The sequence below is a fragment of the Sphaerisporangium sp. NPDC088356 genome (assembly GCF_040685555.1).
Lineage (GTDB): Bacteria > Actinomycetota > Actinomycetes > Streptosporangiales > Streptosporangiaceae > Sphaerisporangium.
Window position 1 is genome coordinate 1 of sequence record NZ_JBFBIK010000012.1, and the last position, 56,889, is coordinate 56,889.

Here is a 56,889-nt window from a genome sequence, read left to right on the forward strand (position 1 = left end):
TCTCCAGGGCAACCCCTCTAACTTACCCGATCCGACCTGGCGACGCAAACGACGCCGGGTAGATCTTTTAGAGGAGTATCGACACCACCACAGGCACGTGCCCACGCCAGATCGCCGAGGCGAAGTTTTGGGGTTGTGCCGGGCGATGCCGACAACAGAAGATTAGCAGCCTTCGCGGGCGCCGAAGCACGGTCCGCCTTCACACACGTGCGTCACGCCAGTTGGACGGCCAAGTCCGCGCCATAGACTCGGCGACGTGAGCAGCGACACGCCTCCCGTGGCGAAGAAGGTTCCGGCCGAACGCACTCATCACGGCGACACCGTGATCGACGACTACGCCTGGCTGGCCGACAAGGAAAACCCCGACACGGTCTCCTACCTGGAGGCGGAGAACGCCTTCACACAGCGAGAGACCGAGCACCTAGGAGACCTCCGGGAGACGATCTTCCAGGAGATCAAGGGCCGCACCCTGGAGACCGATCTCTCCGTCCCCACCCGCAAGGGCGGCTGGTGGTACTACTCCCGCACCGAGGAGGGCAAGCAGTACGGCATCCAGTGCCGCCTCCTGGCGACGGGCGACACCCCTCCCGAGCTCAAGCCGGGAGTGCCGCTGGAAGGCGAGCGGGTGCTGCTCGACGGCAACGAGCTGGCCGGCGACAGCCCGTTCTTCGCGATCGGCACCTCGTCCATCAGCTCGGACGGCACCACCCTCGCCTACTCCACCGACTTCAGCGGCAACGAGCGCTTCACGCTGCGCTTCAAGAACCTCGAGAGCGGCGAGATCCTGCCCGACGAGATCCCGGGCATCTTCTACGGCGGCGCCTGGTCGGCCGACGGCTCGGCGTTCTTCTACACGACCATCGACGACGCGTGGCGCCCGTACCGCGTCTACCGGCACATCATCGGCACGGCCGCCGAGGATGACGTGCTGGTCTACGAGGAGACCGACGAGCGGTTCTGGGTCGGCATCGGCCTCACCCGCAGCGAGCGCTACCTGGTACTCGGCGCGGGCAGCAAGATCACCAGCGAGGTGCGCATCCTCGACGCCGACTACCCCACCGGGGAGTTCACCGTCGTGCGCCCCCGCCAGACCGGGGTCGAGTACTCCGTCGACCACGCGGGCGACCGCTTTCTGGTCCTGCACAACGAGGGTGCGGAGAACTTCGAGCTGGCCACCGCGCCCATCGACGACCCCGCCGCCTGGACGCCCCTGATCCCGCACCGCGAGGACACCCGGCTGCTCGACGTCGACGCGTTCTCCGACCACGTGGTCGTCCACTTCCGCCGTGACGGCCTCACCGGCATCCGTGTGCTGCCGTCGGACGACGAGCCGTACGAGATCTCGTTCCCCGAGCCCATCCACACCGCCGAGCCCGCGGGGAACCCCGAGTTCCACACCGGCAGGCTGCGGCTGGCGTACGCCTCGATGGTGACGCCGCCCTCGGTGTACGACTATGACCTCACCAGGCGCGAGCTCATCCTGCTGAAGCGCCGGCCGGTTCTCGGCGGGTACGAGCCCGGCGACTACGAGCAGTTCCGCGAGTGGGCGGTGGCCGACGACGGCACGCGGATCCCGATCTCCATCGTCGCGCGGAAGGGCACCGAGCGGCCCGCGCCCACGGTGCTGTACGGCTACGGCAGCTACGAGACCTCGATCGACCCGTCGTTCTCCGTGGCGCGCCTCAGCCTGCTCGACCGTGGCCTGGTCTTCGCGATCGCGCACGTCAGGGGCGGCGGCGAGATGGGCAGGCGGTGGTACGAGGAGGGCAAGCTCACCCGCAAGAAGAACACCTTCAGCGACTTCGTGGCGGCCGCCCGGCATCTGAAGGAGTCGGGCTGGTCGAGCGAGATCGTCGCGCGGGGCGGTTCTGCCGGTGGCCTGCTGATGGGCGCGGTGACCAACCTGGCCCCCGAGGCGTTCGCCGGCGTGGTGGCCGAGGTGCCGTTCGTGGACGCGTTGAACACGATCCTCGACCCGTCGCTGCCGCTGACGGTCATCGAGTGGGACGAGTGGGGCGACCCGCTGCACAACGCCGACGTCTACGCGTACATGAAGTCGTACACGCCGTACGAGAACGTCGACGACCGGGTATATCCTCCGATCCTCGCGATCACCAGCCTCAACGACACCCGGGTGCTGTACCACGAGCCCGCGAAGTGGATCGCCCAGCTCCGCGCCACTGCAGGCGGCGGGCCCTTCCTTCTGAAGACGGAGATGGGCGCCGGTCACGGGGGCAGGAGCGGCCGGTACGACGCGTGGCGCGAGGAGGCGTTCACCTTGTCATGGATCCTCGACCGGGCCGGCGCGGGAAAGACCGAAGACACAGGAGATACGAAGTGACGTACTCGGCATCCAACGACCGCTACGAGAGGCAGCCTTACAACCGGACCGGCAGGAGCGGGCTCAAGCTGCCCGCGGTGTCGCTCGGGCTGTGGCACAACTTCGGCGACGACAAGCCGATCGACACCCAGAGGGCCACGCTGCGCAGGGCCTTCGACCTGGGCGTCACCCACTTCGACCTCGCCAACAACTACGGCCCGCCGGCGGGCTCGGCCGAGACGAACTTCGGCCAGATCTTCGCCCAGGACTTCCGGCCGTACCGCGACGAGCTGATCATCTCCACCAAGGCCGGGTACGACATGTGGCCCGGCCCGTACGGCGAGTGGGGCTCCCGCAAGTACGTCCTGGCCAGCCTCGACCAGTCGCTCTCGCGCATGGGGCTCGACTACGTCGACATCTTCTACAGCCACCGGCCGGACCCCGAGACCCCGCTCGAGGAGACGATGGGGGCGCTCGACACCGCCGTGCGGTCGGGCCGTGCCCTGTACGCGGGCATCTCCAACTACACGCCCGAGCAGACGAGGGAGGCGGCCAGGATCCTGCGGGAGATGGGCACGCCGCTGCTCATCCACCAGCCGCGCTACTCGATGTTCGACCGCTGGGTCGAGGACGGGCTGCTCGACGTCCTGGAGGAGGAGGGCGTCGGCTGCATCCCGTTCTCGCCGCTGGCGCAGGGCGTGCTGACCAACCGGTACCTCAAGGGCGTCCCGGAGGACTCCCGCGCGGCCAAGGAGAGGTTCCTGCGGCCGAGCCAGATCACCACCGACATCCTCCAGCGCGTCCGCTCGCTGAACGAGATCGCCGGGAGCCGTGGCCAGTCGCTCGCGCAGATGGCCCTCGCGTGGGTGCTGCGCGACTCGCGGATCACCTCGGTGCTGATCGGCGCCAGCAGCGTCAAGCAGCTGGAGGACAACATCGCGGCCGTGGACAAGCTCGGCTTCTCCTCCGACGAGCTCGCCGCGATCGAGAAGGAGATCGCGCAGCCCGGCACGCCGATCGTCTAGCGGGATCCACGAACATTCACGGTGTTTCCCGCCGTTGACGACGCCGATCACGCCGTACCCCCCGTCCCGCCATACGCCGGAGAAACGTCCATCGGTGACGGGAACGGGGGCCGGTTTTCCGCGACCTGTCTCACTGCGGGGGTTTCCTTCGCCCGTGACAGCTCTAACTGCGGGGTTTCCTTCGCCCGTGACAGCGCGGGTGTCCCTCCGCTGTCACACGGCGGGTTTTCCCTCTGAGACGTAATCGGCGTCCTCACGTAGAACGTCGTCCGCCATCTGGTCGTACTCCGCGACGCGCTCACGGCCCGCTTCGCCGATCTGCTCCACCACCGCGGCGATGAGGGCCTCGATCAACGCGACCGCCGGTGTCAGCGAGTCGAACGGTGAGGGGGATCTGACCTGGGCGGGCAGCACGACGTCGGCGACGGCGGTGGCCGGGGACAGCCAGGGGTCGGTGAGCAGGATGATCTTCGCGTTCCGGGCGGCGGCCTTGCGGGCGAGCGCGATGGTCTCCCGCTGGTAGCGCCGGTAGTCGAACAGCACCAGCACGTCGCGGCGGCCCACGTCGAGCAGGTGGGCGGCGTGGTCGGGGGGGGACCCCGCGACGTAGAACGTGTTCGGGCGTAACTGGCGCAGGTGGGCGATGAGGTACTGCGCGAGGATCGCGCTGAAGCGACCGCCCGCCGCGGAGACCCGACGGCTCGGGTCGGCGATCAGCTCCGCCGCCCTGAGCAGCTCGCCCTCGGGCAGCTGGTCGAAGGTCATCGCCGTCGCGTCGAGCAGCACCGCGCGGGAGCGGGCCATCACCCCGTCGGTCTCCCCACCCCCGCCCGCGTCACCGTACTGGGCGAGAGGCGAGGAGTAACGCTGCTGGGTCTCGCGTTTCAGCGCCTGCTGCAACTCCGGGTAACCCTCGAAGCCGAGCCGGTAGGCCAGGCGCAGCACGGTGGCCGGGCTGGTCTGGGCCAGCCCGGCAACGGTCGCCAGCGGCTCAAGGCCGGCTGTCGGATAACCCGCGAGCAGAGCCCGCGCGACCCGCTGCTCGGCCTTCGGCAACTTTGCGAGGACCTCGCGCAACTGCGCGGCGACGGTGCGCGGCTCAGGCGTGGTGAGCACGTTGTCTCCTTCGCGGCAGCCGACCGCTCCCGCTGCACATTTGGTGTCTGGGATCCTGCCACGGCCCAGACGAAAAGAGAACGTGAGCAATCAATCCTCTGCGAGCCCGCACCAGTTGATCGCGGTCATCGCGTAGGTCTTGGCCGACTGTGCCAGCTGGGCGATCTCCACGTACTCGTTCTCCGCATGCGCGGTGTAGCCGACGCCGGGCCCGTACACCAGGCCGCCGATGCCCTTTCGGTCCATCCACGTCAGGTCGCACACGCCCATGAAGCCGGTCCTGACCGGCGCCTGCCCGCCGGAGGCGATGGTGTGCGCGTCCAGCACCGCCGCCTCCAGCGCCGAATCCCGGGGCAGCGTGTACGGCGGCCAGAGCAGCTTCCATTCGAAGACCGGCGGGTGTTCCCGCAGCCAGGGATCGTTGCGGCACGCGTTGGCGACGCGGTCCTCGATCTCGGCCATGACCTCCTCGTTGGACCGGTCGGGGTGGTGGTAGACGCAGTACTCGACGGTGAGCTCATCGGCAAGGAAGAACGGCACCAGGATCCCGGACGGGTTGGCCCGCAGGACGCCAGGCAGCAGGTTGAAGTAACCGGGCGGGAACAGCGGATGCCTGTTGTGCCGTGCCCATTCATCTTCGAGACCGCGCAGGGCATGGTAGATGAGCCAGAACTTGTCGATGGTGTTGACGCCGAGGTGCTCCCCCTCCAGCGTCGGGTGGATCGTCATCCCCCGCAGCCCGGAGTGGGCCGTCCGCCCTTCGAGGCTGATGCTGAACCACAACAGTCCCGGCGTCACCGGCACCACCGCCGGGAGGCTGCCCGCGCGGCCGGACGGCTCGCACACGATCGCCGCGTCGGCGCCATACCCGGCTTCGAGCACGGCGGTGGTGCCGGCCTCGTGGTCGCCGACCTCCTCGCCGACGACCGCCTGGAGCACGAGGTCTCCGGCGAGGCGCACCCCCGCACGACGCAGGGCGAGCGCCGCGTAGGCGGCGGCGACCAGCCCGCCCTTCATGTCGGTCGCCCCGCGCCCGATCACCGTGTCGTCGGTGACCTGGGCGCGGAACGGGTCGCCACGCCAGCGGTCGAGACGGCCGGACGGTACGACGTCGACGTGACCGTTGAGCAGCAGTGAGCGTCCGCCTCCGGCCCCGTGGATGACGCCGCAGGCATTGTCCCTGCCGCGCTCGACGGTGACCTTGCCGACGTCGGCTCCCGCCTCGGTGTAGAGGTCGGCCAGCAGGGCGCTGACGTCGCCTTCCGCGCCCACGACCTTGTCATATTCCTGGCCCGGGTACCGGGGATTCACGCTGGGGATGGCGATCGCGTCCACAAGGGACGCCACAAGTCGGTCGGTGAGCCGGTCGACCTCGTCGGTCACGCGTCCGGCGAGGTCGTGCGTGCTGCCGGTTGTCACTGAGTCTCCTGGATGGTCGTGGGGTGGACATGGTCGGAGTCCAAGGACGGGGTGTGCGGCGCGGGGGCGCCGCCTCCGGATCGGCGGCCGCCCAGCGTGGTGACGACCTGGCGGCTGAGGCCGGCGAGGCCCTTCGGCGCGACCCAGAGCACCACGAGGATCAGCATCGCGATCACGATGTCGCGCCACGCGCCCGCGTCCTGGAAGGTGTCCGAGACCAGGGTGACCACGACGGCGCCGGCGATCGGGCCGTAGACGCTGCCGCTGCCGCCCAGGAAGATCATGCTGAGCAGCAGGGTGAGGTAGCCGAATCCGAAGACGTCGGTGCTGACCACACCGTTGAGGAAGGCGTTGAAGCTGCCGGCGACGCCGGCGACCGCCGCGCCGATCATGAAGACTATGAGGTGCTGGCGAACCCGGGAGACGCCCCGGCTGGTGGCCAGTGCCTCGTTGTCGCGGAGGGCCAGCAGCGACATGCCGAGGGTCGAGCGCACCAGCACCCGTACGAGGACGGTCACCGCGAACAGCAGGACGGCGGCCAGATAGTAGTAGCCGATGCGGCCGTCGGCCCGCAGGCTGGTGTCACCCAGGCTCAGCCTGGGGATGCCGACGATGCCGTTGGCGCCGCCGGTGAGCTTGGCCTGACCGAGCACGAGATAGACGCAGAGCTGGGAGAACACGTAGGTCGCGAGGCCGACGTAGATGCCGCGCAGCCGCAGGACGGGCAGGAAGGCCACCAGGGAGGCCAGCGCCGCGCAGCCGGCGGAGATGGGCAGAGCCAGCCAGGGATCGACGCCGGTGCGAGTAGCGAGGATGCCGGTGGTGTACGCCCCGATGCCGAAGAAGCCGATCTGGGCGAAGTTGAAGATGCCGGCGAACCCCAGGGTGAGGTTCCAGCCCATGGCGAGCAGGCCGTACATCCCGATCAGGATCAGCAGCAGCCGTGCGTGCGGGTCGGTGAGGACCAGCGGCAGGACGAAAAGGACGATCGCGAACGCGGGCCACGAAACCCAGGCCCGGAGGGTCGACATGGCCTTCACGCGCTCCTCACCCGGCTCCGCAGCAGGCCCTCCGGCCTGACGAGCATGATCACGATCATGGCCAGGAAGACCAGCACCGGGCTCCAGGACAGGCCGAACTGGTAGGTGGTGAAGGCTTCGAGGAGGCCGATCGCGTAGGCCCCGGCGATGGTGCCCCCCAGGCTGCCCGCGCCGCCGAAGGCCAGTACCACGAAGGCGCGTAGCAGCGGGTCCGCCCCCATGTCGGGCGAGATGAACTGCATGCTGCCCAATAGGGCCCCGCCGACGGTGGCCAGGCCGACCGCGATCACGACGATGAAGATGTAGACGCGGCGGGGGGCGATGCCCAGCAGTTGCGCGTGCTCTCGGTTCTGCTCCAGGGCCCGTACGGTGAGCCCGACGCTCGTACGCTTGAGTACCAGCGCCAGAGCTCCCACCAGGAGCGGAGCAAGAACGATGGTCACCAGTTGGGTGCCCTGCGCGACCGCGCCCGCGGCCTCGATCCGGGCCGCCCCGAAGGGCGGCAGCTGCTTGATCTCCGGCCCCCAGATCAGCTGGGCGCCGCTCTGCAGCAGCATCGTGGCCGCCAGCGTCGCGACCATCACCAGCATGTCGCCGTTCGGCCTCCGGATGAACGGGCTGACCAGCAGGAACTCGTAGATCACCCCGATCACGGCCATGACCGCGACGGCGCCGACGACGGAGGCCACGAGGGGCAGGCCCACCCGGTTGAGCAGGGTCCAGGTGAGGTACGAGCCGAACATCAGCAGGGCGCCGTGCCCGAAGTTGAAGACGCGCAGCGTCGACCAGATGAGCGTCAGGCCCGCCGCCATGAGCAGGTAGAGCCCGCCGAGGACGAGAGCGCTCGTCACGATGACACTAATTCCGCTCATTCGCGGACCCTCCCAGGAAGAGCGACATCATCTCGTCGCGGGTGCGGGTCGTGTCGGACGGCCCACTGTGGACCACGTCGCCATGCAGGATGACGTGGTAACGGTCAGTCAGGTTGAGGACGAGTTCCATGTCGCCGTCGACCAGGATGATCGCCTTCACTTCCTGGCGTACTCGGGCGATGCACTCGCTCAACTCGTGTTTGACCTTGGGAGAGAGGCCGAGGGTGGGCTCGTCCAGGATCAGCAGGGTGGGGCGTGCCATCAGCCCCATGCCCAGGCTGGCCATCTGGCGTTCCCCGCCACTGAGCGTGCCGGTGAGCTGGCGGCGGCGTTCCTTGAGCTTCGGAAAGACCGCGAACACCTGGTCGATGCCGTCCCGCCAGGTCCTGGCGTGCCCGCTGGCCGCGCCGGCGAGCCGCAGGGCCTCCTCGACGGTCAGTTGCGGAAAGAGCCGCGAGCCCTGGGGCACGTGGACCAAGCCCTGGCGGACGAGGTCCCGCGCCGACCGGCTGCGTGTGTCCCGCCCCGAGAAGGTGATCGTCCCGGACGAGGGGCGGTGCAGGTTGGAGACGCACCGCAGCAGGGTCGTCTTGCCATGCCCGTTGGGCCCGAGGAGCCCGACCGCCTCGGTCTGCCCGACGCGCAGCGAGATCCCGCGCAGTACACCGGACTGGCCGTACCCGGCGGTGAGGTCGTGGATGTCGAGAAGGTCGCTCACCGTGCGGCCCCCGGTCCGAGGTAGGCCTCGACGACCCGAGGATCGTTCAGCACCTCCGCCGGCTCGCCGGTCACGATGACCTGCCCGCTGTCGAGCACCGCCATCCGGTCGGCGAGTGCTTCGAGCACCGACAGCACGTGCTCGATGATCACCATGGTGACGCCGGCGCCGCGGATCCGGGACAGCAGCCTGATGAGGGCCTCCTGGTCGCCGGGGTCGAGTCCCGCCGCCGGCTCATCGAGCAGGAGGACGGTGGGCTCACTGACCAGGGCGCACGCGATCATCAGCCGTTTGCGGTCGATGAGGGAGAGCCCGGCGGCCGGGCGGTCCAGGTCGCCGCCGAGCTCGACCGCGTCCAGCGCCGTGCGGCAAGCGGTGGCGTTCCAGCGGGCGGGCCGTCCCGGGCTTCCGTACGCCGACCCCACCCGGACGTTCTCCCGAACGCTGAGCGATTCGAAGACGGCCTCGGTCTGGAAGGTGCGCTTGAGGCCCGCCTTGGCGATCCATCGGGGCGAGCGGTGCTGAATCTCCTCGCCGCCGAAGCGGACCGTGCCCGAGTCCGGGCGGATCGGGATGCCGGTGAGCAGATTGAACAGCGTGCTCTTGCCCGCGCCGTTGGGACCGGCGAGGCCGAACACCTCGCCGCGATGGACCTCCATCGAGGCACGGTCGACCGCTTTGAGGCTGCCGAACGACTTGCTCACCTCTTCGGCCGCGAGGATCACGGGTGCGGGGGCGGTCACGACGCCCCCAGCATCGTGCTCTGTGGTCCGCGCCAGTCGCCCTGAGCGAGGAAGCCGCCGGCTCCGTCGCGTAGCAGTCGCCGCACGATGGCGCCGCCGATGCCGCCCGCCGCGCCGGCCACCAGGGCGCGGCGCCCCGCCAGAGTGCTCGTCATCGCGATCTCTTCTTCCTCTATCCGCAGTGGTTGCTGTGCAGGTGACGACAGTGGGACGGTCAGGCGTCCCCGAGGCCCACCCCGAAGGGCTTCATTCGGTCGACCCCCGCCGTCCAGCCGTACCCGTCGTAGGCAAGGCCGTTGGGCCGCGCGAAGTGCCAGGTCGTCGGCTCCTCCTCGACGACGTGCACGTCGAAGCCAGAGGCCGCCAGGTCCCCGGCCGCGTCGGCATCGCGGCGGTCCAGCCAGACCCGGTCGCCCTCCGCGTGGATTCGCGGCGCCGAGATCGCCTGCTGGATGTCGGCGCCGTCACGCCACCGGGCGGCGACCTGGGCGACCGATGAGATGATCCGCCGCCCGCCGGATGCGCCGAGCGCGGCCACCGATGATCCCGGCCCGGTCAGAATGATCGGGCAGACCGCGCTCAGGCCGGCCGCACCGGCCGCGATGCTGGTCACCCGGCCGGGCCGGGGGTCGAAATACATCATTCCGTCGTTGAGCACGATGCCGGTGTCAGGGTCGACCAGCCGGGAGCCGAACAGGTCGAGCACCGTCTGGGTCAGCGAAACCGTCATCCCCTGCCCGTCGACGGCGGTCAGGTGGGAGGTGCAACCCGCCCGTCGCGGGCCGGAGGCCGGGTCCGGCGGGAGGTCACGCCCCGCGAGCCAGCCCGCCACCACCTCGTCCGCGTGGTCGGCGCCGGCGAGCCGTTCCCAGGACGCCCCCGGCTCCTCGGCCGAGGTGACCTCTCGCAGGCGGTCGGCGAACGTCCGCGTGAGCACCCTGGCCCACAGCCGCGTGTCCGCGGCCAGACCCGCCCGCCGTGCCGCCTCGACCAGCTGGAGTGCCTGCGCCGCCGACACCACGCCGGTGGCGAGCGGGCCGTAGAGCCGTAGCGGGCCGATCTCGACCGGGCCGACCTCGGACTCCGTCGCCGCGTACCGGGTGAAGTCCTCCTCGCGCAGCGCCCCGCCGCCGGCCGCGACCGTGGCGGCGATGCTCCTGGCGGCCCGCCCCTGGTAGAAGGCATCCGGGCCGCCTTCGGCGATCTCCCGCAGGACGCGGGCGAGCCGGGGCTGGACGAGCGGGTCGCCCGGCCCCTGCGACGGGCCGCGCAGCGGCAGGCCGTCGGGGAGGAAAAGCTCGGCGGTGGACGGGAAGGCCCGCAGAGTGCGAGCCTCGGCGCAGATCGCCGACGAGGCGAACCAGTTGGTCTCGTGGCCGCCCTCAGCCAGCTCGATCGCCGGGGCCAGCACGTCCGCTAGGGGCAACCGCCCGAACCTGGCGTGCGCGCGGCAGAGCGCGGCCACCGAGCCGGGCACGCCCACCGACCGCGCGCCCACGATGTTGGCGTCGCCCCGCACGCGCGGCCAGCCGTACAGGCCGGTCTCCTCCGCGTCCTCGGCCAGGGAATACATGTCGGGCCGGGCCCTGGCCGGGGCCCGGATGGGGCCGCTGACCACGGTCGCGACCGCGTCGTTCGGATTACGCACCACGAGCCACGTTCCGCCGCCGATGCCGCTCATGAACGGCTCGACCACACCGATGGCGAAGGCCGTGGCGACGGCGGCATCCACGGCGTTGCCGCCGGACCGCAGTGCCCGCGCCCCGGCCCGCGCGGCCCGGGGGTCGGGCGCGGTGACCATGCCTCCCATCGAGAACCCCGTACGGTGCTCAGCCTTGCCAGGCATCGGCGATCTCGCTGAGCGTCGCGAACCACACATCGCCGCGCCCGACCATACGCTCGACCAGGCCTTCGAGTACGAGCAGATGGTGCGCGCGGCCGATCGTCTGGGGGTGCATGGTCAGCACGTAGACCGCGCCGGGCACCCGCTCGTAGGCGTAGTCGAAGATGGTGTGCCAGCGGCTCTCCATCTCGCGGTGCGAGCCCAGCGCCGACACTCCGGCCACGTACTCCACCGACGGCCAGTCGTCGAGGTACCACGAGACCGGGATCTCGATGATCGGGCTCTCCGGTCCGAACTCGTTGGCCGCCTCGTAGTTCACCGTGACGCGTCGGGGCCGGTACAGCTCGAACTCCCGGCCCATCAGAGAGCTGTCCCAGTCGAAGCCGAACTCCTCCAGCAGGTCCAGCGTCGTCTCGGAGAAGTCCCAGGCGGGTGAGCGGTAGCCGCGCGGCCGGTGGCCGACGACCTGCTCGTGCTGGCGCAGCGTGACCTCCATGAGCCTGCGCTCCTCATCGGCGCTCAGGCTGGGCACCACCTCGTGGTAGCAGCCGTGGGCGGCGATCTCGTGCCCGGCCTCAATGATCTGCTCGATGCGGTGCGGGAACGTCACGAGGTCGTGACCCGGGGTGGCCCAGGTCGCGGGCAGGCCGTGGCGGCCGAGCAGGTCGAGCAGCCGGGGGACGCCCTGTTCGGCGCCGAAGTCACCACGAGACAGGTACGACGGAGAGGTCCGGCCGAGGGTGCCCATCCAGGGCGAGTGGGCGTCGAAGTCGAAGGTCAGGGCGACCGCCATCCGCTTGCCCCGCGGCAGCGCCAGGTTGTTCGTGGTCATGGGACGTTCCTCGTCACTTCATCCACGGCGGCAGCCGGAAGGTGCCGTCCTTGTACTTCTCCGGGGCGATGAGGACCTTCTTCTCGTCCTGGAACTGGAAGGACTGGAGCGGCACGTAGTCGTCGCCCTGCTTGGCCAGGTGGGTGGCCTGGTCGAAGACGAGCCGACCGGACGCCTGCCGGGTGTCGCTCTTGCCGATGTACGCGCCGAGCGCGGCGGCGTCGTCGGGGTCGCCGACGCTGCGGAGCGCCTCGGCGTAGAGCTTGGTCTCGACGTAGGTCATGACGCCCTGCGGGTCGACGTTGTCGCTCCCGTACGCCGCCTTCCAGTCTTTCTGCAACTGGGCGGCGGGCTCGTAGTTAGAGGACGGGACGAGGCCGGCCAGGTTGTTGAAGAGCACCCCGTCTGACTGCTTCTTCGTCAGCTCGAAGAACTGCGGCTGGTTCGGGCCGTACTGCATGAACACCAGCGACTTCGTCGGGTTCTGCAGGAACTGCTGCATGAAGCTGGCCTCGTTGGAGACCTGGTAGTCGGTGTTGACGATGAAGTCCGGGTTCGCGGACCGGACCTTCGCGATGATCGTGCCCCAGTCGTTCACCGGGCCGAAGGGCACCTTCTCCTGGCCCGCGATGGTCCATCCCTTGCTCTTGAACTGCTTCACCAGCCCATCGGCGATGCTCTCGCTGTAGGGGTTGTCGGAGCGGACGATGAACGCCGACTTGTTCCTCGGCTTCCAGAGGCCTTTGGACGCCCAGTCCTCCGCCAGGTTCACCGGCTCGGTGCCGTAGGCGTCGTAGTTGGGGGTGATCGACCAGACCGTGGGGTACTTCGACGGGTTCTTCTCGACGATCGCCTGGGTCTGCGCGGTGTTGCCGCCGAGGAGGTAGAGCTTCTCGGCCGCGGCGAACTCGTCGATCTCGAAGTTCGACGTGGACGCGTACCCGGTGACGACCACCTTGACGTTGTCGTTGTCGGTCAGAGCCTGCACGCCCTTGGTGACCGCGTCGTTCGACTGACCCTGGACGTCGACGGAGTTCAGCTTGAACTTGTGGCCGGCGACCCCGCCGGCGTCGTTGAGCTGCTTGATCGCCAGCTCGGCGCCCTGCTTCATGCCGAGGCCGTCGGAGGCCGACGGTCCGGTGAGGGGGGCGAGAAGGCCGATCTCGATCTCCTTGGCCTCGTTCGCGTCAGCGGCCTTCGACGTCGTGGAGGCCGACGAGCACGCGCTCAGCATCCCGACCGTGCCGACGAGGAGGAGTGCCGCGATCGTACGCGGCAGCGGTGGTGTCCGGGGGAATGGCGAAGGGGCCATGGTGAAGCCTCTCTGCGTCGGTGGGGCTGGCGATTTGGCACAACGACGGATGGTTCGGGGCATGCGGGAGCGACAACAACCGTCTGGTTATGCAACGGTCCGTCACTGTAACGACTGAAATGTACGTTGCATATTGCGGTGAATGCTAGGCCTGTTAAAAGTTTGTTGCTTGTCTGCGATCAGGACCATGGCTGTGATCTCGGGTGATGCGGGTCAGCTCGGCGGGAGGGCGGCACCGGCCAGGAAGCCGCCGTCCACCTCGAGAACACTCCCTGTGATGAATGAGGAGGCCGGGTCCGCCAGGACGGCTGCGGCCACCGAGTCTGGATCACGGACGTCCATCCCCAGCCCGGTGGCGGAGACCGTCGCCGGGCGCGGCCCACCACCGATCCGGCCCGTAAGCACCCCTGACCTGCAGTGCAAAGCCTCAGGGCCGGTGAGGTAAAACGCATGATAAGTTTCACCCCATCCGTTTGGCGAGGCATATGAACCATATGTTTCATCAAGTGCCGGGTCGGCCCACGTGAAGGAGAACCGTTGTGGGAGAAGATGGCCGATGACGAACAAGACCGTGTTCGTGGCGACCTGCGATCTGGCCGCCCAGGTGCGCGGCCGGGCCGTTCCGGCGAGCAGGCTCGAACAGACGCTGCGGACGGGAGTCGGCTGGGTACCCGCCAACCTCGCGCTGAGCTGCTTCGGCGCCCTCACCCCCGACAACCTCTTCGGGTCCGTGGGTGACCTGCGCCTGCTGCCGGACCCCGATGCCGCGCTCGACATCTCCGACGACGGGGAGATTCCCGGCACCCGCGTCTACCTGGCCGACCAGACCGATCTGGACGGCCGCCCCTGGGCCGGCTGCCCGAGAAACTTCCTCACCCGCGCCCTGGACGACCTCTTCGCCGCCACCGGGCTCCGCGTGCACGCCTCCTTCGAGCACGAGTTCATGCTCGGCGGCCAGGCGGACCACCCGCCGTTCTCTTTCCAGCGCCTGCGCGCCGCCGAGCCGTTCGGCACCGAGCTCGTCTCCGCTCTGGAGGCGGCGGGGCTGGAACCGGAGAGCTGGCTGCCCGAGTACGGCTCCGGCCAGTTCGAGATCACACTGCGGCCCGCCCCCGGCATGGTGTCCGCCGACCGCGCCATCCTGATGCGCGAGCTCGTACGCGACCTCGCCCGGCGCCGGGGACTTCCCGTGACCTTCGTCCCCATCGCCGACCCGGCCGATGTGGGCAACGGGGTGCACGTGCACTTCTCGCTCAGCGACGCCGATGGCCGGCCGGTGATGTTCGACGCGGACGCCCCCGGCCGCCTGTCCTCCCTGGCCGCCAGGTTCGCCGGCGGCATCCTGCGCCACGCGCCGGCGGTGGTGGCGGTCACCGCGCCCAACCCGTCGTCCTACCTGCGTCTCACGCCACACCGGTGGAGCGCGGGCGGGGCGTTCCTCGCGGACCGCAACCGCGAGGCGCTGCTGCGCATCGCCCCGACGGTACAGATCGGCGACGCCGACCCGAGCCGTCAGCTCCACCTGGAGTACCGGGCGGCGGACGCGACCGCGAACCCCTGGCTGGTGCTCGGAGTCCTGATCAGAGCGGGCCTCGCCGGACTGGCCGACGGGGAGCCCGCTCGGGTCTGGCCGGAGACGGCCACGGAGGCCGACCTGGCCGCCGAACCGTCGCTGCCTACGGGCCTAGCCGAGGCGCTCGACGCGCTGGAGTCCGACGAGGTCGCGCGCGGCTGGTTCCCCGACGAGCTGCTCAGCACATTCCTGGCCGTACGGCGGGCCGAGCTGGCCGCCGTCTCCGGGCTGCCCGAGATCGAGCTGTGCAGGAAGGTGGCACGTGTCTACTGAGCCCACCGAGGCCATGAGCGGCGGCGAGCTGGAGTCCGTCATCGCCGGCCTGCCCCTGGTCGATCACCACGTGCACGGGGCGTACACGGGGGAACTCGACCGGGCCGAGTTCGAGATGATGGTGACCGAGTCCGACCGCCCCATCCCGCCGTTCATGTCGCAGTTCGACTCACAGATCGGCTTCGCGATCCGCCGGTGGTGCGCACCGGTGCTCGACCTGCCGCCGCACGCCTCCCCCGCCGCCTACCTGGCCCGCCGGGCCGATCTCGGCCCGGCCGAGGTGAACCGGCGGCTGCTCACGGCCTCCGGGAGCGGCCGGTGGATAGTCGAGACCGGGTACCGGGGCGATGACGTCCTCGACCCTGGGCAGATGGCCGAGGTGTCCGGCCGGCCGGCCCACGAGGTCGTCCGAATCGAGAGGGTGATGGAAGAGGTCGCCGAAGCCCGCGGGCCGGCGAGCGACTTCCCCAGCCGGTTCCGCGCGGCTCTGACGGCACGCTGCGCCGAGGCGGTCGGGCTCAAGAGCATCGTGGCCTACCGGCACGGCTTCGCGTTCGACCCCGCCCCGCCCACCGACCGCGAGGTCGCCGACGCGGCCGGCCGGTGGCTCGGCCGGGCCGAGGCGGGTGGCGGACTGCGGGTGGACGATCCCGTGCTGCTGCGCTTCGGGCTGTGGGCCGGCATCGAACTCGGGCTGCCGCTGCAACTGCACGCCGGCTACGGCGACCCGGATGTGGAACTGCATCACTGCGACCCGCTGCTGCTCACCCGCTGGCTGAAACTGGTCGAGCCGCACGGCGTCGACATCCTGCTGTTGCACTGCTACCCCTACCACCGCAATGCCGGGTACCTGGCACAGGTGTTCCCCCACGTCTACTTCGATGTGGGGCTCGGGGTGAACTACACCGGCAGCCGCTCCGACGCGCTCATCGCCGAGTCGCTGGAACTCGCGCCGTTCGCGAAGATCCTGTTCTCTTCGGACGCGTGGGGGCCGTCCGAGCTGCACATGCTGGGCGCGCACCTTTTCCGGCGCGGGCTCGGCAGGGTGCTGCGCGGCTGGGTGGACGCCGGCGACTGGACCGAGGCCGAGGCCGTCCGGGTGGCCACCATGATCGGTGTGGACAACGCGACGCGCGTCTATGGCGTGGGCCGATCGACGTGATCAAACCTCTCTCCGGCTCCGTCCCAGGCACGGACAGCGCGACGCTGTTCGCCCGCCTACGCCAGGCGCTCGAACGCGAGATCCCGGCCGCCGTCGCACTGCGGCACCGGCTGCACGCCGTACCCGATCTGGCCGGGCTGGAAGGCCCGACCCGTGACCTTGTCCTCGCCGAACTGCCCGGAGGCATGGTCGACGCCGTCGCCGGCACCGGCGCGCTGGTGCGGGTGGGCGGCCCCGGACCGGCCGTCGGCGTGCGAGGCGAGCTCGACGCGCTCGCGGTCACCGAGCAGACCGGCGCGTCCTGGGCGTCCACCCGCACCGGCAGGATGCACGCCTGCGGGCACGACGTCCACCTCGCCGCCCTGGTGGCGCTCTGCCGGGCGGTCGACAGCACCCCTGGAGCGGCCCCGCTGGTGGCGATGCTGCAGCCACGCGAGGAGACCTATCCGTCTGGCGCGCGGGACATCGCCGAGTCCCCCCTGCTGAGGAGCCACCAGGTCACTTCGATCATTGGCGCACATGTACAGCCGACCCTGGCCCGAGGCCAGGTGGCGGCCACCCCAGGCACGGTCAACGCCGCCGCCGACGAGTTCCACATCCTCGTGCGCGGCCGTGGCGGGCATGCCGCCTATCCCCACCTGACCAGCGATCCCGTGCTCGCGCTCGCCCACGTGGTGGTGGCGCTGCAACGAGTGGTCAGCCGGGACGTCGACCCGACCAGCTCGGCCGTCCTTGGCGTGTCCACGCTCGCGGCCGGAAGCGCCGCCAACGTCATCCCCGACGAGGCGAGCGCGAGCGGCACCGTCAGGACCATGCGGGAGGAGATCCGCGAACAGGTCCACAGCCGTCTCGTCGAGGTCGCCGAGCTGGTGGCCAGAGCCCACGACTGCCATGCGACCGTGAAGATCACCTGCGGCGAGCCGGTCCTGGACAACGACCCGGCGCTCGCCACCCGGGCGGGGGCGCTGCTGTCGGAGCTCGGCCTCACCGTCTCCCGGCCGCTGATGTCCTTCGGCGCGGACGACTTCTCCTACCTCGCCGCCGCCCTTCCCGGGTTGATGATGTTCGTCGGCGTGGACGGCGGGCCCGGCGCACAGCTGCATGGCAGCGGCTTCCTGCCCACCGACGAGGCGGTACGCGACGTCTCGATGGCCATGCTCGCCGGTTACCTGGCGGCCGCGCAGTCGGGCTGACAGACGCTAGAGGGCGTTGCGTCGCTGGAGCCAGGCGAACGACGCCCAGCCGGGAAGCACCGGCAGCCAGAAGGTGAGCAGCCGGAACAGCAGCACGGCCGAGGTGGCGACCGTGCCCGGGAGCCCCGAGAGCGTCAGGCCGAGCGAGAGAGAGGCCTCGACCGCGCCCAGCCCGCCAGGGGTGGGCGCGGCGGAGCCGATGGCGTTGCCCGCCAGGAACACCACGGCCACGACGGCGAAGCTCAGCGAGCCGCCGAAGGCCCGCACGCAGGCGTCCAGGCAGACCACGAAGGCCAGCGTCAGCAGAAGGGTGCCGCTGAAGCCTTCGAGGATCTTGCGGGGCGACTGCAGAACGTCGAGCAGCCTCGGTATCACCCCGGAGAACAGCGGGCGGATGCGGGCGGTGATCAGGCGCCGGAGCTGTGGCACGGCGAGCACGACCAGGACGAGGACCGCGCCCGAGAGCAGGCCGATGACCAGGCCGCGGGACGGGCTGACCGACGGAGCCGCCTTGGTGCCTGTGGCGTACCCGAAGAGCAGCAGCAGCAGGATGTGTGAGCTCAGCCCGACGAGCTGCGAGGCCCCCACGCTCGCCACGGCGAGCCCGGGTGAGATGCCGCGCTTTTGCAGGTAGCGGGAGTTGATGGCCACGCCGCTGACCGCCGCCGGCGCCACCAGCTTGACGAACGAGCCCGCGAACTGCGCCAGCACCGTGCGTCCCAGGGGCAGTTTCTCCGGGACGAAGCCCCGGAGCATGAGCGCGGCGGCGACGTAGCTCAGCCCGGCCGCGACGAGGGCGATGCCGCCCCAGCCCCACTTCGCCGACGTGACGACCTCGACCAGGTTGACCCTGCTGAGCTGCGAGAGCAGGAAGTACGCGGCGAGCGCGCTGGCGATGATCGTGACGAGCGTGCGGGGCTGGAACCGCTCCAGCCGTATCTCCTCGACCTCCACCTGCGGGGTGAGGGCGAGGATGTTCTCACGGAGCGCGGGGAGCAGATCCTTGTCCCTGCTGACCTCGGCGCGGGTGCCTCTGGTGAGGGCGATGCGCTGCAGGAGCGGCAGCGCGCCGGCGAGGGCCTGCTTGGGGATCACCTTGGACGCGCACAGGACCGAGCGCTCAGGGCCGACCCGCAGCGCGATGTAGGTGAGCAGCTGGGCGACGTCCAGGCGCAGGAGCAGGTCGCCGGCCGCGATGTCACCGCTGCGGGCGTCCATCAGGACCACGTCTCCGCCGGTGCCGATGTGGATGCTGTCCCCGGTGAGGTGGCGGTGGGCGAGGCGCTGTGCCTGGAGCAGCTCGACCTGCTTCCAGATCTTGATGAGCAGCTCGTCGTTCAGCTCCTCGTCGGGGACGTCCTCGATCGCCCGGGTGTCCAGGTGCTCGTACGCCAGCAGCGCGGCGTCCGTGCCGATCTCGCTGGTGCCCACCAGGCGGGGGGTGTTCACCCCCGCGGCCTGGGCGGCGTACGCCATCAGGGCCTCACGCTCCAGCTCGGCCCGCAGCGAGCGGATGGCCCGCCGGCGGGTCTCGGAGTTGAGGCGGATGCGCCGCCAGAGGCGGTAGAGGACCCCGGCGACCTGCCGGTCCCTGTCGAGCACGGTGACGTCGTAACGGCGCTCGTCGGACATCGTCACGGCGTAGCGGCGGCTGCCCTGGGCGTCGTCGGAGATGCGCCTGGCCTTCGCTGGTACGAACCCCAGGCGGCGGAGCGCGGCGACGATGGTGCTGCCGGGCGGCCGGGTGTTGGGGCTGCCGACGACGTACAGGGTGGCGTACCCGACGGCCAGGCCCACGAGGTAGGTGACGAAGACGCCGAGCGCGGTGGCCTCGGCCCCGGTGAACAGGGCGAAGACGTCGAGGGCGATCGCCATCCACATCAGGGTGCGCCAGGTGGGGCGGCGGGAGATGCGGACGGCGGTGACGTAGGCGACGACCGAGGTGAGCAGGGTGTTGAGCGGCTCGACCTGGCGTCCCCCGGTGAGCAGCTGGCGCAGGTCGCCGGGCCCCGCCACGGCGAGCCACTCGCCGAGCGCGAACGAGACGAGCATCCCGATGATCGCGGCGATGAGGCCTTCCGCGACGCGCAGCCCGTCGCGGTGGAACACCCGCTCGACGGCGAACGCGGCCGGGACGGCGAGCACGGCCGTGCCCGCGAGGAAGCTCGCCACTCCGATCAGCAGGTCGGGCGCCCGGCTGGTGCCGTCGGTGACGTCGGCCTCAAGGCCGTTCAGCGTCTGCTTGGCGACGAGGGCCAGCAGGACGACCGCGGTGAGGGCGAGCAGGCTGGCGAGGAAGCGCAGCGCGTCCGAGGGCCGGCGGATGCGCTGGGGCAGCAGCGGCTCGACGACCATGACGGGTTCGGAGGGGCCCGTGGAGGCGGCGGGCGTGGGGACCGGGGAGTCGCCGTCAGCGGAGGGTGGGGCGACCGAGGCGGGAACCGACCTGGTTTCCGGGCTCTCAGAGGCCATGGGAGGTCCGGCTACGGAGATATCTCCCCCCGCGGCCTCCTCTGCCTCGTCGCGCTCCCTTATGTCGGTCACCGCCGGCGTCTGCACACGTCTCGGGTCATATGATCTTTACCTAGCCTCTGTTCATCTGGGATGGCGCGGAGCCGACCGCGCGCGGGCGACCTGTCGCGGCACTCGCCTTCCCCCGGCGCGGGCCCCGAAAGTCGCCGGCGAACTGGTGCACCCCGGCCATTCGCTGACACTCTACGGCGCGCTCGCCACAGAGGGATCAGATGGGCGCGACCTGATCCATGGTGCCGGTGCGGACCGTGGTCACGCATCGTCAGTAAGTATGACCTGGTGAGTCTCCCCAGGTGGCAGATGGGTCGTCACCGCAGGAAGCCACCCGGGTGCCATGGCACGGTCACGAAGCGCCCAGGTAGCGTTGGCGTATGACCCGTGCGCTGAATGTTCTGGGCGCCTGCCCGCTGGACTGCCCGGACACCTGCTCGTGGGTGGTGAAGGTCGAGGACGGCGAAGCCGTGGGCCTCCGGGGCAACCGCGACCATCCCTATACCCGTGGCGCCCTGTGCGTGAAGGTCAACCGTTACCTGGAGCACACCAAGGCGGCCGATCGGATCCTGCACCCGATGCGCCGGGTCGGGCCGAAGGGCTCGGGGCGTTTCGAGCGCATCTCCTGGGACGAGGCCCTGGACGAGATCGCGCGCCGGCTGACCGGGATCATCGACGAGTTCGGCGGCGAGGCCATCTGGCCGTACCAGGGCACCGGGACTCTCGGCTATATCCAGGGCGAGTCGGGGTACGCCGGGCGTCGGCTGTGGAACGCGCTGGGCGCGTCGAAGCACGACCTGAACATCTGCGCCCGGGCCGGCAACATCGGGCTGAGCCACACCAACGGCACGCCGGGCGGCATGGACCCAGAGACGTTCGCCCTGTCGAAGCTGATCCTGCTCTGGGGGACGAACACGCTGACCAGCGGTCACCACCTGTGGAAGTTCATCCAGGAGGCGCGTGCCGGTGGGGCGCACGTCGTCGCCATCGACCCCATCAGGACCCGCACCGCCGACCAGGCGGACGAGCATCTGCCGATCCGGCCGGGCACCGATGCCGCGCTCGCGCTCGCGCTGATGCACGTGGTGCTCGACGAGGGCGCCGAGGACCGGGACTACCTGGAGAACCACACCACGGGCTGGGAGGACTTCGAGCGAGAAATCCGGAAATATCCGCCGAGCGTGGCGGCGGAGATCACCGGGATCCCCGAGAAGGACATCCGTGCCCTCGGCGTACGGCTGGCGCACACACGTCCGACCGGGATCAGGGCCACGATGGGCATCCAGCGCCACCAGGGCGGCGGCACGGTCATGCGCACCATCGCCTGCATCCCCGGTGTGACCGGCGACTGGAAGCACCCCGGAGGTGGCGTCGCGTACTCCACCAGCGGCCTGGTCCCCATCGAGCCGGACACCCGGCCCGACCTGCTGGACAAGCCGGTCCGTACGCTGACGATGACCAGGCTCGCCGATGGCCTGGAGAACACCGAGAACCCCGTCAAGTGCCTGTGGGTCTACGCCGCCAACCCCATGGGCAGCACGTCCGACCAGAACCGCATCCGCAGGGGACTCCTCAGGGACGACCTGTTCACGGTCGTGATGGAGCAGTTCCCCACCGACACGGTCGACTACGCCGACATCGTGCTGCCAGCCACCATGCAGTTCGAGCACACCGACCTGCACCACGGATACGGCCACATGTACCTGGTCTGGAACGAGCCCGCGGTGCCGCCCGCGGGCGAGTGCCTGTCCACGACCGAGACCTTCCGCCGGGTCGCCCGCCGCCTGGGGCTGACGGAGCCCGCTCTCTACGACTCCGACCTGGAGATCGCCGAGCAGCTCCTGTCCGGGGGGCACCAGGCGCTGGACGGCATCACGGTGGAGCGCCTGCGTGAGGAGGGCTGGGCCCGGCTGAACTATGCGACCCCCTTCGTGCCCTTCACCGAGGGGTTCCCCACGGCCTCCGGCAAGCTGGAGTTCGTCCCCGAGGGCCAGGGGTACGTCCCGCCCTTCTCGGCGCGCGTGGACGGGCCGTACAACCTGACCCTGATCACTCCGGCGGCCCACACGTTCCTCAACACGGTGTTCGGGAACAACCCCGAGCTGGCGCGCCGCGCGGGAGGGCCGAAGATCCTCGTGAACGAGAAGGACGCCACCGGCCGGGGACTGAGCGACGGGCAGCGCGTCCGCGTGTTCAACGACAACGGGGAGATGATCGCCGACCTGGAGGTCAGCGACCGGGTCGCCCCCGGGGTCGTCGCGACCACCAAGGGCAACTGGCCGAAGTTCAGCGGCGGGGCCAACGCCAACGCGCTGGTCGACGAGCGTGACGCCGACATGGGCAGGGGCCCGGTCTACCACGACAACCTCGTGGAGATAGCGCCCCTGGTGTGAGCCTGTCAGAGGCTCAGCTTGAAGCCCACGTGGGAGTCGACGAAGCCCAGAGAGGTGTAAAAGCGGTGGGCGTCGGCGCGGGCCTTGTCGCTGGTGAGCTGCACCATGCGGCAGCCCCGCTCGCGGGCCCGGTCGACCGCCCACAGCATCATCGCGCGGCCCAGCCCCTGCCCCCGCATGGACGCGCCCACCCGTACGGCCTCGATCAGGGCGCGCTCGCCGCCCCTGCGGGAGAGCCCGGGGATGAACGTGAGCTGCATCGTGCCGACGACCTCGCCGTCCGCCTCGGCCACGACCAGCTCCTGCCGGGGATCGGCGTCGATGGCCTCGAAGGCCGACAGGTAGACCTCGTCCGACGGGTCGCCCTCCCTGGCCGCGGCGATCGGGTCGTCGGCGAGCATGGCCACGATCAGGGGTACGTCTTCCCGGCGAGCGGCACGAAAGATCACAGACATTCTCAAAGGGTATCGATGGCTCGGCACGGGGAGGCCGGCCGATCCCGGAGGCGGCAACCCGGGGAACAACCAGGGTTGTTCCCCGATGTGCCAACCCTGTGACACAGGGCAATGTGGTGGTCATGAACGAACTGACTCGACGCGACGAGATGTCGCTCGCCGGCGCGGCCCTGCGGGGCGCGCCCTGGAAGGCCGCGGCGATCACCGGTGGGGCGAGCGCGGCGATCAGCTATGTCATGGGAGTGGTCTTCCCGGGCCCCGCCGATCTGACCTGGGCGCTCTGCCTCGGCATCAGCATCTTCAGCCTGGTGGCCGCCATCGGCGCGGTCAGTAAGCCCAACGTGGGAGACCGCGTCACCCGGCAGGCCAGGCTCTGGTCGCTTCGCCACCCGTGGAGGTTCGCCCTCTACCCGGGCATCCTCGCCGCCGTCGTGATGTATCCCGTCCAGCTCGTCTTCGACCAGGAAGGCGTCTTCGGCGCCGCCTGGGACGCGCTGTGGGGCGGCGCGCTGGTCTATCTGATCGCGGCCATCGTCACCCTGTCCCTCAGGGGAAGGGCCCAGTCGGCCAAGTGACGCCTCTCAGGGCCTGGTCGGCCCGGTAACCCCCCGACACTCCGCCTCCCGGGTAGACGTTCCCCGGGAGGCGCCGCCTTTCCCAGCCGAGTCGGCTCGCGGCTTCGCAGGCTCGCGGCTTTCCCAGGTGAGTCAGCTCGCGGCGTCGCGCTCGGCCTGGCCGCGGCACACGCAGAACTCGTTGCCCTCGGGGTCGAGCAGGGTGACCCAGCCCGAGCCGTCGGGGTTGCGGTGGTCCTCGTACTGCTTGGCACCGAGGCCGACGAGCCGCTCGACCTCCTGGTCGCGGGTGCCGCCCGCCTGTGCCGTCACGTCGAAGTGGACGCGGTTCTTGGCCTGCCTGCCCTCTGGCACCCGGATGAACAGCAGGTTGGGCTCGCTCGGGGCCATGAGCATGACCTCGTCGTCATCCTTCTCGGTCGCCTCGTGGAAGGGCCACCCGGTGGCCTGGTGCCACCACTCCGCGAGCTCGTACGGCTGGGCGCAGTCAACGGTCACAGTGTGAATGCCAATCATCCGCAAAGCCAACCGCAACACCGGCAAAACCGTCAAGCCGGTTTCCTAGTGTTCGGCGGTCGGGTCTCCCCCGGTCAGCACACGCGCCAGGCTCACCGCCGACACGATGGCCCATACGCCTTCGAGGAGCAGGAAGCCCCAGTTACGGTCGTCCAGCGCCACCCAGGTCAGCACGGCGGAACCGGCGAGGTTCAGCGCTAGGTAGAGCTTGGATTCGGAGTTCAGGACCTTCAACTGCGCGAGCAGGAAGGCGGACAGGATGGTGATCGCGCCGGCGATCTGAATGATCTGAGTCATGGTGTGCGCGCGTCGTCTTCGCTGGGCCGGGTACGACGCACTACTCGTCCGGGAGATCCCCGTACGGGGCCTCTGCCACCGAAGCTAGCAAATCTCACTTCTCCCATTCGCGCTTGGTGAGTCATCTCACCATCTCCGTTGAGCCCGTACGCCAGTGGCCGGCTTTCTTGTACGAGCCCTGAAACACTTCTGGATATCCGGACATGTGTGGAGACGAACGGCCCTCCTTTGAAGGCTTCAAGGAACGCTCCCCATGGGAAGGACGGCGCGTGGGACCTCCAGACCCCCGGCAGCGCTTCGAGGAGATCTACATGGCCCACTACGCGGACCTCCTCGCCTACCTCCGGCGGCGCACGGACTCGCCCGACGACGCGGCGGACGCGATCTCCGAGACCTTCACGACGGCCTGGCGCCGCGTCGGCGACATCCCAGAGGGGGAGCAGGCCCGGCTCTGGCTGTACGGCGTGGCACGGAACGTCCTCGCCAACCAGCGCCGCGGCGACTCGCGGCGGACCGCCCTCGCCGTGCGGCTCCGCGCCGAGCTGGCGGCCTGGGACGAGTCCACCCCGCGCCAGGACACCGGTGCGATCCGGGAGGCGTTCCAGCGGCTCAGCGCCGACGACCGGGAGTTGCTGTCCCTGGTGAGCTGGGAGGGCCTGGACACGGCGCAGATCGCGACCGTTCTGGGCTGCTCACGCGGAGCCGTCCGCCTGCGCCTGCACCGCGCCCGGAAACGCCTCGCCAGGGAACTGCACACCGCCGACCTCGACCTCGCCCGCTACGGCCCGCGCGCCGTCGCACTGCTGAAGGGGCAACCGTGAACACCGACATGGATCGCCTGGTCGCCACGATCGCCCCGGATCCCGGTCCCGGCATGACTCCGGGCGCACGCGACCTGTTTCAGGAGATCACCGTCGCCACGGCGGACGAGCCCGTCGCCGTGCCGGTGACCCCGTTCGCCGCCGTTTCCCTTCGCCGGTACCTGGCTGTGGCCGCCGTGGCGGTGCTCACCGTCGCGGTCCCTATGGTGTGGGGTGGCGGGTCGGCCGCCTACGCGGTCGCGAGGAATCCCGACGGTACGGTGACGGTGACGATCCACGAACTGCAGCATCCTGAAGGGTTGCAGGCCGAGCTGATCGCCCAGGGAATCCCCGCCGACGTCACGTACTCCCCACCGGACGAACAGTGCGCACCGGGCCGTTTCACCAGCGTGGACTACGCGTACGGCTCACCCGATCCCCGCATGACGACCAGAAGGGAACGCGTCGAGTTCGAGCGACCGGAGCACTGGCGGTCCCGCGACGCCACCCAACCGATCTCCATGAGCGCGTTCAAGATCTCCCCGCGCTTCATCCGGCCCGGGGAGACCTTGGTGATGGAGTTCAGGCTGGGGGGCAACGGTTCCAATTTCCGCTGGTCCCTCGGAAGCTGGCTGGCCACTGCGGGGAGTGAGATAGCCCCCTGCACGCTGGTGAAACTCCGCTCCGGGGAGAAGGGCGTGCGGTAACCCGCTCAGCTCACGACCGATTCGGCTCACGCTGGCCTCTTGGCGTGTGAAGGCTCTCGCCTGACCCCTTACCGCGCTCAACGCTGCCCGCATTTGATCACAGATGGTCCCTGTTTCAGCACTCTTAGTGATATCGCTCATTAACGATTGGATTCGCCGTGCTTACTCGTGTCCCCTTGTCGCGCACTGCCCAGCCAGCGCGGATACGAGGAGCGTTCGGCGCTCATCGGGTGTTCGCGGTGGTCGTGGCCCTTGCGGCGGGGCTGCGGGTGGTCACGATGCTGGGGTACCGGCCGGCGCAGCTCTACTGGTACGACTCGTTCACCTATCTCGATGTGGCGTCGCACTTGCGGCCGTCCCTCGATTTCCATCCGAGCGGATATCCCTTGCTGCTGTGGCTGCTGCGGCCGTTCCACAGCGTCGCCGTGGTGGTGGGGGTTCAGCACGCCATGGGCCTGGCCGTCGGGGTGATGATCTACGCGGTGCTCCGCCGCCGGTCGCTATCCGCGTGGGGCGCGTCGCTGGCGGCGGTGCCGTTCCTGTTCGACGCGTCGTTCCTGCGACTGGAGACCGGCGTCCTGTCCGACACCATGTTCATCTTCCTCATCGTGGCCGCGCTGACGGTCCTGCTGTGGTCGCCCCGCCCCTCGGTCGCGGCCTGCGCCGCCGCCGGAGCCCTGCTCGCGCTCGCCACGCTCACCCGTACGATCGCGCTTCCGTTGCTCGTGCTCGCGCTGCTCCACCTGGCCGTACAGCGCGTGGGCCCGCGCCGGCTGGCGGCCGTCGCCGTCGCGGCGGCCCTGCCGCTCGTCGCGTACGCCGGCTGGAATGCCCAGGTCAACGGGAAGTTCGCGCTGACCGGCGGGGAAGGGGTCGTGCTGTGGGCGCGGACCATGACGTTCGCCGACTGCGCCGTGATCAGGCCGCCGCGCGCTGAGGCCGGCCTCTGCCCGAACGGGGCGCACCAGGACGCGGCGTCGGAGTACGTCTGGGACGCGGACGCCTCCCTCAACCGGCTGCCCGGCGGCCGTGACCGCAACAACGACCTGGCCCGCTCCTTCGCGCTGCGCGCCATCCTGGCCCAGCCGCTCGACTACCTGGCCGACGTGGCCCGCGACACCGCGCTGACCTTCGCCTGGACGCCCGTACGGCACCCCGAGCGGACGACGCCCGCGTTCGGCTTCGCCCGGGGACAGTGGGGGCTGCCGGACTACCCCCTCGTCCAGAAGGTGCGCGAGGAGTACGACCCGAGCGTGCGGGGGCTGCGGTCCGTGGACCCGTACGCGGGCTTCCTCATGGCCTACCAGTACCCGGCGTACCTGCGCGGCCCGGTGATCGCGGCCATCCTGCTGCTGGGTGGGCTCGGCGCGCTGGTCGGGCCGCGCTCGGCGCTGCTGCCCTGGGGTGTGGCGATGGTCCTGCTCGTGGGCCCGGTGACCGTGCTCGACTTCGACCACCGGTACGTCCTTCCGGTGATCCCCGTGGCCTGCCTGGCGGGCGCTCTGGGAGTGGCGGATCTGGCCGCCGCCGTACGCCGATTCCGGAGCCGATCCGGCGCGTAGCCGGGGCCTTACGCGGTGGCTATTTAGTGGTGAATGCCACGTTCGCCCCGGTTGTTAGGGGTTACTCGCGGGTAGCATAAGAGGTAGGTTACTGACGAGTACGGTTCTGAAGCCACCCGCCTGGTTCAAGGAGACCCGCAGCCATGGGCCATTACAAGAGCAACGTCCGCGACCTGGAGTTCAACCTCTTCGAGGTGTTCGGCCGCCGCGAGATCCTGGGAACCGGGCGTTTCGCCGAGTTGGACGAGGACACCGTGCGAAGCGTCCTTGACGAGATGAACCGTCTCGCGACGGGCGTGCTCGCCGACTCCTTCGAAGAGGGCGACCGCACCCCGCCGGTCTTCGACCCCGCCACCAACACGGTGACGATGCCGCCCAAGTTCAGGAAGTCCTTCGAGACCTTCAGGGACGCGGGCTGGACCAACCTCGACCTTCCCGAGGAGCTCGGCGGCCCCGGCCTGCCGCGCAGCGTGACCTGGGCGATGGCCGAGATGATCCTTGGTTCCAACCCCGCCATCTGGATGTACTCGAGCGGCCCCGCCTTCTCGCACGTGCTGCATGTGATCGGCACCGAGGAGCAGAAGCGGTTCGCCCAGCTCGCCATCGAGCAGCAGTGGGGCGCCACGATGGTCCTCACCGAGCCCGACGCCGGTTCGGACGTGGGCGCCGGCCGCACGAAGGCGATCGAGCAGCCCGACGGCACCTGGCACATCGAGGGCGTCAAGCGCTTCATCACCAGCGCCGAGCACGACATGGCCGGCAACATCTTCCACCTGGTGCTCGCCCGCCCCGAAGGCGCCGGTCCCGGCACCAAGGGCCTGTCGATGTTCCTCGTGCCGAAGTACCAGGTGGACCTCGAAACCGGCGAGACCGGCGAGCGCAACGGCGTCTACGTGACCAACGTCGAGCACAAGATGGGCCTCAAGGCCTCCACGACCTGCGAGCTGACCTTCGGCGAGAAGCACCCCGCCGTGGGCACGCTCATCGGCGGAGTACACGAGGGCATCAAGCAGATGTTCATGATCATCGAGCACGCCCGCATGATGGTCGGCACCAAGGCGATCGCCACCCTGTCCACCGGCTACCTCAACGCGCTGGCGTACGCCAAGGAGCGCAAGCAGGGCGCCGACCTGACCCAGATGGCCGACAAGTCCGCACCGCGCGTGACCATCACCCACCACCCGGACGTACGCCGCGAGCTCATGCTCCAGAAGTCGTACGCCGAGGGCATGCGCGCGCTGGTCCTCTACACGGCGACCTTCCAGGACACGGTGCAGATCGCCGAGTTCGACGGCGCCAGGGACACGGCCGCCGAGGCGATGAACGACCTGCTGCTCCCGCTGGTCAAGGGCGTCGGCTCCGAGCGGTCGTATGAGATGCTGGCCCGCTCCCTGCAGACGCTGGGCGGCTCAGGCTACCTCCAGGACTATCCGATCGAGCAGTACATCAGGGACGCCAAGATCGACTCGCTCTACGAGGGCACCACGGCGATCCAGGGCCAGGACCTGTTCTTCCGCAAGGTCCTGCGCAACCAGGGCGCCGCGCTCGGTTCCCTGCTCGCCGAGGTCAAGGCCTTCGCCGCCTCCGAGGCCGGCAACGGCAGGCTCAAGGAGGAGCGCAAGCTGCTCGACGAGGCCGCCGACGAGATCAAGGCGATGGCCGACACCATGGCCGGATGGGCGATCGGGTCCCTGGAGAACCCGAAGGAGGTCTACAAGGTCGGCCTCAACACCACCAGGTTCCTGCTCGGCCTCGGCGACCTCGTGATCAGCTGGCTGCTGCTCCGCCAGGCCGAGGTGGCGCTCAAGGCCCTCGGCGGGTCCGACCACGACAAGGCGTTCTACACGGGCAAGGTGGCCGCGGCCTCCTTCTTCGCCTCGACCGTCCTGCCGCGCCTCGCCGCCGAGCGCCGCACCCTGACCACGACCGACCAGACCCTGATGGACCTCCCCGAGGACGCGTTCTGACGCCCCACGGGTAGCGATCACGTTCGACGAAAGGGGAGGGAGGCCGGTCGGCTCCCTCCCCTTTCACGGACGGCGTCCTGCCGCGTACGGGCGGACGATCGCCGACTGGAACCCGCTCAGCGCCCTGACCACGGCGAACCGTGTGCTCTTCGGCAACCCGGGCGCCCCCGGGCCGGACGCCGCGTGGCCGCTCCGGCATTCCGTCGCGGTCGCGTTCGGCTGGTCGATCGCACTGATCGCCGTCTTCCTGCCCCTGGCGGTACGCCGCTACCGCGCGCTGGCCCGATAAATCGGTAGTGTGAGCGCTCGCGGCTGGGTATTACCCTGCCGCGAGCCGCTCTTTACCTGAACATCGAGCCCGGAGGTCTGCATGGGGGTAGGGGTCAGCATCTTCTTCCTGACCATCGGGGCGATTCTGAAGTTCGCGATCGCACCCGACGTGCTCGGCGACAGCGTCCACATCGACGTCATCGGTGTGATCTTCATGATCGTCGGTGCCGTGGGACTGCTGCTCAGCTTCTTCCTGATGTCCCGGCGTGGCCAGACCTCCGACAACGAGCTCCAGCACCGCGAGAACCCTCCAAGCGTCTGAGCCGATCGCTCAGATCTCGTACTGCACCGAGGCCCGGTTGGCGAGGATCGGCCTGATGGCGTCGGCGATCAGGGCACGGTGCACCGGGTGGTCGCGGTAGACGAGGTAGTCCTCCACCGAGTCGAAATCGGCCACTACGGCGAACTCGTAGTTGCCGGGGTTGATGCCCACATCGCTGCCGATGTCGTAGCGGCGGATCTCGGGGATCACCCCCGGTAGCTCCCTGAGGCCGGCCTCCATGGAGGCCTTCTGCTCCTCCGTGGCCCCCGCGACCCAGGTGAACAGCACAACGTGCCGGAACATGATCTCTCCTTAACTCGCCCGAGCCGCCAGCGTACGCCCCCACCCCCGTACCCGTCGTCCGGGTGGTTCACGGCTCGGCGTCGATCTGTAGCCCGCTCCAACAAGCCACCTCAGCTCATTACAGGCCGGCAACTTCGGCGTATCTCCGCGCGCTGGGCACCCGCGCCACCCGCGCAGCCGGTGACCCCGACAGGTGAAACTCAGAAAGGCTCAGGCGAGGTCGAACTCCCCCTGTTTGACGCCGCCGACGAAAGCCTTCCACTCGTCAGGGGTGAACAGGGTGACCCCTGCCTGAGGCCGCTTGGAGTTCCGCACCGCCACAGCCCCACCATCCAAGATCGCCACCTCAACGCAGTTGTTGTTGGTACCACTAAGGGTGCTCTTGCGCCAGACAACGTGAGATAGACCAGGTTGACTCATCATGTCCCTCCTCGCGTGCATCGCCTACAGATTGTTGACCACTTGCTCGATGAGCGCCAGGGAGTCGGGCACTGAGAGCGCGGACGCACGAAGATGATCAAACACGACGTTATATTGACGTACCTCTTCGTCTTCCTCCATATAGAGCCCACTTGTGAGGTTTTCCACCAACACAACATCCAAATCGGAAATTTCGGAGAACTCCAAAATCGTGAACGCTCCGTCGACAGCCGAGTATGCGCCGCCCCCGAAGGGCAACACCTGAACTGTCACGTTCTCCAGACGGGCCGCTTCCACCAGCGCGTGTAGTTGAGCGCGCATCGTCTCCCGCCCACCAAAGTGGCGATGCAAAGCCGCTTCGTCCACGATCGCCCACAAGTGAAGTGGGCTGGCGCCGTACAAGACCTGCTGGCGCTTGATGCGTACATCGACGAGTTGTTCGATGTCCTGCCTTCCGCAGGAAGCGGGAAGGGCGTCCATGATGGCCCTGGCGTAGTCAGCCGTCTGGAGCAGGCCGGGAATCAGGATGATCTCGAAGTTCCGTACCGCCGCAGCATCGGCCTCCAGGCTGATGAAGTCGAGGTAGGCCCATGACAGCACGTCGCCGTACCCTCGCCACCAGCCTCGTTTGTGCGAGTCCCGCGCGAGATCGACCAGAGTTTCCCTGATCCGCTCATCTACTACGCCATATACGTCCAAGATTACGCGGATATCGCGACTGGGTATCCTCACCCGACCGTTCTCGATCTTGCTAAGTGAAGAGACGCTCCGTTCCATCAAGGCGCCAGCCTCTTCGAGCGTTAGGCTCCTTTCTTCACGAAATCGCCGCAATGTCCTACCAAGGCGACGCGAGCGAACTGTCGGAATAGATGCGTTCGCCATCACACACCCACCTTTCAGAGCATGCCACCGGCTCAGTTTGGCGCAGAGACGCACCCACCGTTAACGGTTTCAGGTCAGCAGAAATTTTTCTGCTGAATGGGTTGCGCCCTCCGAACGAGCACTCCATCCTGATGTCGACACACACGGACAGTGGCCAATAGAGCACAGAAAGTGCGCACCGAGGGGCCGTCCCGGTGCATCGGCGTTCTCTGGAGCGGGAGTGGCATCAGATGGGGCTAGCGAACGGAATGGAAGTCAACTACCTGGAAGCTCTGGCGATGCGGTTGGGCAGGGAGGGCTGGTACGCGCGGCTCCGAACGCCGCCTGATGGGCGGCCGAGCCTTCACGTGATCAATCCGGAGATGCCGGCGCTGGAGGACCAGGTCAACGTCCAGTGCCACGAGGAGCAGGCGTGGTTCTGCTTCAGCTGGGCTGACCGCATCGCACCGGTTCACGATCTCGACAGCGTGGCCGCCCGGATCACGGGCGTCCTCGCCGTGCGTCACGGCTGAGGGCGGACGCGTTGTCCGAGGCCATCGACACGGCAGGCTCACGCGCGAGAAACACCGCGCCGATCGATCCGGAGAAGTCACCCGGTCGGGTGATCGCCGGACGGTGCTCCTGGCGGCTGGACGACCGCGAGATGCCGGTACGAGCCGCCCGCAAGCTCACCGCCGAGATGCTCAGATCCTGGACAGTAGGAGGCGAGGCGGAGGACGCGGCGTTGCTGATCGTTTCGGAACTGGTGAGCAACGCCCTCCGGTACGCGTCACCTCCCATCGAACTGGCGCTCACGCTCATCCCCGGCGGGGCACCGGGATCCCGGGAAGTGCTGATCGAGGTCATGGACGCCGACCCCCGGCTGCCCGCGAAGAGGAGTCCCGGCGAGTCCGGTGGCTTCGGACTGCCTCTCGTGGAATCGCTGGCCAAGATCAGCTTCACTACATGCGGCTCGGGCAAAACCGTACGCGCCCTGCTCATCACCTGGGATGGATGAGGGCCTCCGTGCGGATCACGCTCATCGCGACCCCGGCCAGGCTCCTGAATCGCTCGGGTCGCGCGGGGCCGGCCGGTACATCGGGATGGTCATGGTGGCCGCCTCGGGCCTCGCGGTGCCGTCGGTCTGGGCGGCGACCAGGGCGGCATATCGGCCGGGGTAGGAGAGGAGCTGCTCGTGGCTGCCGCATTCGACGACGTGACCACCGTCGACGACCAGGATGAGGTCGGCGTCGCGGATGGTGCTCAGCCGGTGGGCGATGACGATCCTGGTCTGCGTGAGCTGGGCGAGGTGGCTCTCGATCGCCGCCTCGCTCTCGCTGTCGAGGTTGCTGGTGGCCTCGTCCAGCAGCAGGATCTTGGGCCGGGAGAGCAGGGCGCGAGCGAGTGCCAGCCGTTGCTTCTGGCCGCCCGACAGGCCGACACCTTCGGTGAGCATGGTCTCGTACCCCATCGGCATCTGCCTGATCTCGTCGTCCAGGCGCGCGATCCGCGCCGCCTCGACCACGCGGGCGAAGGGGGCCTCAGGGTCGTTGAGTGCGATGTTCTCCCTGATGGTGCCGGTGAAGAGCGACGGGTCCTGGGTGACCACGCCGAACTGCCGCCGCAGGGTACGGAGGTTCAGCTCGCTCACCGGCACCCCGTCGTACCGGATCTCGCCCGTGGTGGGCGTGTGCAGGGCCAGCAGCAACCGGGCGAGGGTGCTCTTGCCTGACCCGGACGGACCGACCAGGGCCACCTTCTGGCCAGGCAGGATCCTCAGTGAGATGTCCTGGAGCGTCCACGGTGACCTCGGGTCGTATCGGAAGCCGACGTTCCGCAGCTCGACGGCGCCGCGCAGGCGCAGGACCTCGATGCCGTCGGACGGTTCCGGGTCGGAGGTGAGGATGTCGGAGAGCCGGTCGAAGTGGGCGCCGGCCTGCTGGAGGCTCTGCAGGCTGGACATCAGCGACGAAAGCGGCGTGAGCGCGGCGATGGCGATGGCGTTGAGTGCGAGCAGCGAGCCCAGGGTCAGTTCGCCGTCGAGGACCCGCCAGGCTCCGACCCACAGCAGGCCGAGCGGGGCGAGTACGCGGATGGCGCCGAGCGCCGCTTCCAACAGACCCTGGGTGATCCCGCCGCGTATGTCCGCGTTGAGCTGGGTGGTGAAGTTCTTGGACCACTGTTCCATCGCCTGCCGCTCGGCCCCGGACGCCTTCAGGGTCTCGATGCCGCTGATGGCCTGGATCAGGTGGCTCTGCGTAGCGGAGTACGCGATCAGCTCCTGCTGGGCGAGGTGGTTGACCCGGCGGGTGGTCGCCAGCAGGAGGACGATCTGCAGGAGGGCGATACCGACGAGGCACACCCCGAACAGCGGATCGCGGGCGAAGACCACGATCAGGTAGATGACGGCGAGAGGGCCGTCGAGAAGCGCCGACAGGATCTGGCCGGTGAGCATTTCCCTGAGCACGGCGACACTGCTCGCCCTGGTGACCAGGTCTCCGGTCCCCCGTAACGCGAAGTAGCGGTACGGGAGGGCGATCAGATGGGAGACCACGCCGCGGGTCAGCTCGGCGTCGGCACTCGCCCTGACCGACACCAGCAGGACCGACCGCAGCGCGCCGACCACGAACTGCGTCGCCGTGGCGAGCAGCAGCCCCGCGCCGATCAGGGTGAGGAACGTGTCTGCGCCAAGGGGCAGCACCCGGTCCACCAGGACCTCGGAGAAGAGCGGCAGCGCCAGCCCGAGCACCTGGAGGAGCAGCGAGGCGAACAGGACCTGTGCCAGCAGGCCGCGTCTGCGCATGAGGAGGGTCTTCAGGAACTCGCGCCGCCAGGTGCTCGCCGCGCTGGAACGTCCCCGGCGGAACGTCGGGCCAGGCTCGAAGGCCAGCAGTACGCCGGTGAACCCCTCGTTGAACTCCTCGGCCGTGAGCCTGCGCCGCCCGCGTGCGGGATCGACGATGTCCACGCGGTCGGGTGCCCAGTGCTCGACGACCACGAAGTGGTTGAACTGCCAGTGGACGACGGCGGGCATGGGGATGCGGTCGAGGTCATCGGGTTCCAGCGAGAAGGCCTTGGCGTTGAGCCCTGACTCACGGGCACCCGCCACGATGGCGAGCGCGGTGAGCCCGTCCCTGCCCACCTGGAGCCGGTCGGTGAGCTCGTGGAGCGAGAGGCGGTGCCCGTGGAACGACAGCACCATGGCCAGGCTCGCCGCTCCGCATTCGGAGATCGCGTTCTGCAGGATGACCGGCACACGCTTCCTCATGACCCGTCCCCGCCCATGGTCCGCCGCCTCTTCACGCCTCGTCCCTTCGCACCCGGCGGACACGCGCCGGTCACGTGCGTCCTTTCCACTGCTCGTCTCCCGACCCCGGTCACGTGCCGTCTCCGAACAGGAGGGAGCCGGCCGTTACGGTTCCGGTCTCGATCACGGCCTCGCCGGTCCCGCGTACGACGCCTCGGGGCTCCTCGCCGGCGATCCGGCAGGACAGCTCGACAAGGCGGGCGGGCCCGCTCGCGGAGCCGAAGCGCTTCCTGAGCTGCTCGACCTCGATCACCAGCCCGCCCGCGTTCACGACCGGGCAGGTCAGCGGCCTCGCCACGCGCGCCAGCCGTACGGTGGCCTCGTCGCCCACCTTCGGCACAGCCCGGCCGCTCAGTACCTGGGCCGTCACGAGCAGGTGCGGCGTCGGGTCGGCCGAGTACTTCGTGACCGTCACCGGGACGGTCGTGAGGTCCGGCACCCGGATCAGCGCCAGCCCCGCCACCGCGGCGCCAAGGAGCGCGATCAGCGCCCAGAGCGCCACGAACCACACTCTCCGGATGACCAGAGGCCTGCTCGTCCGCGTCGAAGGGTCGCTGTACCGGCGGAGCGCCTCCTCGCGGTAGATCTTGTTGTTCGGCGTGCTCCTCTTCGCAGCATCGTCCGTCACGACCGCTGCCATGCGAACGCCCTCGCCGGCGGGTGCGGTGAGCGCCCCCGTCCCGCCGTCCGGATGCGTGAGACCGAAGTCACTCATCGTCCTCTCCTCGGGCAGGCTTTCGCGGGCGTGCTCACCGGGCGCCTCGGTGAACATCGCAAACGCTAGAAGCGCCGAACTTGCGAGCCACTCCAACCGCCGCTCAAGCCTGTGCCCGGTGGACGCGCCGAACGACCTGTGCCGGACATCACGAAGGGCCGGAGAGGTCCCCCTCTCCGGCCCTTCTCCGACGTTCCTGTCGCTCAGCTCCAGGCGAGCATGCGCAGCGGGTCCTGAAGCATCGCGCCCACGTCGCGCAGCACGTACGACCCGATCTCGCCGTCCACGACCCGGTGGTCGAACGACAGCGCGAGCGTGGTCACCTTGCGCGGCACGATCTGCCCGTCCACGACCCACGGAAGGTCACGGACCTGGCCGAACGCGAGGATCGCCGTCTCGCCCGGGTTGAGGATCGGCGTGCCCGCGTCGATCCCGAAGATGCCCACGTTGGTGATCGTGATCGTGCCGCCTGTCAGGTCGGCGGGCTGGGAGCGCCCGGACCGCGCCTTCTCGGTCAGCTCGGCCAGCGCCTTGGCGAGGTCCGGCAGCGACATCGCGTGCGCGTCCTTGACGTTCGGCACGATGAGGCCGCGCTGCGTGGCCGCGGCGATGCCGAGGTTCACGTAACGCTTGACCACGATCTCGTCGCCGGCCCACGTGGAGTTGATCAGCGGGTACCGCCTGGCGGCCGTGAGCAGGGCCTTGGCGACCAGCAGCAGCGGCGACACCTTGACGTCGGCGAAGTCGGGCAGCTCGCGCAGCCGCCGCACCGCCTCCATCGTCGCGGTCACGTCGACCTGGAGGAACTCGGTCACGTGCGGCGCGGTGAAGGCGGAGGCGACCATGGCGGCCGCCGTGGCCCTGCGCACGCCCTTCACCGGGATGCGCTCTTCCCGCTCCGCCCCCGCGAGCCCGGCGTACCCCGGCGACGGCGTGATCGCGGGCTCGGCCGCACCGGTCGCCGTCTCGGCGGCGGCATGCACGTCCTCGCGGGTGATGGAGCCGTTCGGCCCGGTTCCCGTGAGGTCGCCGAGGTCGACGCCGAGGTCCTTCGCCAGCTTGCGCACCGGCGGCTTGGCCAGCACGGACACCCGGCCGGACGGCGCCGGAGCGGCAGCGGGCGGGGCAGGCGCGACGGCGGGAGCCGTGCCGGAGGAGGGCGACACGGCCGGGGCCGTACCGGAGGGTGACGATGCGGCGGTGGGGGCCGGGGTTTTGCGGGGTCGGCGGGTCGTGGCGCTCAGCTTGACGCCGTAGCCCACGAGCACCGGGGTGCGCTCGGGCTTCTTCGTCCCGGTGCTCTCGGTGCTCTCGGTGCTCTCGGGGGGAGGCGAGGGGACCATGTCGTCGGCGAGCGCCGTCTCCCTGGTCGCGGGCGCGCCCCTGCCTATGGCGGCCGGGGCGTCGTGCTCGCCCGTGTCCACGGAGATGATCGGCTTGCCGACGTCGACCGTCTCGCCCTCGTCGGCCATGAGCGAGCTGACCACGCCCTCGAACGGGCAGGGCAGCTCGACGACGGCCTTGGCGGTCTCGATCTCGACGATCGTCTGGTTGATCACCACTGTGTCGCCGGCCGAGACGTGCCACTTGATGATCTCGGCCTCGGTCAGCCCTTCACCGACGTCGGGGAGCTTGAACTCTCTAAGCACAGCCCCTCCTAGAAGGCGAACGTACGGTCGACGGCGTCCAGGACCCTGTCCAGATCGGGCAGGTAGTGGTCCTCCAGCCGGGACGGGGGGTACGGGGTGGAGAAGCCGCCGACCCTGAGCACCGGCGCCTCCAGGTTGTAGAAGCACGCCTCGGTGATCCGGGCGACGACCTCGGCGCCGAGCCCGGAGTAGACCGGGGCCTCGTGGGCGACCACGCACCGGCCGGTCTTCCTGACCGACTGGTAGATCAGCTCGGTGTCCAGGGGGTTGAGCGAGCGCAGGTCGATGACCTCGATCGAACGCTCGTCCGCCACGGCCGTCGCGGCCTCCAGGCAGGTCTTCACCATCGGGCCGTACGCGAGGACGGTCACGTCGGTGCCCGTGCGCACGACCTGGCCCCGGTCGAAGGGCATCGGTGAGGCGCCCTTCTCGACGTCGGCCTTGTCCCAGTAGCGCCGCTTGGGCTCGAAGAAGATCACCGGGTCGTCGCAGCGGATCGCCTGCTGGATCATGTGGAAGCCGTCCACCGGGTTCGAGCAGGCGACCACGCGCAGGCCGGCGGTGTGGGTGAAGTACGCCTCGGGGGACTCGCTGTGGTGCTCGACCGCTCCGATGCCGCCGCCGAAGGGGATACGCACCACGACGGGAAGCCTGAGCTTGCCGAGCGAGCGCAGCGGCATCTTGGCGAGCTGGGTGATGATCTGATCGGCGGCGGGGAACACGAACCCGTCGAACTGGATCTCGCAGACCGGGCGGTAGCCGCGCAGTGCCAGCCCGATGGCGGTGCCGATGATGCCGGACTCGGCGAGCGGGGTGTCGATGACGCGGCTCTCGCCGAAGTCCTTCTGCAGCCCGTCGGTGACGCGGAAGACCCCGCCGAGCTTGCCGACGTCCTCTCCCATGATGAGGACCTTCGTGTCGTCCTCCATGGCGGTGCGCAGGCCCTCGTTGATGGCCTTCGCGAGGGTCAGCGTGGTCATCGGTCGCCTCCCTCGAAGGTGGAGAGGTAGGCGGCGTACTGTTCCCGCTCCTCGACGAGCAGGGCATGGGGCTCGGTGTACACGTGGTCGAAGATCTCCAGAGGATGGGGATCCGGCATCTCCAGGCAGCGTTTGCGCACGTCCCTGCCCAGGTCGTTGGCCTCGGCCTCGATGGAGTCGAAGTACTCCTGGTCGGCGATCTGGTTCTTGAACATGTACGCCTTGACCCGCTCGATCGGGTCCTTGAGCTTCCACGCCTCAAGCTCGCCGGCCACGCGGTAGCGCGTCGGGTCGTCGGAGGTGGTGTGCGCGCCCATGCGGTAGGTGAAGGCCTCGATCAGCGTCGGGCCCTGCCCCTCGCGGGCGTTCTTGAGCGCCTGGCGGGTCACGGCCAGGCAGGCGAAGACGTCGTTGCCGTCCACGCGGATTCCGGGGAAGCCGAATCCGCTGGCACGCCGGTAGAGGGGGATCCTCGACTGCTTCTCCAGGGGCTCGGAGATAGCCCACTGGTTGTTCTGGCAGAAGAACACCACGGGCGCGTTGAAGACCGAGGCCCAGATGAAGGCCTCGTTGACGTCACCCTGGGAGGTGGCCCCGTCGCCGAAGTAGACGATCGTCGCGGCGTCGGCGCCGTCGCGCTGGATGCCCATCGCGTAGCCCACGGCGTGCAGGGTCTGGCTGCCGATGACGATCGTGTAGAGGTGGAAGTTGTGCTCCGCGGGTTCCCAGCCTCCGTGGTTCACGCCGCGGAAGAGCCCTAGCAGGTTGACCGGGTCGACGCCGCGGCACCAGGCCACGCCGTGCTCGCGGTAGGTCGGGAAGGCCATGTCCGCGTCGGTCAGGGCGCGCCCTGACCCGATCTGGGCGGCCTCCTGCCCGAGTAGGGATGCCCAGATGCCGAGTTCGCCCTGCCTCTGGAGGGCCACGGCCTCCATGTCGACCCGCCGCACCAGGACGAGGTCGCGGTAGAGACCGCGCACCTCTTCCGGGGTCAGGTCGATGTCGTAGGCGGGATGCTCCACACGCTCACCCTCGGGGGTGAGCAGTTGTACGAGCTCCGGAGGTGCCTCGGCACCACGAGAGGCGTCGGATGTCACGTGCCGCTCCTGTGCGTTCGGGGCCGTGCTGATGGGATCGCCATCTCGTTCGGCCGGTTACACGCATTAGTACCTGGTGGTGGGGTACGTCCGCGTTTGGGGACATCGTGGCAGAAGTCACAGGCCAGTGCGCAAGGCCGAACACCCTCTTATCCACACTTCTCCCGTTCCCGATGCGCCTGACCGCACACCCCGCGGGAAGTCCAGGTCCGCCGGACGGCCCGGGGACGGCGCGCCCGGGCGCCACCGTTAGGCTGGTCCCCGCCGGACCAGGCCGGTCGCGAGACCGGTGGCACGAACAGTGGAGGAACACGTGGCACGCGTCATCGTCGACGTCATGCTCAAGCCGGAGATCCTTGATCCTCAGGGGCAGGCGATCGCCCGGGCGCTCCCCCGGCTCGGCTTCTCGGGCGTCACCGAGGTGCGGCAGGGCAAGAGGTTCGAGGTCGAGATCGACGGCCCTGCCGACGATGCCGCCCTTTCGGACGTCCGTAAGATGGCCGAAACCCTTCTGGCCAACACGGTTATCGAGGATTACTCTGTCCGCGTCGAGGGATCGTAGGGCGCGTACCGGCGCGACCAAGACTTCGCAAATCACCGCAAAGGGATCTTGGGACGGACCAGAAAGCAAGCGTCTGACCAACACTAAATAACAACAGCGTGATTTTGCGGTTAGCCCTGATTCTTCGGGGAAACCTCCCCAACGTGACTTTCGGCGCCACGGAGGGGTCCGGTGGATATTGAGTTCTCGTTGGCCTTGCCACGGGATGCCCTGGGCATCCCGATGGTGCGCCGAGTGCTGGGGGACACCCTGCGCTGCATCGGTGTCACCGAGGACTGCGTATCCGACATGCTCCTCGCCACCTCGGAAGCCTGCGCCAACGCCGTGCGGCACGGCGGCCCCGCCAAGCGTTACGAGGTGACGGCGGCCATCGGCGAGGGCCGCTGCGAGTTGCGGGTCGTCGACAACGGCCTCGGCCTCGGGGCGATCCCCAAGCAGTACCCTACGGGCGACGCCGAGCACGGCCGGGGAATTCTGATCATGCAGTCGGTCGTCGACGAGATCTCCTTCGACATCACCCCAGGCAGCGGCACCACGGTGTTCCTCCGCAAGGAGCTCGACTGGGACGAGGAGTTCCTCGCCCACCACGACCGCGTGCTCGCCGCGGTCTGACCTGCTGCGGCTTCGCTCGACGCGGGCCACCCCTGCACCACGGACCGAAATCACCCCTCCTGACGGTCCGCAACCCCCGCGCCCGACGTGAGACCCATCGGCCCGGCCGCGCCCGGCCAGCAGGTAGCCTGGGGTGTACCGCCGCAGACCGCCGTCCGATGAGTGAGACGTCGGCGCGGCTCTCGCGTGTGGAGGGGTACGAGAGCCATGGGTGCTGCCCGTGTGGGCGTGGTCACTTTTCCCGGAACTCTTGACGATCAGGACGCTGCCAGGGCCGTCAGGCACGCGGGTGGAGAAGCGGTTCCACTCTGGCACGCCGACCGCGACCTGAAGGCGGTCGACGCGGTCTTCCTGCCCGGCGGGTTCTCCTACGGCGACTACCTCCGGTGCGGGGCGATCTCTCGCTTCGCGCCGCTGATGGAGGAGCTGATCCCGGCGGCGCGTGCCGGGCTTCCCGTGCTCGGCACCTGCAACGGCTTCCAGATCCTCTGCGAGGCGCACCTGCTGCCGGGCGCGCTGACCCGCAACGAGGGTCTTCACTACGTCTGCCGTGACCAGCGCATCCTCGTCGAGAGCGCCACCACGGCCTGGACGGGTGACTACACCTCCGGCCAGGAGATCCTCCTGCCGGTGAAGCATGGCGAGGGCCGTTACGTGGCCGACCCCGCGACGATCGACGCGCTCGAGAGCGGCGGCCAGATCGTCTTCCGCTACGTCGGCGGCAACCCGAACGGCTCGATCAACGACATCGCGGGCATCAGCAACGAGGCCGGCAACGTCGTCGGCCTCATGCCCCATCCCGAGCACGCCGTCGAGGACCTCACCGGTGCCCCCAGCGTGGACGGCCGGGGATTCTTCACCTCGATCCTGAAGAGGTTCGTGAACCTGTGACAGAAGCAGTGGGCAGGGTGCGAGGAGAGCAGATGACCGACTCAGTCAAGCGGGCCGCCGAGACGCCGGACGAGCCCCAGCCCTACGTCGAGCTGGGCATGAAGGCCGAGGAGTACGAGCGGGTGCGCTCGATCCTCGGCCGCCGCCCCACGTCCTCCGAGCTGGCCATCTACTCGGTCATGTGGAGCGAGCACTGCTCGTACAAGTCCTCCAAGGTGCATCTGCGCCAGTTCGGTACGAAGGCCCCCAAGTCCGACGCCCTGCTGGTCGGCATGGGGGAGAACGCCGGCGTCGTCGACATCGGCGACGGCTGGGCGGCCACCTTCAAGATCGAGTCGCACAACCACCCGTCGTACGTCGAGCCCCACCAGGGCGCGGCCACCGGCGTCGGCGGCATCGTCCGCGACATCATGTCGATGGGGGCCCGCCCGGTCGCGGTCATGGACGCCCTGCGGTTCGGCGCCCTGGACGCTCCCGACACACGCCGGGTGCTCCCCGGCGTCGTCGAGGGCATCAGCTTCTACGGCAACTGCCTGGGCCTGCCCAACATCGGCGGCGAGCTGGTCTTCGACCCCTGTTACATCGGCAACCCGCTGGTCAACGCGCTGTGCGTCGGGCTCCTGCGCAAGGACCAGATCAAGCTCGCCACCGCGCCCGGCCCAGGGAACAAGGTCGTGCTGTTCGGCGCGCGCACCGGCCCCGACGGCATCGGCGGCGCCTCCGTGCTCGCCTCCGCGACGTTCGAGGACGAGTCGCACGCCAAGCGTCCCGCCGTGCAGGTGGGCGACCCGTTCATGGAGAAGCTCCTCATCGAGTGCTGCCTGGAGCTCTTCGAGGCCGACGTGGTCGTCGGCATCCAGGACCTCGGCGCGGCCGGGGTGTCCTGCGCGACGACCGAGCTCGCGGCCAAGGGCACGGGCGGCATGCGCGTCGACCTCGGCCTCGTCCCGCTCCGCGACCCCTCGCTCCTCCCCGAGGAGATCCTCATGAGCGAGTCGCAGGAGCGCATGATGGCCGTCGTCACCCCCGAGGACATCGACGCCTTCATGGCGATCTGCTCCCGGTGGGACGTCCCGGCGACGGTGATCGGTGAGGTCACCGACACCGGACGGCTGGTGATGACCTGGCACGACGAGGTCATCGTCGACATCCCTCCGGGCACCGCGGCCGACGACGGCCCGGTCTACGAGCGTCCCCTCCACGAGCCCGCGAGCCAGGCCGCGCTGAACGCCGACGATCCCGTACGGCTCCCGCGCCCCGCCGACCTGCGCGCGACCCTGCTGGAGCTGCTCGCCTCGTCGAACCTCGCCTCCAAGGAGTGGGTCACCTCCCAGTACGACCGTTACGTCCGTGGTAACACCGTGCTCGCGATGCCGGCCGACGCGGGGGTGCTGCGCATCGGCGAGGTGATGCCCGGGGCCGAGGAGACCGACCGGGGCATCGCCCTGGCCACCGACGGCAACGGCCGCTACGCCAAGCTCGACCCCTACGCGGGGGCGCAGCTCGCCCTGGCGGAGGCCTACCGCAACGTGGCCGTCACCGGGGCTCGCCCGCTGGCCGTGACGAACTGCCTCAACTTCGGCTCCCCGGAGGACCCTGAGGTCATGTGGCAGTTCTCCGAGGCCGTGCGCGGCCTCGCGGACGCCTGCAAGACCCTCGGCGTGCCGGTCACCGGCGGCAACGTGTCGTTCTACAACCAGACGGGGTCCACGCCGATCCACCCGACCCCGGTCGTGGGCGTGCTCGGCGTCCTGGACGACGTGCACAAGCGCGTGCGGCACGGCTTCACGGCGCCCGACCTCAAGGTCATCCTGCTCGGCGACACCGGCGAGGAGTTCGGCGGCTCCGAGTGGGCGCACGTCCTCCACGGCCACCTCGGGGGCCTGCCCCCGCACGCCGACCTGGAGGCGGAGCGCTCGCTGGCGACCGTCCTGGTGGAGGCGGCCGAGCGCGGCCTGATCGAGGGCTCCCACGACGTGTCCGACGGCGGTCTCGCCATCGCCCTCGCCGAGGCCACCCTGGCCCAGAGCGTGGGCGCCACGGTGCAACTGCCCGGGGTGGACCCGTTCGTCGGCCTGTTCAGCGAGTCGGCGGCCCGGGCCCTGGTCACCGTACGGCCGGAGTCCTTCGGCGCCTTCGCCGAGCTGTGCGCGCGGCACGAAGTGCCCTGCTACGGCCTCGGCACGACCGGTGGCCCGGCGCTGCGGGTCGAGGGCGTTCTGGAGATCCCGGTGGACGAGCTTCGCGCCACCCACCAGGCGACGTTGCCCCTTACCTTCAGTTCCTGACCCGCACCGAGAAGGCGGTGGATCCCCCCACAGATCCACCGCCTCTGTGGCCTGAACCGGCCACCCAGTAATAGGGCTTATAGGGCCAGACATCGACAAAATAACGGATATTTCGGTCATTCCGTTAATTCGTGCTGGCTCGGTTACATCTCGATATTCCGGCAGTGCTCGCTCCCGTTCGCCCGTCACCGGGATGGACGGGATGATCAGCACGTTCGGGGGAGCTCGACTGGCTGATGCGGAGGCGACCGTGCCGTCGAACGACCGGGCGGCCGCGGCGGTGCCGGCGCGCGGCGACCTCATGCGCGCGGCCCCGTGGAGGAACGCGCTCGCTACCCCATATCGGCCTTAAATGATCAAAACGGACGTACGCCGTACGTCAGACTGGGGACATGGTCGCCCTCCCCCACGAGACCACCGTCCTGGTGCCCGGCACTCCCGAATACGCCACGAAGCTCCGCTACGCCTGGCGCGTCTGCTCGGTGACCAGCCTCGGTCTCGTCCTCATCGGCATCAACGCGAGCACGCTGAACGTGGCGTTGCCGTCGGTGGTCCGGCACTTCCAGGCCGACGCGTTCGCCGCCTCCTGGATCCTGCTGTCGTATCTCCTGATCAACACGGCCACGCTGGTGTTCTTCGGGCGAGTCGCCGATCTGCTGGGGCGGCGTGAGGTCTACCTCGTCGGGTTCGGGATCTTCACCGTGTGCTCGCTGCTGGCGGGAATGTCCCCCGGAGTCGGCTTCCTGATCGCCATGCGGGCGCTCCAGGCGCTGGGCGCGGCGATGATCCTGGCCAACGGCACCGTCATCATCACCGACGCCTTCCCGCCCGACCGCCTCAGCCAGGGCATGGGCGTGTACATCGGCACGCTGTCGGTGGCCCAGCTCGCCGGGCCGACCCTCGGGGGCCTCATCGCCGAGGCCGCGGGCTGGCAGTGGGTCTTCTGGGTGAACGTCCCCGCCGGGGTGGCCGGGCTCGTCTGGGGGTGGGCGACGCTGCGCAGGGTCCCGGCCGGGCCGCGCACGCCCGTCGACGCTACGGGCAACCTCATCGTGTTCGCCGCGCTCTCAGCCGTGCTGATCGCCCTGTCGGAGGCGGGGTCACGCGGCCTGTCGAGCCCGGTCGTGGTCACCGGAGGGCTCATCTTCCTGATCCTGGTCCCGGTGCTCGTCGTCGTCGAGCGGCGGGCCTCCCATCCGGTGCTGGACCTGCGGCTCTTCGGCGAGCGCATGCTGGCGTTCGCCAACCTGGCGTCCTTCTGCACCGCCCTGTCGAGGTCGGCGCTGGTCCTGCTGGTCGCGCTGTACTTCCAGGCCGCGCGCGGCATCGACGCCTTCACTGCGGCGCTCGGCGTGCTGCCCGTCCCCATCGGCATGGCGCTCGCCTCACCGGTCGCGGGCGCCCTCGGCCGCCGGGTCTCCCCGTACGCGCTCTCCGTCGGCGGCTGCCTGCTCAACTTCAGCGGCCTGCTGTGCCTGTTGCTGTCTATCGGCACGACCACGCCGTACTGGGTCATCGGGGTGGGCCTGTTCCTCGCGGGGTGCGGCAACGGCGCGTTCCTCACGGGCAACACGACACAGGTCATGAGCGCGCTCCCGCCGGGGAGCCTGGGCGTGGTGAACGGCTTCCGGCTGATGATCATGAATGTCGGCATCGTGCTGAGCGTCGCGACGACCCTCAGCGTCCTGACCAGCGCGCTCTCGCCCGCACTACGCGACCTCGTCTACGCGGGAACGCTCTCGCGGCTCTCGCCCGTGGCCGTCGAGCACCTCATGTCGGGCTTCCAGCGGACGTACCTCGTGCTCGCGACGGTCGCGCTCGCGGGTGTCGTCACCGCGGCCTGCGCCCGCCCCCGCCGTACGCGCGAGCTTCGCTAGCTTCGCGCAGGCGTGTTCTTGCGCGCCAGGGCTTCGACGCCGGCCAGCGTGGGCTATCGGCAGGTCGGGAACCCCGGTCCGTCGACGGCTCGACGTGCCCGGCCTGCTGGCCTCGTCGCTCGCGCTCTTCGCCCTGACGTACGCGCTCATCGAGGGAGACGAGCGCGGCTGGACCTCCGGGATCATTCTCGGTTCCTTCGCCGTGGCCGCGGCGGCGGGCGCGCTGTTCGTGGTGGTCGAGACACGCGCCAAGGAGCCGATGATCGACCTGTCGCTGTTCCGCGAGCGGGTCTTCAGCGGCGGCATGGTCTCCATGGGCCTGTGGGCGTTCGGGATCTTCGGCATCTACTTCTTCACCGCGCTGTGGCTGCAGAACGTCCTCGGCTTCACCCCCACGCAGGCGGGGGCGGCGTTCGTCCCCATGGCCCTGCTGATGGCCGGGCTCGCCACCGTCGCCCCGAGGATCGCGAGCCGCTTCGGCACCGCGGCGACCGTCGCCGTGGGTCTCGGGCTGATGGCGGTGGCTGTCGTCGGCATCTCCTTCATCGGCGAGCACGGCACCTACGCCCAGCTCTTCCCCTGGCTGATGCTGTACGGCTTCGGGGCGGGACTGCTGGTCCCGCTCACCAACGCCATCCTCGGAGCACTTCCGGCGGGCCGCGGGGGCGTCGCGTCGGGAGTGCTCAACGTCTTCCGCGAGGTGTTCGGCCTGCTCGGCGTCACGGTGCTGGGCGCCATCCTGAGCGCCCGTCAGAGCGCCGCCATGGAGTCCGGCGCGGGCCCGCTCACGGCGTTCCTGGACGGCTACCAGCTCGCCCTGATCGTCGCGGGCGTCATCGTGGCCATCGGCATCCCCGTCAGCCTCGTCTCGCTCCGCACCCTCCGCGCGGCAGCGCCCGCCCCCATGGAGACCCCCAGAGTCCCCGAGCCCGTCGCATAAATCCCTTCTGAAACAGTCGTAACGAACGTCGTTATTGCATCGTTATGGGATGAGTCTGCACTTATCGCGCTGTTCAGCTGTCTCACATATGGAACGCGCCGGGGCAAAACCCGGCGCGAAGCGCGTATATCAGGAGTAGACCGTGGACCCCCTCAAGCGGACGGCCGGCATTTCCCTGGCCTTCCTCGCCCTCGCCGCCATGACCGCCTGCTCGTCCAGCCCCGGCCGGGCGACGGACGCCTTACCGCCGGCCTCGCCCCAGGCGCGCGGCACGGCGGAGGCCTCCCCGCCGGCCGGGAGCACGGTGAATGCCTCCTCCTCGCAGGCCAGGGCCGCCGGCGCGGGCGAGACGGTCGTCCGCGCCAAGGCGAAGGCACCGCTCCGCATCGTCGACATCACCCCGATGGGCGAGAAGAGCGAGACGATCGGCGTCGGCTCGCCGATCATCGTCACCTTCGACAGGGCGGTTCCCAGCCGGGCGGCGGCCGAGGCCGTGCTCCAGGTCCAGGCCGAGAAGCCCGTCGACGGCGCCTGGCGCTGGGTCTCCGAGCGGAAGGTCGTCTATCGCACCAAGACCTACTGGCAACCGCACCAGAAGGTCACCTTCACCGCGCGGCTCGGCGACATCCCCGGCAACGAGGGGGCCAAGAACCTCAGCCGCCGCTTCGCGATCGGCGCGTCCAACATCGCCCTGGTCGACACCAGGAAGCACGTGATGAAGGTCCGCCGCGACGGCAGGCTCGTCAAGTCGATCCCGATCAGCGCGGGCCGCGGCGGCATGGTCAGGAACGGCGTGGACGTCTACCTCACCACCAGCGGCGTCCATCTCGCCATGGGCAAGAAGCCGGTGGAGACCATGACCTCGGGGTGGCTGGGGATCACCGACCCCAAGGACCCGCTGTACTACAAGCTGGAGATCCCCTGGGCGGTGCGCATCTCCGACAGCGGCGAGTACGTCCACCAGAGCGCGGGCGACTACCAGTTCCTCGGCAAGTCCAACCAGAGCCACGGCTGCGTGCGGGCCACCCCCGCCGGCGCCAAGTGGTTCTACGGCATCGCCCAGCGCGGCGACGTCGTCCAGGTCACCGGCACCAAACGAAAGCTCGACTGGCGCAACGGCTGGAGCTTCTGGCAGCTCAACTGGACCCAGTGGAAGCAGGGCAGCGCCCTCCCCACCACACCTCCCACCCAGGACTGACCCACGGGATGTCACCGCGCTGGCCCTCCATACGGGTGGCAGGCCAGAGCCAGTAGAGCTGCGCAAAGACCGAATGTAGCGGCAGATCTTTGCGATGATGGCTTGGTAATGGATCCGCCCGTAGGCGTCGGGGGAGGTGCGGCCAAGTGTCTTACGGTCCGAAGCTTGCCGCGGCGCTGTCAGGTGCCACGCTTCGCCAACTCGCCCACTGGCGCCTGGCGAGTTCGCGGCGCGGAGCCGTACTGGTACCGGAGATCTCCGATGTGCGTCCCGTCCTGTACTCGTTTCGAGATGTGGTGGCACTGCGGACCTGTGTCAAGTTGCGCAACGACACCTCCTTGCAGAAGATCAGGCGTGCACTGGACACGTTGCGCGACGACCTACAGGAACGCGATCACCTGTCCGCGTACAGGCTGGTCACCGACGGCGGCACTATCTACCTGATGGCGCCCGACCAGGCGGTCGATCTCGTGCGGAGCAAGGCGAACCTCGTCATCCACGAGATGGTCGACGTACTCCGGCCTTTCTACCGCGATGGCAGGCACATACCTGATCTACTGCGACCCCGTGAGCATGTGACGGTCGATCCGGCGGTCCGGGGTGGAGTGCCGGTGATCGAGGGCACGCGGATTCCCTATGACGAGGTCGCCGCATTGCTGCGCGACGGCGTCCCCGCCGAGCGGATCTCGGACTACTACCCGAGCGTCTCAGCGCCCGCCGCACGCGACGCCGCCGACTTCGCTGCCTACGTCAACAGTTACGAGCCGTCCAGGGAGCCGCGTGAAGCTAAGGTCTTGGTCCCCGAGGCCGACGAGCCAGAGGAAACCCCCGCCACCGGAAGCCCCGATACGGCCGAGGCCGCATCGGGAGCGGCGAGTACGGCGGCGAAAGCCAGCACGGCAAGGACAGAGAATCGTTTTTTCATGCCGAGAAGCTACTGGTCCCCACTTGTACATTTCTGCGATCTCACTTGCAGTACCGCGTCACCGACGGAATGACCGGCCGCATACCCCCGTGACAGCCACAGAAGGCGAAATGGGACATGGCCGCGCGGGCCTGACCCAGGTTCACACCTCACCAACCCAGTCGGCCACCAGCACGTCACCGCCTGCGTGAAGACACTGTCAGCTGGGCTGCCACAGCTCGACCCGATTGCCCTCAGGATCGGTGACCCAGCCGAACCGACCGACACCCTCCATGTCCTGAGTCTCCTTGGCCACGTCCGCTCCCTTGGCGCGCAATTGCGCGAGCATCGCATCCAGGTCGCGAACTCGGAAGTTGAGCATCGTCTGCTGGGCGCGGGAGCCGAAGTACTCGGTCTCGGACTCGAAAGTCGCGAACACTGTCACCCCGGCTTCCTGACGCCACAGGCCGTTCTCATCGGCGTCCAGGCCCAGGCAATCGCGATACCACGCACCCAGGGCCACAGGGTCGGCGGCCCGCATGAAATATCCACCAATTCCAAGCACACGTTCCATGTCGCTATCTTGCCAGGACCGCAATCGCCCGCTTCACACCCCGTCTCAATCGCGGGGGAACTCGTTAAGAGTTCGGAATGGGTGTGCTCGGCGTCTGTATAAGGCGGCCGAACCACACCGTCTTGCCTGACCCTGGTCCGGGATCGACACCCCAACGATCGGTGAGAGCCGCGACGATCTGGAGACCCCGGCCGTGCTCGTCGTCTTCGGGGCATCCTGGCCCATCGCCATTCGGCCAGATATCGCCATGGTCGGTGACCGCGCCGGTGAGGACGTTCCCGTTGAGGCGAAGTGTCAGGGTGATCGGTGGCCGTGCGTGCAGGACGGCGTTGGTGAGAAGTTCGGTGACGACCAGCGTCACGTCGTCGACGAGATCGTACGCACCCCACTGGATTAGGGCTTCCTGGACGACTCGGCGGGCTTTGCCGATGCTCTCTGGGCCTCCGGGCAGGTCCCAGCAGCCTTCACGTGGCTGATCGAAGAACTCGGTGGTGCGGATGGTCATGGGGGACTCCGCTAACAGAGGGTGAGTGAACCGATACATTCGGTATCATGCACTGCGCAGCCAAGAACGTGCAACGTACACATCGAAACGTGCACTACTTGTCCAGACTTGGGCTAGCGGGTCTACGATCGGCAACGCATGCACGGAAGGGGATCAGACCATGGCTGACAGTCACCACAGCCCGACCGTGAGGCTGCGCCGTTTGGGTCATGAGCTACGCAAACTGCGTGAAGCTACCGGCAAGACCATCTACGAGGCCGCCGCGGAGCTCGAATGGTCGAGCGCCAAGATCTCCCGGCTCGAGAACGGCCTCACGAAGCGCCCTGATGTTCACCATGTCCGAGCGTTGTGCGCGCTGTACGGCGTCACAGATGCGGCATTGGTCGAAGCCATGGTGACGCTGGCCCGCGACGCGCGTAAACGGGGCTGGTGGAGCGCGTACAAAGATGTTCTGACCGGCTCCTACGTAGGACTCGAAGCCGAAGCCACCTCAATCCGCACCTTCCAGCTCGGCCTCATCCCCGGCTTGCTCCAAACGGCCGAGTACACGGCGGAGATCACTCGAGCGGCCATGATCAGAGACCCTCGGGAGATCGAGAGGCGCGTGGAAGCCCGCTTGGAACGTCAGCAGATTCTCGTCCGCAGCGATCCACCTCAGCTTTGGGCGATCATCGACGAAGCGGCGCTCCTTCGTCTCACCCCCGGAGTGCGAGAGGGGCAGCTCCGCAAATTGATCGACACCAGCCCCTTGGAACATGTCAAGCTCCAAGTACTGCCGATGTCGGCGGGGCCGCATGCGGGCTTGAAAGGGCACTTCGTGATCCTGGATTTCCCCGATCCCACCGATCGGAGCATGGTGTATCTGGAGACGGCGACCGACGGCCTCTATTTGGAGGAGACGCAGCAACTCAACCGCTATACGCTCGTTTTTCAACACCTATGCGCATCCGCGCTCAGCATCGACGCGTCGCTCGCGTACCTGTCCACCCTGCTCGACTAGCTGTGAGGCGACAATGGACCTGTCCCGTGCCGAATGGCGCAAGAGCACGCACAGTAGCGGCGATGGCAACGACTGCGTCGAGGTCGCGACCAGCCTGTCCAACGTCATCGCTGTCCGGGACTCCAAGAATCCTGACGGGCCGAAGCTGATTTTCACACAACCGGAGTGGCACGCCTTCATCGCCGGCGTCAAAGGATGCGACCTCGACCTGTAGGCAGGTTGGAGGGCGCCGGGGCGAAGCCCCCCGGGAAATAGTGCCCGAGCCGGAGCGCGCCCAGCGCGCGGAGGCGAGGCCCATGCCCAGAGCCGGCCAGAATCCACGGCCCTGGGAGGCCGTGGATCCGGTTGGGAGGCGTTCGGGTCAGGAGCCGATTTTCTTGCCTTGGTTGTGCCAGGCGACGGCTACGGAGGGGCGGGGCTGGCTGGTGCCGCCGTCGGGCCAGTGGCTTGACGGGTTGTCCGGCGTGGCGCCGGTGATCTCGCCGGGGGCTGGACGGCGACGAAGACGCTGAGCTGGTCCTCGCTGACGAGGGGCCCGCAGGTCTCCGCGCCGTAGGGCACTGTCAGGAACTGCCGCACGTGGCCGCGCTCGGGCCCTGCCAGCGGCATCGCGAACAGGCCGTCGTTCTTGCCCAGCGCGTTCCCGTCCGTGGCGATCCACAGGTTGCCCTCGGCGTCGAAGGTGATCCGGCGGTTGTACCGGCGGCGCCCGCGCGTCACGAGCTTCCACTGCCCGGTACGCCCGGCACGCTCGATCTCGACGACGGAGCCTCCGTGCGCCGCAAGGCCGATCTTGATCTGCTCCAGCGGGGCGCTGTCACCGCTGGTCCAGCCGCGGAACATGAGGTTCTCGTCGGTGTACTCGTGGTTCACCCACAGCAGCCCGCGGTCGGACCCCAGCGGGAAGAAGGTCACGTAATCGCAGTTGTAGCCGAACTGCTTGGCCTGCGCCTCCGCCGTCTGGTGAGTGTCCTGCGGGGCGACCGGTTCGCCACAGGTCCTCCAAGGTGGTGCGAGAAGTGCCGTAGCCGGGACCGTATGGGCGCGATGACAACACCAGGTGAACCACGGCTGCCGGGCAGATGAACGGTGCCACCGAGGGGCAGCGGGCAGGATGGACATGTGTCCACTCGCAAGCTTGATGTCGAAAAGGTACGTGCCGCACTGGATTCCCAGCTCGCGGAGTTGGGCGAGCATCCCTACGACGGCCCGGCGCCGCAGGCTCCCGACGCCGCCGTCCAGGTGGTGCTGCGCCTCTACGAGGGAGGAATCCGCCCCGAGCGTGACCTCGCGCGCTTCGCCGTCCGCTATCTGCTCGACCGGCTGGCCACGAGCGCTCCCGGCCGTACGGTCGAGGTGCGCGTGCCGCCGTACGCCGCGGTGCAGTGCGTGGCGGGTCCCCGGCACACCCGCGGCACCCCGCCCAACGTCGTCGAGACCGATCCGCGCACCTGGCTGGAGCTTGCCACCGGCCGTGTCACCTGGGAAGACGCGATGGAGGCCGGGAAGATCAGCGCCAGCGGCGCCCGCGCGGACCTCTCCGAGCACCTCCCCCTGGGCACCGCCTGACCAGATCATGGGGAAGGCGTCTGGACGTTCACTCCGAGCTTCCGCTCCACGCACTGCTGCGCCTCACCCTGCGTGGGCAGGCTGAAGCACTCCTGGAAGTTGTTCACGAACCACACGAAACCGATGATCGCCAGGAGCAGCGTGAGCACGCTGAGCACGATGCCGGCGATCGCGCGGCCCTTGTTGGAGTTCTTGACCACGGCGATGATGCCGACGATCAGGCCGGCGATCGCGGTGAGCACACCGATGCCGCAGATGAGCAGCAGGAACAGGCTGACGATGCCGAGAACCAGGGCCGCCGTGCCGAGCCCGCCCCCCCGGTGCCCTCCTGCGGGCCACCCGCCCGGCGGTGGCTGCCCGTACGGAGGCGGACCGCCGTAGGGCGGCGTCCCGTACGGAGGCTGCCCGCCCGGTGGCTCCCCGTACGGGGGCTGCCCGTATGGGGGCTGCCCGCCCGGCGGATATCCGCCCGGAGGCTCACCGTACGGAGGCTGGCTGGACGCGTGACGGCCGCGCGGGTCGTCACCCCACTGGTGAGGGTTGTTCGGATCGCCAGGTGTCGTCACGGTCCGCTCTTTCGACCTGTATGGGCATGCCTGATGCCCCACTCTCCCCCGGACCCCCCGGGGAAACCGAGCCGACACGGCAAAAATCTGGGGATCTTTTGCCCCATGACCGTCGGGGACGGCATCGGCCGGAGACGACACCTCTTACCCGATCGGACCCGGATTACCAGGCAGCGAGACGCCCAACTTAGACTGAAGCACGTGCTAAAGGGCGACGGCAGGCTAGGCCATGACCTTGACCCCCGTGACCGAGCGCCGCAGGACGCCTGTGGCGTCTTCGGCGTTTGGGCACCAGGGGAGGACGTCTCCAAACTCACCTACTACGGGTTGTACGCGCTGCAGCATCGCGGGCAGGAGTCCGCGGGCATCGCGGTGAGCGAAGGCAGCAGAATCCTCGTCTACAAGGACATGGGCCTGGTGGCCCAGGTCTTCGACGAATCGGTTCTGGGCACGCTCCGTGGCCACCTGGCCATCGGGCACTGCCGGTACTCCACGACGGGCTCCAGCGTCTGGGAGAACGCCCAGCCGACCCTCAGCTCCACCGACGGGGGCGGCCTCGCTCTCGCCCACAACGGCAATCTGATCAACACTCCCGAGCTCGCCGAGCGGCTTCCGGCCGGCTCGATCAGGGCGACGACCGACACCGAGGTGCTGACCTCCCTGCTCGCGCAGGATCGCAGCAAGTCCATCGAGGACGCCGCCGCCGACCTGCTCCCGCAGGTCAAGGGCGCCTACTCCCTGGTCTTCATGGACGAGAAGACTCTGTACGCCGCCCGTGACCCGCAGGGCATCCGCCCGATGGTCCTCGGCCGCCTGGAGCGCGGCTGGGTGGTGGCCTCGGAGACGGCCGCGCTCGACATCGTCGGTGCCGCGTTCGTCCGCGAGATCGAGCCGGGCGAGCTGCTCACGATCGACGAGCGCGGCGTGCGCTCGCGGCGTTTCGCCCTGGCCGAGCCCAAGGGCTGCCTGTTCGAGTACGTCTACCTCGCCCGTCCCGACACCACCATCGCGGGACGCGGCGTCCAGGCCACGCGGGTCGAGGTGGGCCGCAGGCTGGCCCGCGAGCACCCGGTCGAGGCCGACCTGGTGATCCCGACTCCTGAGTCCGGCACGCCCGCGGCCATCGGGTACGCCGAGGAGAGCGGCATCCCCTACGGCCAGGGCCTGGTCAAGAACTCCTACGTCGGCCGCACCTTCATCCAGCCGTCGCAGACGATCCGCCAGCTCGGCATCCGGCTCAAGCTGAACCCCCTGCGGGAGGTCATCGCGGGCAAGCGCCTGGTGGTGGTGGACGACTCGATCGTGCGGGGCAACACGCAGCGGGCGATCGTCAAGATGCTCCGCGAGGCCGGCGCCGTCGAGGTCCACGTGCGCATCTCCTCGCCGCCGGTGTCCTGGCCGTGCTTCTACGGCATCGACTTCGCCACCAAGGCCGAGCTGATCGCCGGGCACCGCACCGTGGACGAGATCTGCGACTCCATCGGCGCCGACTCCCTGGGATACATCTCCCTGGAGGGCCTGACCGAGTCGACCACGATCCCCGCCGAGCGGCTCTGCCGGGCCTGCTTCGACGGCAGCTACCCGATCCCGATCGACAGCGACAACGTCGGCAAGTTCGTCCTGGAGGCCAAGGCGTGACCGGTCGCAGCGAGGTCGGCGCCCTGGCACAGGGGCCGACGAAGGAGGCTTCATGACCAGCTACGCCGCGGCCGGCGTCGACATCGAGGCCGGCGACCGGGCGGTCGAGCTGATGAAGTCGCGGGTGGCGCGGTCGCGGCGTCCCGAGGTGGTCGACGACGCCAGCGGCTTCGCCGGGCTCTTCGACGTCTCGGCGCTGCTGCGCTTCAAGCGGCCCCTGCTGGCCACCTCGACCGACGGCGTGGGCACCAAGGTCATGCTGGCCCAGGCGCTGGGCAAGCACGACACGATCGGCATCGACCTGGTCGGCATGGTCGTCGACGACCTGGTGGTATGCGGGGCCGAGCCGCTGTTCATGACCGACTACATCGCCTGCGGCAAGGTGGTCCCCGAGCGCATCGCCGACATCGTGGGCGGGGTCGCCGAGGGATGCCGCCTGGCCGGATGCGCCCTCGTCGGCGGCGAGACCGCCGAGCACCCAGGAGCCATGGGGCCGGACGAGTACGACCTCGCCGGCGCGGGCACCGGGGTGGTCGAGGCCTCCAAGCTGCTCGGGCCCGAGCGGGTGCGCCCGGGTGACGTCGTCCTCGGGCTCGCCTCGTCCGGCGTCCATTCCAACGGCTACTCCCTGGTACGGCACGTCCTTCGCACGGCCGGCCTCTCGCTGGAGGCTTCGCTTCCGGAGCTGGGCCGCACCCTGGGCGAGGAACTGCTGGAGCCGACGCGCATCTACTCCCTCGCCTGCCTCGGCCTCACCAGGGCCGTTGAGATCCACGCCTTCGCGCACATCACGGGCGGCGGGCTCGCGGCCAACCTCGCCCGGTCGCTGCCCGGCTCCGTGGACGCGGTCCTCGACCGCTCGTCGTGGACGCCGCAGCCGATCTTCGAGGTCATCGCCGGGCACGGCGGGGTGGCGCAGGAGGAGATGGACCGCACGTTCAACCTCGGCGTCGGCATGTGCGCGATCGTGCCGGAGGAGGCCGTCGAGTCCGCTTTGAACACTCTGCGGGAGCACGACCAGCACGCGTGGGTTCTCGGTGAGATCATCCCGGGCACGGGCGAGGCCCGCTTCCGGGCCTGACCGCACCGGATCAAGACGGGTACTCGACCCCGCCATGATGGGCCAGAACGCACCGCGAAACAGCCACGAGATCAACCCGGGACCGCGACCTCCACGGACCCGGGCCGGGGACATGATCGGGCGGGCCGGAGACGGCCACAGTGCCTCGTACGGCCTCGGAAGACAGGCCGTGGAACCCCGGTGGCCACAACATGCGGAAAGCGGCTGTCGGCAGCAGTGGCGGCGCTGACAGCGGCGAAGAGCTCCAAGAACACGACGAAAGGCTCCCCGCCATGCAGCATGGCAAGGAGCCTTCGAGCGCGCGAAGGAGGCACTCGGCGAGCCTTTGCTCACCGGGTGCCCTACCTGCGTCAACCCGAAAATCGCCTACCGGCGACGGGACCCGTCGTCCTCGTCGTCGTCGTCGACATCCCCGGCGTAATCGGCGTACCGATCGGCCAGCTCATCGTCGACAACGTCATCATCGTTTTGGTTGGAGTCGTGATTGACTCCGAGCTCCTCGCGAAGACGGTCAAGATCGGTGCCGCCGCTGTTGTACTTGAGCTGGCGTGCAACCTTCACCTGCTTGGCCTTGGCTCGGCCGCGCCCCATCGGCTCGACCCCCTCATGCGGGGTCGTGCCCGACCCCTCGTCGCTAACGCACCACGCGCTGACGCCGCCTGACTTCCGGCGTCAGCTCTCGTTCGACTACAACCGTACCTGTTTTGCGCGCCGCTCGGTACGCCGTATGGGCGTCCGCGGTCAGCGGCCCAGCCAAATACCCCTAAGCCGTCCGACTTCCGACATTCTGCGCTCCGCCAGCCTATCGGCCGCCGCAGCCGGCGGGACCCCTTCCTCGTCAGCGATCGAAAAGATCTTCAACGTCGTGTCGAAGATCTGCGTCGCCTTTACCCTGGCGCGCTCCATGTTGAAGCCCTGGATCTCGTCCGCGACCTGGATGACGCCCCCGGAGTTCACGACGTAGTCCGGAGCGTAAAGGATTCCTCGCTCCGCGAGCTGCTTCTCCACGCCGGGATGGGCCAGTTGGTTGTTGGCCCCTCCGCACACGATTTTCGCCCGGAGTCCCGCGACCGTGTCGTCGTCGAGCGCACCGCCCAGCGCACACGGAGAGTAGACATCGATGTCCGCGGCCTTCATCGCCGCGGCGTCCGCCACGACCTCGACCTCGGGGTGGGCCCGCCTGACCCGCTCGACCGCCTGCTCGCTCACGTCGCAGACGACGACCTCGGCGCCGTCCTCCAGCAGATGCTCCACCAGCCGGTGGCCGACCTTGCCGACGCCCTCGACGCCGACACGCCTGCCGCGCAGGGTCGAGGCGCCGTAGGTGTACGCGCCGACGGCCCGCATCCCCTGGAACACGCCGTAGGCCGTGAGGATCGAGGAGTCGCCCGCGCCGCCGTTGGGCACCGTGCGCCCGGTGACGAACTGCGACTCCCTCGCGACGATGTCCATGTCCTCGCTGTAGGTGCCCACATCACACGCGGTGAAGTAGCGCCCGCCGAGCGACTGGATGAAACGGCCGTA

55 protein-coding genes, 1 pseudogene and 1 riboswitch (1 of these 57 only partly in view) are annotated in these 56,889 nt (G+C 69.0%); of the genes and pseudogenes, 28 read left to right on the plus strand and 28 right to left on the minus strand.

Features of this window, described 5'->3' with window-relative positions; genetic code table 11:
- Positions 1-256 precede the first annotated feature (256 nt).
- Both AB0O34_RS07175 and mgrA read left to right on the plus strand, forming a co-directional pair.
- On the plus strand, positions 257-2,341 hold the full coding sequence (locus AB0O34_RS07175; RefSeq protein ID WP_363913572.1) for a S9 family peptidase: 2,085 nt from the start codon (positions 257-259) through the stop codon (positions 2,339-2,341).
- Positions 2,338-3,345: an L-glyceraldehyde 3-phosphate reductase gene (gene mgrA / locus AB0O34_RS07180; protein WP_363913574.1), complete on the plus strand. Its 1,008-nt coding sequence runs from the start codon at positions 2,338-2,340 to the stop codon at positions 3,343-3,345. The genes AB0O34_RS07175 and mgrA overlap by 4 nt, the downstream gene beginning before the upstream one ends.
- 213 nt (positions 3,346-3,558) lie before the next feature.
- Here mgrA and AB0O34_RS07185 read toward each other — a convergent pair whose 3' ends face one another.
- The 10 genes from AB0O34_RS07185 to AB0O34_RS07230 form a co-directional block, all read right to left on the minus strand.
- Positions 3,559-4,461, minus strand: a complete 903-nt coding sequence (locus AB0O34_RS07185; RefSeq protein ID WP_363913576.1) for a MurR/RpiR family transcriptional regulator — start codon at positions 4,459-4,461, stop codon at positions 3,559-3,561.
- Between the two features lie 90 nt (positions 4,462-4,551).
- Positions 4,552-5,880, minus strand: a complete 1,329-nt coding sequence (locus AB0O34_RS07190; RefSeq protein ID WP_363913578.1) for an ArgE/DapE family deacylase — start codon at positions 5,878-5,880, stop codon at positions 4,552-4,554.
- The gene (locus AB0O34_RS07195; RefSeq protein ID WP_363913580.1) at positions 5,877-6,911 is read right to left on the minus strand and encodes a branched-chain amino acid ABC transporter permease; all 1,035 of its coding nucleotides are present in this window, start codon (positions 6,909-6,911) and stop codon (positions 5,877-5,879) included. The genes AB0O34_RS07190 and AB0O34_RS07195 overlap by 4 nt, the downstream gene beginning before the upstream one ends.
- Positions 6,912-6,916: 5 nt before the next feature.
- Positions 6,917-7,792, minus strand: a complete 876-nt coding sequence (locus tag AB0O34_RS07200; protein ID WP_363913582.1) for a branched-chain amino acid ABC transporter permease — start codon at positions 7,790-7,792, stop codon at positions 6,917-6,919.
- Positions 7,779-8,510 carry an ABC transporter ATP-binding protein gene (locus tag AB0O34_RS07205; protein WP_363913584.1) on the minus strand — a complete coding sequence of 244 codons (732 nt, stop codon included), beginning with the start codon at positions 8,508-8,510 and terminating at the stop codon, positions 7,779-7,781. Before AB0O34_RS07205 ends, AB0O34_RS07200 begins: the two co-directional genes overlap by 14 nt.
- Positions 8,507-9,253 (minus strand): ABC transporter ATP-binding protein, encoded by a 747-nt coding sequence (locus tag AB0O34_RS07210; protein ID WP_363913586.1) that lies wholly within the window; start codon positions 9,251-9,253, stop codon positions 8,507-8,509. The genes AB0O34_RS07205 and AB0O34_RS07210 overlap by 4 nt, the downstream gene beginning before the upstream one ends.
- The gene (locus AB0O34_RS07215; protein ID WP_363913588.1) at positions 9,250-9,408 is read right to left on the minus strand and encodes a hypothetical protein; all 159 of its coding nucleotides are present in this window, start codon (positions 9,406-9,408) and stop codon (positions 9,250-9,252) included. The genes AB0O34_RS07210 and AB0O34_RS07215 overlap by 4 nt, the downstream gene beginning before the upstream one ends.
- A gap of 59 nt (positions 9,409-9,467) precedes the next feature.
- Positions 9,468-11,099: a gamma-glutamyltransferase gene (locus AB0O34_RS07220; protein WP_363913590.1), complete on the minus strand. Its 1,632-nt coding sequence runs from the start codon at positions 11,097-11,099 to the stop codon at positions 9,468-9,470.
- Positions 11,083-11,928, minus strand: coding sequence for a polysaccharide deacetylase (locus tag AB0O34_RS07225; RefSeq protein ID WP_363913592.1), 846 nt, complete (start codon positions 11,926-11,928; stop codon positions 11,083-11,085). Before AB0O34_RS07225 ends, AB0O34_RS07220 begins: the two co-directional genes overlap by 17 nt.
- A 13-nt stretch (positions 11,929-11,941) precedes the next feature.
- Positions 11,942-13,240 carry an ABC transporter substrate-binding protein gene (locus AB0O34_RS07230; RefSeq protein WP_363913594.1) on the minus strand — a complete coding sequence of 433 codons (1,299 nt, stop codon included), beginning with the start codon at positions 13,238-13,240 and terminating at the stop codon, positions 11,942-11,944.
- A 556-nt stretch (positions 13,241-13,796) separates the two neighbouring features.
- Between AB0O34_RS07230 and AB0O34_RS07235 the strand changes: the two genes are divergently transcribed.
- Genes AB0O34_RS07235 through AB0O34_RS07245 form a run of 3 tightly spaced genes read left to right on the plus strand, consistent with a single transcriptional unit; the run spans position 13,797 to position 17,441 of the window.
- Positions 13,797-15,086 carry a glutamine synthetase family protein gene (locus AB0O34_RS07235; RefSeq protein WP_363913596.1) on the plus strand — a complete coding sequence of 430 codons (1,290 nt, stop codon included), beginning with the start codon at positions 13,797-13,799 and terminating at the stop codon, positions 15,084-15,086.
- Entirely contained in the window at positions 15,076-16,248 is a 1,173-nt protein-coding gene (locus AB0O34_RS07240) for an amidohydrolase family protein (RefSeq protein WP_363913598.1), read from the plus strand. Before AB0O34_RS07235 ends, AB0O34_RS07240 begins: the two co-directional genes overlap by 11 nt.
- Positions 16,245-17,441: a M20 family metallopeptidase gene (locus tag AB0O34_RS07245; protein ID WP_363913600.1), complete on the plus strand. Its 1,197-nt coding sequence runs from the start codon at positions 16,245-16,247 to the stop codon at positions 17,439-17,441. The genes AB0O34_RS07240 and AB0O34_RS07245 overlap by 4 nt, the downstream gene beginning before the upstream one ends.
- Positions 17,442-17,447: 6 nt before the next feature.
- Here the strand turns inward: AB0O34_RS07245 and AB0O34_RS07250 are convergent, their stop codons facing one another.
- Positions 17,448-19,985, minus strand: a complete 2,538-nt coding sequence (locus AB0O34_RS07250; protein ID WP_363913602.1) for a lysylphosphatidylglycerol synthase transmembrane domain-containing protein — start codon at positions 19,983-19,985, stop codon at positions 17,448-17,450.
- A gap of 359 nt (positions 19,986-20,344) precedes the next feature.
- Here AB0O34_RS07250 and AB0O34_RS07255 point away from each other — a divergent pair, with 359 nt between their 5' ends.
- Positions 20,345-22,357, plus strand: coding sequence for a molybdopterin-dependent oxidoreductase (locus tag AB0O34_RS07255; RefSeq protein ID WP_363913604.1), 2,013 nt, complete (start codon positions 20,345-20,347; stop codon positions 22,355-22,357).
- Between the two features lie 5 nt (positions 22,358-22,362).
- Here AB0O34_RS07255 and AB0O34_RS07260 read toward each other — a convergent pair whose 3' ends face one another.
- Positions 22,363-22,812 (minus strand): GNAT family N-acetyltransferase, encoded by a 450-nt coding sequence (locus tag AB0O34_RS07260; RefSeq protein ID WP_363913606.1) that lies wholly within the window; start codon positions 22,810-22,812, stop codon positions 22,363-22,365.
- 122 nt (positions 22,813-22,934) lie between these two features.
- Here AB0O34_RS07260 and AB0O34_RS07265 point away from each other — a divergent pair, with 122 nt between their 5' ends.
- Entirely contained in the window at positions 22,935-23,387 is a 453-nt protein-coding gene (locus tag AB0O34_RS07265; RefSeq protein WP_363913608.1) for a hypothetical protein, read from the plus strand.
- Between the two features lie 132 nt (positions 23,388-23,519).
- Here AB0O34_RS07265 and AB0O34_RS07270 read toward each other — a convergent pair whose 3' ends face one another.
- Together AB0O34_RS07270 and AB0O34_RS07275 are read right to left on the minus strand one after the other, a co-directional pair.
- Entirely contained in the window at positions 23,520-23,885 is a 366-nt protein-coding gene (locus AB0O34_RS07270) for a VOC family protein (protein WP_363913612.1), read from the minus strand.
- A gap of 63 nt (positions 23,886-23,948) precedes the next feature.
- On the minus strand, positions 23,949-24,200 hold the full coding sequence (locus tag AB0O34_RS07275) for a hypothetical protein (protein WP_363913614.1): 252 nt from the start codon (positions 24,198-24,200) through the stop codon (positions 23,949-23,951).
- A gap of 6 nt (positions 24,201-24,206) precedes the next feature.
- Positions 24,207-24,275: riboswitch (guanidine-III (ykkC-III) riboswitch) on the minus strand.
- Between the two features lie 194 nt (positions 24,276-24,469).
- On the opposite strand from AB0O34_RS07275, the gene AB0O34_RS07280 reads away from it, so the two are divergent.
- From AB0O34_RS07280 to AB0O34_RS07305, 6 genes are all read left to right on the plus strand, one after another.
- The gene (locus AB0O34_RS07280; protein WP_363913616.1) at positions 24,470-25,021 is read left to right on the plus strand and encodes an RNA polymerase sigma factor; all 552 of its coding nucleotides are present in this window, start codon (positions 24,470-24,472) and stop codon (positions 25,019-25,021) included.
- A complete protein-coding gene (locus AB0O34_RS07285; protein WP_363913618.1) occupies positions 25,018-25,707 on the plus strand; it encodes a hypothetical protein in 690 nt (229 codons plus the stop codon). The genes AB0O34_RS07280 and AB0O34_RS07285 overlap by 4 nt, the downstream gene beginning before the upstream one ends.
- A 239-nt stretch (positions 25,708-25,946) precedes the next feature.
- The gene (locus AB0O34_RS07290; protein WP_363913620.1) at positions 25,947-27,269 is read left to right on the plus strand and encodes a hypothetical protein; all 1,323 of its coding nucleotides are present in this window, start codon (positions 25,947-25,949) and stop codon (positions 27,267-27,269) included.
- Between the two features lie 143 nt (positions 27,270-27,412).
- The gene (locus AB0O34_RS07295; protein ID WP_363913622.1) at positions 27,413-29,236 is read left to right on the plus strand and encodes an acyl-CoA dehydrogenase; all 1,824 of its coding nucleotides are present in this window, start codon (positions 27,413-27,415) and stop codon (positions 29,234-29,236) included.
- 142 nt (positions 29,237-29,378) lie between these two features.
- Positions 29,379-29,525 (plus strand): hypothetical protein, encoded by a 147-nt coding sequence (locus AB0O34_RS07300; protein ID WP_363913624.1) that lies wholly within the window; start codon positions 29,379-29,381, stop codon positions 29,523-29,525.
- Between the two features lie 81 nt (positions 29,526-29,606).
- Positions 29,607-29,828, plus strand: coding sequence for a hypothetical protein (locus tag AB0O34_RS07305; RefSeq protein ID WP_363913626.1), 222 nt, complete (start codon positions 29,607-29,609; stop codon positions 29,826-29,828).
- Positions 29,829-29,837: 9 nt separating this feature from the next.
- On the opposite strand, the gene AB0O34_RS07310 is transcribed toward AB0O34_RS07305, so the two are convergent.
- From AB0O34_RS07310 to AB0O34_RS07320, 3 genes are all read right to left on the minus strand, one after another.
- Positions 29,838-30,131: a Dabb family protein gene (locus tag AB0O34_RS07310; protein WP_363913627.1), complete on the minus strand. Its 294-nt coding sequence runs from the start codon at positions 30,129-30,131 to the stop codon at positions 29,838-29,840.
- 210 nt (positions 30,132-30,341) lie between these two features.
- Positions 30,342-30,572: a DUF397 domain-containing protein gene (locus tag AB0O34_RS07315; protein ID WP_363913629.1), complete on the minus strand. Its 231-nt coding sequence runs from the start codon at positions 30,570-30,572 to the stop codon at positions 30,342-30,344.
- Between the two features lie 3 nt (positions 30,573-30,575).
- Positions 30,576-31,433, minus strand: coding sequence for a helix-turn-helix transcriptional regulator (locus AB0O34_RS07320; RefSeq protein ID WP_363913751.1), 858 nt, complete (start codon positions 31,431-31,433; stop codon positions 30,576-30,578).
- 230 nt (positions 31,434-31,663) lie between these two features.
- Between AB0O34_RS07320 and AB0O34_RS07325 the strand changes: the two genes are divergently transcribed.
- Positions 31,664-31,945, plus strand: a complete 282-nt coding sequence (locus AB0O34_RS07325; RefSeq protein ID WP_363913631.1) for a hypothetical protein — start codon at positions 31,664-31,666, stop codon at positions 31,943-31,945.
- A gap of 11 nt (positions 31,946-31,956) precedes the next feature.
- Positions 31,957-32,430: an ATP-binding protein gene (locus AB0O34_RS07330; protein WP_363913632.1), complete on the plus strand. Its 474-nt coding sequence runs from the start codon at positions 31,957-31,959 to the stop codon at positions 32,428-32,430.
- A 21-nt stretch (positions 32,431-32,451) separates the two neighbouring features.
- On the opposite strand, the gene AB0O34_RS07335 is transcribed toward AB0O34_RS07330, so the two are convergent.
- The 5 genes from AB0O34_RS07335 to pdhA form a co-directional block, all read right to left on the minus strand.
- A complete protein-coding gene (locus tag AB0O34_RS07335) occupies positions 32,452-34,680 on the minus strand; it encodes a peptidase domain-containing ABC transporter (RefSeq protein WP_363913634.1) in 2,229 nt (742 codons plus the stop codon).
- Between the two features lie 109 nt (positions 34,681-34,789).
- Complete coding sequence (locus AB0O34_RS07340; protein ID WP_363913636.1) at positions 34,790-35,434, minus strand: hypothetical protein; 645 nt, start codon at positions 35,432-35,434, stop codon at positions 34,790-34,792.
- A gap of 203 nt (positions 35,435-35,637) precedes the next feature.
- A complete protein-coding gene (locus AB0O34_RS07345) occupies positions 35,638-37,083 on the minus strand; it encodes a dihydrolipoamide acetyltransferase family protein (protein WP_363913638.1) in 1,446 nt (481 codons plus the stop codon).
- 8 nt (positions 37,084-37,091) lie between these two features.
- Entirely contained in the window at positions 37,092-38,063 is a 972-nt protein-coding gene (locus AB0O34_RS07350; RefSeq protein WP_363913640.1) for an alpha-ketoacid dehydrogenase subunit beta, read from the minus strand.
- The gene (gene pdhA, locus AB0O34_RS07355) at positions 38,060-39,160 is read right to left on the minus strand and encodes a pyruvate dehydrogenase (acetyl-transferring) E1 component subunit alpha (RefSeq protein ID WP_363913642.1); all 1,101 of its coding nucleotides are present in this window, start codon (positions 39,158-39,160) and stop codon (positions 38,060-38,062) included. Before pdhA ends, AB0O34_RS07350 begins: the two co-directional genes overlap by 4 nt.
- A 313-nt stretch (positions 39,161-39,473) precedes the next feature.
- Here pdhA and purS point away from each other — a divergent pair, with 313 nt between their 5' ends.
- The 8 genes from purS to AB0O34_RS07395 all read left to right on the plus strand — a co-directional run bounded on the left by purS (position 39,474) and on the right by AB0O34_RS07395 (position 48,526).
- Entirely contained in the window at positions 39,474-39,722 is a 249-nt protein-coding gene (gene purS / locus AB0O34_RS07360) for a phosphoribosylformylglycinamidine synthase subunit PurS (RefSeq protein ID WP_363913644.1), read from the plus strand.
- 171 nt (positions 39,723-39,893) lie between these two features.
- Positions 39,894-40,334 (plus strand): ATP-binding protein, encoded by a 441-nt coding sequence (locus tag AB0O34_RS07365; protein WP_363913646.1) that lies wholly within the window; start codon positions 39,894-39,896, stop codon positions 40,332-40,334.
- A gap of 207 nt (positions 40,335-40,541) precedes the next feature.
- Positions 40,542-41,225, plus strand: coding sequence for a phosphoribosylformylglycinamidine synthase subunit PurQ (gene purQ / locus AB0O34_RS07370; protein WP_363913648.1), 684 nt, complete (start codon positions 40,542-40,544; stop codon positions 41,223-41,225).
- A 32-nt stretch (positions 41,226-41,257) separates the two neighbouring features.
- Positions 41,258-43,513 carry a phosphoribosylformylglycinamidine synthase subunit PurL gene (gene purL / locus AB0O34_RS07375; RefSeq protein ID WP_363913650.1) on the plus strand — a complete coding sequence of 752 codons (2,256 nt, stop codon included), beginning with the start codon at positions 41,258-41,260 and terminating at the stop codon, positions 43,511-43,513.
- Between the two features lie 392 nt (positions 43,514-43,905).
- Positions 43,906-45,390 carry an MFS transporter gene (locus AB0O34_RS07380; RefSeq protein ID WP_363913652.1) on the plus strand — a complete coding sequence of 495 codons (1,485 nt, stop codon included), beginning with the start codon at positions 43,906-43,908 and terminating at the stop codon, positions 45,388-45,390.
- Between the two features lie 94 nt (positions 45,391-45,484).
- The gene (locus AB0O34_RS07385) at positions 45,485-46,330 is read left to right on the plus strand and encodes an MFS transporter (protein ID WP_363913654.1); all 846 of its coding nucleotides are present in this window, start codon (positions 45,485-45,487) and stop codon (positions 46,328-46,330) included.
- 142 nt (positions 46,331-46,472) lie between these two features.
- Positions 46,473-47,528: an Ig-like domain-containing protein gene (locus AB0O34_RS07390; protein ID WP_363913656.1), complete on the plus strand. Its 1,056-nt coding sequence runs from the start codon at positions 46,473-46,475 to the stop codon at positions 47,526-47,528.
- 146 nt (positions 47,529-47,674) lie between these two features.
- Positions 47,675-48,526 (plus strand): DUF433 domain-containing protein, encoded by an 852-nt coding sequence (locus tag AB0O34_RS07395; protein ID WP_363913658.1) that lies wholly within the window; start codon positions 47,675-47,677, stop codon positions 48,524-48,526.
- Positions 48,527-48,652: 126 nt separating this feature from the next.
- On the opposite strand, the gene AB0O34_RS07400 is transcribed toward AB0O34_RS07395, so the two are convergent.
- Together AB0O34_RS07400 and AB0O34_RS07405 are read right to left on the minus strand one after the other, a co-directional pair.
- Entirely contained in the window at positions 48,653-49,006 is a 354-nt protein-coding gene (locus AB0O34_RS07400) for a VOC family protein (RefSeq protein WP_363913660.1), read from the minus strand.
- A gap of 64 nt (positions 49,007-49,070) precedes the next feature.
- The gene (locus AB0O34_RS07405; RefSeq protein WP_363913662.1) at positions 49,071-49,511 is read right to left on the minus strand and encodes an ATP-binding protein; all 441 of its coding nucleotides are present in this window, start codon (positions 49,509-49,511) and stop codon (positions 49,071-49,073) included.
- A gap of 160 nt (positions 49,512-49,671) precedes the next feature.
- Here AB0O34_RS07405 and AB0O34_RS07410 point away from each other — a divergent pair, with 160 nt between their 5' ends.
- Together AB0O34_RS07410 and AB0O34_RS07415 are read left to right on the plus strand one after the other, a co-directional pair.
- Positions 49,672-50,511, plus strand: coding sequence for a helix-turn-helix transcriptional regulator (locus AB0O34_RS07410; protein WP_363913664.1), 840 nt, complete (start codon positions 49,672-49,674; stop codon positions 50,509-50,511).
- Between the two features lie 13 nt (positions 50,512-50,524).
- Positions 50,525-50,725, plus strand: a complete 201-nt coding sequence (locus tag AB0O34_RS07415; RefSeq protein ID WP_363913665.1) for a DUF397 domain-containing protein — start codon at positions 50,525-50,527, stop codon at positions 50,723-50,725.
- Between the two features lie 188 nt (positions 50,726-50,913).
- On the opposite strand, the pseudogene AB0O34_RS07420 reads toward AB0O34_RS07415, so the two are convergent.
- Positions 50,914-51,477: pseudogene (locus AB0O34_RS07420) on the minus strand (alkaline phosphatase PhoX); the annotation flags it as partial.
- A gap of 156 nt (positions 51,478-51,633) precedes the next feature.
- Between AB0O34_RS07420 and AB0O34_RS07425 the strand changes: the two are divergent.
- On the plus strand, positions 51,634-52,080 hold the full coding sequence (locus tag AB0O34_RS07425) for a sterol carrier family protein (protein WP_363913667.1): 447 nt from the start codon (positions 51,634-51,636) through the stop codon (positions 52,078-52,080).
- 5 nt (positions 52,081-52,085) lie between these two features.
- On the opposite strand, the gene AB0O34_RS07430 is transcribed toward AB0O34_RS07425, so the two are convergent.
- Positions 52,086-52,646, minus strand: coding sequence for a DUF4190 domain-containing protein (locus AB0O34_RS07430; protein WP_363913669.1), 561 nt, complete (start codon positions 52,644-52,646; stop codon positions 52,086-52,088).
- A gap of 201 nt (positions 52,647-52,847) precedes the next feature.
- On the opposite strand from AB0O34_RS07430, the gene purF reads away from it, so the two are divergent.
- Both purF and purM read left to right on the plus strand, forming a co-directional pair.
- Positions 52,848-54,284 carry an amidophosphoribosyltransferase gene (purF, locus tag AB0O34_RS07435; protein WP_363913671.1) on the plus strand — a complete coding sequence of 479 codons (1,437 nt, stop codon included), beginning with the start codon at positions 52,848-52,850 and terminating at the stop codon, positions 54,282-54,284.
- Positions 54,285-54,336: 52 nt separating this feature from the next.
- Positions 54,337-55,365, plus strand: coding sequence for a phosphoribosylformylglycinamidine cyclo-ligase (purM, locus tag AB0O34_RS07440; protein WP_363913673.1), 1,029 nt, complete (start codon positions 54,337-54,339; stop codon positions 55,363-55,365).
- A 366-nt stretch (positions 55,366-55,731) separates the two neighbouring features.
- Here the strand turns inward: purM and AB0O34_RS07445 are convergent, their stop codons facing one another.
- Both AB0O34_RS07445 and AB0O34_RS07450 read right to left on the minus strand, forming a co-directional pair.
- Positions 55,732-55,956, minus strand: a complete 225-nt coding sequence (locus AB0O34_RS07445; RefSeq protein WP_363913675.1) for a DUF3073 domain-containing protein — start codon at positions 55,954-55,956, stop codon at positions 55,732-55,734.
- A 150-nt stretch (positions 55,957-56,106) separates the two neighbouring features.
- Positions 56,107-56,889, minus strand: the 3' portion of a protein-coding gene (locus AB0O34_RS07450) for a Glu/Leu/Phe/Val dehydrogenase dimerization domain-containing protein (protein WP_363913677.1). It continues 321 nt past the right edge of the window; the window shows 783 of its 1,104 coding nt (coding positions 322-1,104); its start codon lies beyond the right edge, outside the window; its stop codon occupies positions 56,107-56,109.

Coding starts and splice junctions, on each gene's coding strand:
- AB0O34_RS07195 (WP_363913580.1), bottom strand. CDS start 6,911: ATGTCGACCCTCCGGGCCTGGGTTTCGTGGCCCGCGTTCGCGATCGTC.
- AB0O34_RS07200 (WP_363913582.1), bottom strand. CDS start 7,792: ATGAGCGGAATTAGTGTCATCGTGACGAGCGCTCTCGTCCTCGGCGGG.
- AB0O34_RS07215 (WP_363913588.1), bottom strand. CDS start 9,408: ATGACGAGCACTCTGGCGGGGCGCCGCGCCCTGGTGGCCGGCGCGGCG.
- AB0O34_RS07220 (WP_363913590.1), bottom strand. CDS start 11,099: ATGCCTGGCAAGGCTGAGCACCGTACGGGGTTCTCGATGGGAGGCATG.
- AB0O34_RS07225 (WP_363913592.1), bottom strand. CDS start 11,928: ATGACCACGAACAACCTGGCGCTGCCGCGGGGCAAGCGGATGGCGGTC.
- AB0O34_RS07230 (WP_363913594.1), bottom strand. CDS start 13,240: ATGGCCCCTTCGCCATTCCCCCGGACACCACCGCTGCCGCGTACGATC.
- AB0O34_RS07235 (WP_363913596.1), top strand. CDS start 13,797: ATGACGAACAAGACCGTGTTCGTGGCGACCTGCGATCTGGCCGCCCAG.
- AB0O34_RS07255 (WP_363913604.1), top strand. CDS start 20,345: ATGACCCGTGCGCTGAATGTTCTGGGCGCCTGCCCGCTGGACTGCCCG.
- AB0O34_RS07260 (WP_363913606.1), bottom strand. CDS start 22,812: ATGTCTGTGATCTTTCGTGCCGCTCGCCGGGAAGACGTACCCCTGATC.
- AB0O34_RS07265 (WP_363913608.1), top strand. CDS start 22,935: ATGAACGAACTGACTCGACGCGACGAGATGTCGCTCGCCGGCGCGGCC.
- AB0O34_RS07275 (WP_363913614.1), bottom strand. CDS start 24,200: ATGACTCAGATCATTCAGATCGCCGGCGCGATCACCATCCTGTCCGCC.
- AB0O34_RS07295 (WP_363913622.1), top strand. CDS start 27,413: ATGGGCCATTACAAGAGCAACGTCCGCGACCTGGAGTTCAACCTCTTC.
- AB0O34_RS07305 (WP_363913626.1), top strand. CDS start 29,607: ATGGGGGTAGGGGTCAGCATCTTCTTCCTGACCATCGGGGCGATTCTG.
- AB0O34_RS07310 (WP_363913627.1), bottom strand. CDS start 30,131: ATGTTCCGGCACGTTGTGCTGTTCACCTGGGTCGCGGGGGCCACGGAG.
- AB0O34_RS07315 (WP_363913629.1), bottom strand. CDS start 30,572: ATGCACGCGAGGAGGGACATGATGAGTCAACCTGGTCTATCTCACGTT.
- AB0O34_RS07320 (WP_363913751.1), bottom strand. CDS start 31,433: ATGGCGAACGCATCTATTCCGACAGTTCGCTCGCGTCGCCTTGGTAGG.
- AB0O34_RS07325 (WP_363913631.1), top strand. CDS start 31,664: ATGGGGCTAGCGAACGGAATGGAAGTCAACTACCTGGAAGCTCTGGCG.
- AB0O34_RS07335 (WP_363913634.1), bottom strand. CDS start 34,680: ATGAGGAAGCGTGTGCCGGTCATCCTGCAGAACGCGATCTCCGAATGC.
- AB0O34_RS07340 (WP_363913636.1), bottom strand. CDS start 35,434: ATGAGTGACTTCGGTCTCACGCATCCGGACGGCGGGACGGGGGCGCTC.
- AB0O34_RS07350 (WP_363913640.1), bottom strand. CDS start 38,063: ATGACCACGCTGACCCTCGCGAAGGCCATCAACGAGGGCCTGCGCACC.
- purQ (WP_363913648.1), top strand. CDS start 40,542: ATGGGTGCTGCCCGTGTGGGCGTGGTCACTTTTCCCGGAACTCTTGAC.
- purL (WP_363913650.1), top strand. CDS start 41,258: ATGACCGACTCAGTCAAGCGGGCCGCCGAGACGCCGGACGAGCCCCAG.
- AB0O34_RS07380 (WP_363913652.1), top strand. CDS start 43,906: ATGGTCGCCCTCCCCCACGAGACCACCGTCCTGGTGCCCGGCACTCCC.
- AB0O34_RS07400 (WP_363913660.1), bottom strand. CDS start 49,006: ATGGAACGTGTGCTTGGAATTGGTGGATATTTCATGCGGGCCGCCGAC.
- AB0O34_RS07405 (WP_363913662.1), bottom strand. CDS start 49,511: ATGACCATCCGCACCACCGAGTTCTTCGATCAGCCACGTGAAGGCTGC.
- AB0O34_RS07410 (WP_363913664.1), top strand. CDS start 49,672: ATGGCTGACAGTCACCACAGCCCGACCGTGAGGCTGCGCCGTTTGGGT.
- AB0O34_RS07415 (WP_363913665.1), top strand. CDS start 50,525: ATGGACCTGTCCCGTGCCGAATGGCGCAAGAGCACGCACAGTAGCGGC.
- purM (WP_363913673.1), top strand. CDS start 54,337: ATGACCAGCTACGCCGCGGCCGGCGTCGACATCGAGGCCGGCGACCGG.
- AB0O34_RS07445 (WP_363913675.1), bottom strand. CDS start 55,956: ATGGGGCGCGGCCGAGCCAAGGCCAAGCAGGTGAAGGTTGCACGCCAG.